This window comes from Candidatus Terasakiella magnetica, from assembly GCF_900093605.1.
In the GTDB taxonomy this organism is placed as follows: Bacteria; Pseudomonadota; Alphaproteobacteria; order Rhodospirillales; family Terasakiellaceae; genus Terasakiella; species Terasakiella magnetica.
This window is the reverse complement of the sequence record NZ_FLYE01000004.1, coordinates 57,672-100,445: the sequence shown is the minus strand read 5'-3', so window position 1 is coordinate 100,445 and position 42,774 is coordinate 57,672. Positions and strand designations below refer to the sequence as shown.

Below are 42,774 nucleotides of genomic sequence, written 5' to 3'. Positions count from 1 at the left end.
ATAAGTCGCCTCAAAATTGAGCTGGCAAAATTCGTTGTCATCACAGTCTTCAAGAAACTGTTCGCAGTGGTATTAGTCGCATCATTAACGAAAACATAATATTATCGCTATTGACCTCGTATTTTCTTGGCACTGCGCTAGTGTTATCCATTCTCAGCGTCGTAAAAAACAAAAAGAACGACAGCCATACAAGCGCCCCCTGAGTCCTCCTAAAACCCTCACAGCACCATTTCCATAGGCCGGACTCTCAGACGCTCTCAGTGACTCTTAAACGGACGATAGTAAAAGAAAAAGCCCCACCAGAATAAACTGACGGGGCCTTCCTTATTGACTGGTCCACCGGATTGGTCCACCTTGTGAGTGAACCGCAAGCGGTAGCCCTGAGTTCTGTACAGTCTCTTACGAGCTGTAGTACATTTTGAACTCAACAGGGTGTGGAGCGTGTTCGAAGTTGTATACTTCTTCCCACTTAAGCTCCATGTAGCCGTCGATCATGTCGTCGTCCATGACGCCGCCTTTTTTGAGGAACTCACGGTCAGCGTCTAGAGCTTCCAGAGCTTCACGAAGTGAGCCTGCAACCGTTGGAACTTCAGCCAGTTCTTCAGGTGGAAGATCGTACAGGTTTTTATCCATAGCATCGCCAGGGTGGATTTTGTTCTGGATACCGTCAAGGCCAGCCATCATCATTGCAGTAAACGCAAGGTATGGGTTAGCTGTCGCATCTGGGAAACGGATCTCAACGCGCTTACCTTTTGGAGAAGGTGAGAACGGGATACGGCAAGATGCAGAACGGTTACGTGCAGAGTAAGCCAACAGTACTGGTGCTTCGAAGCCCGGGATCAAACGCTTGTAAGAGTTTGTAGATGGGTTTGTGAAAGCGTTCAGTGCTTTAGCGTGCTTGATGATACCACCGATGTAGTACAGGCACATGTCAGACAGGTCAGCATAGCCGTTACCTGCAAACAATGGGTTGCCGTCTTTCCAGATTGACTGGTGAACGTGCATACCAGAGCCGTTGTCGCCAGAGATTGGTTTTGGCATGAATGTAGCCGTTTTACCAAAGCCATGAGCAACCATATGTACGATGTACTTGTATGTTTGAACGTTATCAGCCGTTTCGATAAGTGTACCGAACATCATGCCAAGTTCATGCTGAGAAGGGGCAACTTCGTGATGGTGCTTATCCATCGGAAGACCCATTTCTTTAGCGATCGTAACCATTTCAGCACGAAGGTCTTGTGCAGAGTCAACAGGTGGTACTGGGAAGTAGCCGCCTTTAACGCCAGGACGGTGACCTGTGTTGCCTTCGTCGAATTCTTTACCAGTAACCCAAGGGCCTTCGTCAGAATCGATTTTGAAGCCAGTGTCGTGCATTTCGTTAGAGAAACGTACGTCGTCAAATACGAAGAATTCTGGCTCAGCACCGAAGTAAGATGTGTCACCAATGCCCGCTGATTCCATGTAAGCCAAAGCTTTTTTAGCGATAGAACGTGGGTCACGGTTGTATGGTGTGCCTGTAGAAGGCTCATAAATGTCACAGTTTACGATCAGGCAAGGCTGTGCAGAGAATGGATCAATAACCGCAGATGCTGGATCAGGGATCAAAGCCATGTCTGATTCGTTAATGTCTTTCCAGCCTTCAATAGAAGAACCGTCAAACATGATGCCGTCTTCGAAGTCGCCTTCAGACATTGCGTCGGCACACATAGTCAAGTGCTGCCACTTACCACGCGGGTCTGTGAAACGCAGGTCAATGTAGTCGATTTCGTTTTCTTTACAGACTTTGAATACGTCTGCAGGAGTTTTACAATCCAAGGGCATAATGCTTCCCTTCCCTTACTTACTTAGTTGTGAAAAATGAAAAAAGGTGATCAGTGATGATTAAACTGCTTCTGAACCGGTTTCACCGGTACGGATGCGGATTGCGTCCTCAACACTGGAAATGAAAATTTTACCGTCACCGATGCGACCAGTGTGTGCAGCCTGTTGAATTGCTTCAACGGCGCCTTCCACCATGGCATCGTCAACGACGAGCTCGATTTTTACCTTAGGTAAAAAATCCACGACATATTCAGCGCCGCGGTAGAGTTCTGTATGTCCTTTCTGACGACCAAAGCCTTTGGCTTCGATAACCGTGATGCCTTGTAAGCCGACTTCGTGAAGAGCTTCTTTAACTTCGTCCAGTTTGAACGGTTTGATGATGGCCTCGATCTTTTTCATCAGTTGGCGCCTCTTAATCTAGTAAATCCTATCTTCCCAAAAGGAATCTATCTTGTTTAAAACAAAATAACATTCCTGCCAGCCTGTTAAAGCATGGATCATGCCAACTTGTGAAGAAATAACAAAAACAAGGGTTAATCAGGAGTCGCATTTTCTTATCACTTGTAGTTGCCTGAATAATAGACAAACGCATAGCCTAAAAAATAGGCAGTTGTATAAAAAGTAATCAGAGTGCGAGGCCTTTTATCTTTAAATCCTTGTATTTCTCTTCTCTTCATTGGCAATTGCCCGACATGTTAGACCGGATGGGGGAGGATAAAAACTTAAAAAGATATTTTAGCGGTGAAAAATGATAACCCATTGAAATTAAATATATAAATATCACGCCATTGGTGCTCTTTACGACAAAGCTGTAAGGGATATATCCCGACTCGGTTGAGGAATGCTCCATGCAAGGGATTGCATAATTTTATGCAAGTGAATAGAAAGAGGGCAGGTTACAGCATTAGATGCCCAAGCATTGGGCGAGGAAAGAGACAGATGGATCATATTGCACAATTTAACCAACGGGCTTCACAAGATGCAGCGCTGCTTGATCTGTATTTATTTGGCTGGTTCGATGCGAAAGGCGATGGTGGGGATTATGGGCTCAATATCGGGCCTGTGCAAAATACGTTTCAAACGCTGATCTCTACCACCTATATGTTTCAGCCTGAACCCCAGTTCACGCTGCAATGCCGTGCCTTTCAGATGACTAAGGCACAGTTTGACTATCTGCAAGACCATGATCTGGATACAGAAGACTTCCTAAGTCAGCTTGGGCCTTTGCCAGAAGTTGCCTATAGTCTTGATCTTTCAAACTTTAAAGACGCCGCCAGTGCGCTAGAGGCTATGCAGGCACTTTGCGCGTCTTAATCTTGTGAATATTTGAGGCCGAGCAGGCCTGCGGTTTTACGCAAATGCTCTTGGTCCATCAAGGTGGGGAGCTGGATGCCAAACTCATAAATATTGGCCTGTACATGCTTGATGGCGAGGCCTTTGGCTTTGCCTTCTTTAACAAAGGCTTCTGCCTGATCCGGCTTCACAGCGATTTTACCAAAGGAAAGATAATCCATAAGCGTCCTTAATGTTTGGATTTTTCGAAACACTTCGCATATAGTGTGCCCCGATTTTAATAACACATCAGTTTGAGGTTTTGGTTATGTCAGCTCAACATATTGAACGCAATCGTTTAAAGCTGCAAATGGACAAATCACTGCGTGAAGTCAACCGTGATGTCATCAACCCAGACATCCCTGAACTGACGCTGAAAAAGATTGAACCGATCTTTAAGCTGGTGGCACGTGCGCGCGCAGCATATTTAAAAGAATTGTTCGAAGTAACAAAAATCTGCGGCGATGACTTGCCCAGTGCTGAACAAGTCAAACAGCTTAACCATTACCGCGAAGCTTTTGAAGAATTGCGCCATGCCTCCCAAGCGTTGGATACGGCGATTGAGCAAGGCTACCTTGACGTCACATCATAAGTTAAGGGTTCACACCATCACCTCAAGGTTTGGATGATGGTGTGAAAGGTCTTTTAGCTCGGTAAGAAACGCTCAGCAAAAACATTATCTTCACGCAGCCCCAGCTCAATCGCTGTGCTTTTGGCGGCATCAATCAGGCCTGGAGGGCCACAGAGATAGACTTCTGGTGTGAGTTTACGCGCGAGCAGATTGGTAAGCTCTGCCTTGAAAGCATCAACAGGCGTGCCTGAATATCTCTCCCAATTATCAGAGGGTCTAAAGACACAGACGGTGGCTTTAAGATTGGGCAGGCTGTCTGTCAGCGTTTTAATTTCATCTAATGCAAACAGGTCTTTTTCTTCATTTACCCCGAAGAAAAGGAAACATTCGTTATCTTCTTGGAATTCTGCCATCAAGCGCAGCATGGAAAGCATGGGCGCAACGCCTGTCCCGCCAGAGACAAAGCAACGTGGGTTGATGGTGCCTTGTTGTAAAACAAAGCTGCCTTGGGGGCCGCGCACTTGTAACGTATCACCAACCTTTGCCTTATTGGCAATCCAGTGGGAGAATTTACCATTGGGTTGCAAGCGAATGATGAATTCAAGCTCTGCTGCCCAGTTTGGTGCATTGGCAATGGAATAGGCCCGCCAAATGTCGGTGCCCGGGATTTGTAACTCAAAGAACTGTCCCGGCTCAAAGGCAGGGCAACCTTCACCATTTTCGTTTGGGTGAACGGTGACGAGCATACGCCGGACGTCGCCGCCCATGTCTTCAAGGGCTGTGACTTCTGCCTTAAAGGTTTTTGCAGGGCCTTGGGAGATATGGGCGAGATCGGAATTGATGCTGACGTCCAAATCACCCTTGGGGAAGGTGCGGCAAAACAGGACTTGTCCTTCTGCTTTGGCCTCTTCACCCAGTGCATCGGGGTTTACATCTGTGATCTCATAGTCCCCTTTGGAGCAGTTCCCCTTACAGGTGCCGCAACCGCCATCACGACAGACAGAGGGTAGGGTATAGCCTGCTTCTTCAGCAGCGCTAAGCACGTCTTTTTCTTCATCACATTCAAAAGAAACCGTTTGACCATCACGTGTTGTGAGATTGATTTTATGGTTATTGCTCATATTTCCCTGTCCTTACAAAAGAAAACGGCGGCGCACATAAATTTGTGCACCGCCGATTGTCTTAAAGATTACTCAGCTGCTGTTCCAAGACATTCAGCCAAGTCAGCTTCTGGTGTTGTGATGGTTTTAATATCAAAGGCTTCAACCAGTTTCTCAGTCACTGCGGGTGTCAAGAAGGCTGGTAGTGTTGGGCCCAAGTGGATGCCCTTCACGTTAAGCGCAAGAAGCGTGAGCAAGACAGCCGCGGCCTTTTGCTCAAACCATGAAATGTTCAGGCTCAAGGGCAGCTCGTTGATATCGCATTCAAAGGCTTTGGAAAGGGCAACCGCAACCTGAATGGCAGAATAACTATCGTTACATTGGCCCACATCCAACAGACGTGGAATGCCCCCGATGTCACCCATTTCAAGATGGTTGAAACGGTATTTCGCACAACCTAATGTCAGAACAATGGTATCTTTTGGTGTTTGTTCTACAAAGTCTGTGTAGTAGTTACGGCCCGGAATGGCACCGTCACAGCCCCCAACAAGGAAGAAGTGCTTGATATCGCCGCCTTTAACCGCACCGATAACCGTATCGGCCACACCCAAGATCGCTTCGCGACCAAAGCCGACCATGGCTGTTTTTTCTTCTGCATCTTGTGCAAAGCCCGGTAGCGCTTTAGCAGCTTGAATGAGCATAGAGAAATCAAGGCCTTCAATGTGGCGCAGACCCGGCCAGCCCACAGGACCCGTTGTGAAAATACGCTGACGGTAAGATGCTTGTGGCTCGATCAAGCAGTTTGATGTCATTAGGATTGGGCCGGGGAAATCAGCAAATTCAGTTTGCTGCTCCTGCCATGCACCGCCGTAGTTACCTGCAAGGTGATCGAATTTTTTCAGCTCTGGATAACTATGTGAGGGCAGCATTTCACCATGGGTGTACACATTAATGCCCGTGCCTTCGGTTTGTTCCAAGATGGCTTTAAGATCAACCATATCGTGACCGGAAATCAGGATACATTTGCCGGCTTTTGGTGTCATGCGTACAGATGTTGGCTCAGGTGTGCCAAATTTGTTACGTGCACCTGCATCAAGCAGTTCCATGATTTTATAGTTAAGCTGACCACCTTCAAGGGCTTTGGCCGTCAAGGCTTCTGCATCGGTTGAGTTTGAAGCAAGGAAGCTCATGAGGTCTTCAATGCCGCCAAAGATTTCGTCTGATTCTTGGTCAAGAACAAGCGCGTGGAAACCGTAGGCGCAAATACCTTTCATCCCGTAAAGCAACAAGGCGCGCAGACCGATGATATCTTCACCGACTTCTGCTTCACCTGCACGTACAGCTGCCATTTCAGCTTGGGCAAGAAGCTCAGATGTCTCTTCAGGAATGCGCCAGCTTGCCGGGCCTTCCAAAATAACTTCAGAACCGTTAGCCGCATCAACAGCGGCTTTCAGCTCGCTGCGGATTTCATTGGCTTGTTTGATCATGGCATTGATGCGGGCCGGAGCGAAGTTCACGTTTGTTAATGTGGTGAACATACCCTTCATGATGAAGCGACCGGCTTCATTGTTTGCTACACCAAGCTCACGGGCTTTTTGTGCATATTGCGCAACACCCTTGAGGGCGTAGATCAGAAGGTCTTGAAGATCAGACGTTTGTTCGTCTTTACCGCACATACCTTTTGTAGATGAGCACCCGACAGTATTGTCGTTACGTGCAGTCTGTTCACATTGATAACAAAACAAGCTTTTCACTCCCAGAAATAAAACTGGGGGCTTTCTAACTTTAAAGACAAGGCAAAAGAATTGATGTTAGTCAACGAATTGGCACTTTAGTCTTAACTCATGTTGGGCTGTGGATTTTCTTGGAAAGAGAATTCTTTGCCAAGAAGTTTGCGAAATTCTTGTTCATAGGGGCAAACTATAGTTAATTAAGAGTACAAGTTTTGACGAACATGAAGGTGCGAGATCGTGACAGATACTTTAACTAAGAAGCCAACCAATCAGGTGCTTGATAGCTATGGCACAACAATTTTCACCAAATTGTAGTCTGACACCCGAAATCGGCAGTATGCTTGACGTTCAGACATGAAGCGTAACGACACGTCAAGCATGCGTCAAACAGGATGTGTCATTCAGTGGCACTGATTGGCACACTGGGTTGTCAAAAACCAACGATTCATATATAAGGAAAACATCAGGGACAGTATGTCCTTGTGTTGATAAATTGCCAGTGGCAGAGCAACTATGGCCCAATTCATAAATGGGTCTGACAGTTGATACAACATGCCTGAATTATAGCTTTCGATAGAACCTGAAAAATGGTGAGTGGCCGTAAGCAACATCTCATCCATCACGTAGTGGTGGACCTGTTGTTGTGAGTCCAAAATGCTGAAAGCTAATAATACATCAAATATCCAATACCCAATCCATCCACTATCATTGCTGGACCGTGCTGAACTTTCCAATCTTCTCGGTGTGTCCATTCGCACGCTGGCTCGGTGGGCTGAGAATGGCACTGGTCCTAAGTTTTTTAAACTTGGTGGTATTGTCAAATATCGCATCCTTGATGTGGATGAGTGGGTGACAGAGAATACTTTCCATAAAGAAAGTGAATATTACGTCAAAGAACATACGAATCAATCAAACGCTTCGTGACCTTGATATATACGCTCAAGCTGCCAATTTAGGGGTTATATGTAGTTTTAACTGCTTAATAACCCTTAGCTTGTATATTTAACTTGCTTTTTTGCAAAAAAATCGCAAAAAGTCACTTAAATGGAATAATTGGATGCTGTCATGCTCGTAGAGTTTAGTGTAACGAACTATAAGTCAATTGCTGAAAAACAGACGTTTTCAATGGCTGCTGGTTCTGCAAAGTCAAAACTGAAACCACATGCCTTTGAAACGGGGAACTCGTATGCCCCAAAACTAATGAGGTCAGCGTGTGTCTTTGGGCCAAATGGTGCCGGGAAAAGTTCTCTCATTGAAGCATTGAGCTTTTTTAAACAGTTTGTAATTTCATCTGCTAAAGAATCTCAAGAAGGTGAAAGTATTGATGTCGTTCCATTTGCATTATGTGACGATTATAGAAATGCACCTTCTGAGTTTGAGATGGTTTTTATTTTTAATGACCATTTATATCAGTATGGTTTCTCTGTTGACCATTTCCGAATAGTGGATGAATGGTTATTTGCTAAGCCTAATAAGCCAAGAACGACTTTGAAGGAATTGTTTCAGCGTAATTATAATCCTGATACAGGGCAGTATGACTGGGCCACATCTCATATCAAGGGTCAGAAAGAAGTATGGAAAGATGCAACAAGGGATAACGCTCTTTTTCTTTCTACTGCCATCATGCTGCGTTCCGAAGCCTTACAGGAGCCATTTACATGGTTACGTAAGCAGTTAAAAGTTATTAAAAGCACTGAACGCTTAACTGATAGTTTTACTATTGAGCAAGTCGCTGAAAATGACAGAAAAGAAGCTGTCCTTAACTTTTTGAAAGCGGCCGATTTAGGTATTGATGACCTCGAAATTAATAGTGTCAACACTGAAGGTGAATCTGTTGAAGAGGGGTTGGCCAAGTTTTTTGAAGCCATGGAAGCAGCGGGTAACAATTTACCTGCGAATGGTAGTTTCCAATTGAAATTACAATCCCCGAAAGCCGAAGATTTGAAAAAGATGGAATTGGTCAATGTTCTGGCTGTCCACAAGGGAAGAAATAATAAAGATGTAAAGATTGACCTTCAAAATGAATCTGATGGTACGAAGGTTATTTTTAGTCTGGCCGGGCCTTTACTTCATGTGCTTGAGAATGGTTTAACATTATTTGTCGATGAGCTTCATAACAGTCTTCATCCACATGCACTTCGATTTTTGGTAGAGATGTTCTTAAACCCAAAAACAAATAAGAATAACGCTCAGCTAATTTTTACAAGCCACGAAACATCTATTATGGCACGAAACTTTCTTCACCGTGACCAAGTTTGGCTCATGGAGAAAGAAGATGGGGCAACTTGTTTGTTCCCATTGTCTGATTTTAAAGGTCGTGATTATGAAGCATTTCAACGTGCTTATCTTGATGGACGATATGGTGGTGTTCCTCGTATTGGTGAGGTTGTAAATGGGTAGGCGACAAGGACGGAAATCATTCGGTCGTGCGGCTGCTTCTCGCGACGTTTATGAGAAGATTTTAATTGTATGTGAAGACGAGCTTACATCACCTCAGTATCTTAATGCCCATATTCGGACATTGGGTTTACCCCGTTCGATTCAGGCAAAAGCGACTGGTGATAGCAATCCCACGCCAGACCAAGTTGTCGCCTATGCTTTGAAGTGGCTGGATGGTGAAAAATGCCGTGATGGATTTGGTGAGCATAAGACCACCGTGTTTTGTGTTATTGATAGAGATGAACATGAAAAGTTTGATTCAGCAATGGCAGAATTGAACGGGGCAGCTAAACAACGAAATCATTTGAACAAAAAGGTCCACATTAGAGCTTTCCCTTCATACCCATGTTTTGAAGTTTGGTATCTATTGCATCACGTAAAGACCCGCAAAGGTTTCAATCGAGCGGGTGAGAATAGCCCCGCTGATATGGTCATCAAAGACCTTAAAAAAATCCCTGTGTTTGCGAATTACGATAAGGGTGACAACAAACACTATGAAGTATTGGTCCCTCAGCAGGCTACAGCAATGGCAAATGCTGTTTGGTCTAAGAATGATGCAATTGCTACCGGTGAACTTAATTCATCGACAGAAGTTCATGAGTTGATGGATTACTTGAATAACCTAAAGGCAACGATGGATGCAGAAAAGAAAGCATCACGACGGAAACGTTAATTATCTGATTAATCTAATGTGATTTCACTGTGCCGATGTTGCACCGTCATACATATGTTATCCCAAATGCTTTTTAAAAGGTTTGGTGTACCTGCTTTGTCTCTTTGTTCCAGTAAATGGCAATAACAACTGGCGAGCGTGTCGAGAGGCATCTTAAGGTCTCGTGCCATTGCACTGCTGGCCCAATTCCCTTTACGACCACACAGGGTGCTGAAATCAGTTTGTGTGGCAACTATGCCAACAGATTTGCACTGTAGATAAATATTTCTTACGGTCGCCATGTCGCTTTCCTTCGTGTGACTGTGTCTACCGTTATTTATCCAAAATCCAAATAAATGACTCTCTCGCATAAATACTGTCATCACAGTAACTTTATCGAGGAGAAGTCCGATGGACCTAAATCCGCATAAACCGAGACACGAACCACTTCCAGAAGCACCTGAGGGCTATATTTGGTACGGTGTCTATCCCAACGTTGAACTTATCACTTTTGAAGAATTACGCCGTCGTATTGGTGAAATGTTTGAGACGCAGCTACAGAAACGTAAGCTTGCTAAGCAAGGTGACGCTGATGCTCAAGCAGATTAATCAGGGCCAACAGGAGGTGATGGATTGGTTTAATGGATATGATTGGTCGGACAGTTATATTTACACACTAACCTTTCCATCCAATATTGCCATCAATCGAGAACGAATGATGAAGAACGTGCGTTATTTTTGGAACCGGGTGGACAAGGAGTTTTACGGTAATTTGTCACAGGCCAAGCAACCGTTTCGCTGTGTTCGCATCAACATGCTTGAAAGTGGTTTCAGTAGAATGAACCATCATGTGCATGGTATCGTGAGCGTTCCTCAAAACCCAAAATGCCGTGTTGACTTGTCTGATAGTGAAGCTCTCTTGGACATCATGGAATACGCATGGGAAAACGGCATGGATTTCAACAAAGGGCGTTCACCATCAGCGTTTCATATGGCTGATGCTGATGGTTATGGTTATACCCATGAAGAATGGGTGAGCTATATCACGAAGACGGTCACTGATAGAGATTTTGATGCTTTCTGTGACCATACAAGCTGGCTCTGGGATGGACAGAAACTGGTAGCTGCCTAACTATACATGTTGCAGTCGTTTCACCTTGATAGGTGTGTAATGAGACAGAGGAAGTATCTTCGCTGTCTCTCGGCGATAACATGGTTTGGACAATGGAATGGTGCAGTTTTCGGGCTGCGGCCCGTTAAATAGTATTGTCTACTCTCAAGGAAAACATAATAATGAATACCATGGACATTACCGATAAGAACTACACAAAAGACCAAACACTTTACCATCTGGTCACTCACGTATCCGGTGAATCGGAAGCAAGAATAGCACCGTTTTACGGTAATATAATCACAGCCGATACGAAGACGACAGATTGTATTTTTCAGAATTGCCGGGACCTTAACCTTGAAAATATCCGAGGTGGCGGTCAGATTATTGACGCGACTTTTGATGTCGGAATATTTGCTGATAACATCACTGAGGCCATCAAGCAAATTGAGCAAATCCAATTTTTGGATTTATCCGGCGTTGGCGGTGTCATTAACTTAACACCGCCTAACATTTATGTGCACCAAATATCAGAAGTTCCAGACTTTGAGCTTGCTGCTGCAACCGGTCATCATGTTACTTAACCACGTGTAAATTAGCGTCATCCGGTAGTTGATTGACACCACACCATCGGGCGATGCTTTCCATGATGAAGAAAGCGGTTTTGAACTTCTTCTTGTCTTTACGAACGATGTAGTGTCGTTTTGTTGTCGTGACCATCGTGTGGCCCAATGCCTTTGAGATGTTTTCATCTTTGTAATCTACTTCGTCGGCGGCCATGGTTGCCCAGCTTCGTCTGAGGTCGTGTGGGCTGAAATCGTCTGCGTCATAAATACCAGCACGTTTTGCCAAGTTTTTAAGTTGGGTGTTCATATCAGCAATTGGTTGCAGATGGTTCCGTGTTTGAGGGAATAGATACTGGGAACGCTGAACGTTTTTTTCGTTCAGGATGCGTTTCAGCAGCCACTCAAGGGTAGGGGTGATGAAGATTTTCTTTGGCTTGTTATCACGGCCTTTTTCGCGAGACATGATGAAGCCCAAATCCCATCGGATATCATTTTTCTCGGCTCTCATGGCTTCGCGTTTCCTTTGCCCAGTCAGCATAATGAACATAATGACATAGCAGGTGGATGGGCCGCATCGCCCCCACTTCAATTCACGCTCTAATTCATCCCACAGCTTCTTGTATTCCGGGATGGATAGATGTGTTTCTTGTTGTTCTTGAGGGTGGTAGTCATACGAGATGAACGGCTTTCCGGGGATATCCATTTCTTCGCCGTCAATGGCCCATGTCCATGCGGCTGAGGCGAACCTGACAAGTTTATCCGCTGCTGATGGAAACCGTTTCAAAAGCGGTGTACCTTTTTTCAAGAGGGTGCCATCTTCATCAATCGGTTGGTCATTTTCATCACACTGATAGCTGACCCATCGCCACATCTTGGTAAAGTCACTCTTTCGCAGGGCATTTAGTTGCATGCGGTCAATACGGTGTTTTTCTGGCAGCGGTGATTCATCACCAAACCATTTACCAATGGTATATGAGAAGTCACTTTGTGCGTCCGGGTTTCGACTGAAACGGAGCTTCTTGTCGTGATATTCCCAGAGTAGGTCGTGCAGGGTCACCATGTCGCGGCCACGACGACGTTCTTCGAGCGGGTCATATTGTTCAAGCCGGATACGGGCCTGATACGTTTGTGCTGTTTCTCTGGCAGCATCGACATCCAGTTGCCCGTATTGAGCAAAAGTGTATCGACGTGTTGTGTTGGTCACTGGTGATACATACTGGATGCTCCACGAGCGATAATCACTGGTGCTGATTTTTAGCAACAGGCCCGGCACGTTGGCATCCCATAACAGGACATCTTTTTTTGCGGGTTTGGTTCTGACGCACATGCGGTCAGTTAATACTTTTCTTGCAAAGGGGGTTCCCATACAATCCTCCAATAAGTTGACGCGAGATTCGCGTCTGTGGTTTGAAAACGCAAACGTCAAGCTTACGTCAACTTCGGATTGTCATTTGTTGTCACTATGTGGCACTTGTTGGCACTGAGAGTCACTCTTAACAACTCATAACGAATTGATATACAATGAAAAATCCAACAAATACAGTCCTTTCTGAGTATGGCACGACAATTTTCACCACGATGAGTGCTTTGGCAGCTGAACATGGCAGTATCAATCTAGGCCAAGGGTTTCCTGATGTGGATGGGCCTGAGGAAATTCGTCAAATTGCTGCTGATGGGTTGATGAATGGTTCTAATCAATATCCGCCAATGATGGGTTTGCCGGAGTTGCGCCAAGCTGTTGCAGCTCATAATAAGCGGTTTTATGGTTTGGATGTGGATTGGCAAAGTGAGGTGATGGTCACATCTGGTGCCACAGAAGCTTTATGTGATTGTTTTATGGGCTTGCTGAACCCCGGTGATGAGGTGGTGTTGATTGAACCACTTTATGATTGTTACTTGCCCATCATTCGCCATATCGGGGCGGTGCCTAAGTTGGTGCGGGTTGAGCCACCCCATTGGGAGTTGCCACGCACTGATTTAGAGGCTGCTTTTAGTGATAAGACAAAGCTCTTGGTGCTGAACTCCCCCATGAACCCGTCTGGTAAAGTGTTTAATCAGGAGGAACTGTCATTTCTAGCCGGGCTTTTGGAAAAACATGATGCCTATGCGGTCTGTGATGAGGTGTATGAGCATTTGTATTTTGATGGTCACGAGCATCACCCCTTAATGAGCCTGCCTAATATGCGCGAGCGTTGTGCAAGGATTGGGTCTGCGGGCAAGACTTTCTCACTAACAGGCTGGAAGATTGGTTACATTACTGCAGCGCCTGCGTTGATGTCGGCCATTGCCAAGGCCCATCAATTTGTCACCTTTACAACCCCGCCTAATTTACAAAAGGCAGTTGCGGCGGGCCTGAATTTTGAGGAAGAATATTTTAGCACGTTTACAGCTGATATGCAGGCACAGCGCGATATATTGGCCCAAGGCTTAACTGAGGTTGGCTTTAAGGTGCTTGAAAGTGAAGGGACCTATTTCCTCACTGCGGATTTTTCACCCCTTGGTTTTGAAGGTGATGATCTTGAATTTTGCCGTCATATAACGATCGAGGCCGGGGTGACAGCTGTGCCCACAGGGGCGTTTTATCAAAGTGATGGGCCAACAAAGTTTGTGCGTTTTTGCTTTTGCAAACAGCCTGCGTTATTGGGCGAAGCTGTAGCCAGATTAAAGGCGCATTTTTGTTAGGGCGTAAATTCATAAAATAGATTTGCTTTGGTTGATCAAAAATATAGGCAAGACAAGGAAAGGACTTGCAGGAAGTACCTGTACTTTCAAAAGGCTTTGATGCTGTATTTGCCTATATTTTTGATCAATCCCTAAAGGGACGGGATTACTTTGAGGATGGGCCGCGTTATAAACCCCTTAAAGTGCATGCACTTCTGCGGGTTTCATGCCTCACCCATCCTCAAAGTAATCTTCGCCAAACAAGTCTATTTTATGAATTTACGCCCTAGGGCATTTTTTTGTCCTTTTTCGTCGAAAAGCTATTGACGATGAGAAGTGTCTGGCGTACATAAGCGCCCACACACACTATGGCGATTGTAGCTCAGTTGGTTAGAGCACCGGTTTGTGGTACCGGATGTCGGGGATTCGAGTTCCCTCAATCGCCCCATTATAAAAAACCCTCGTTTAGCGGTGACGCAAACGAGGGTTTTTTCTTGTCAGTTTTTTGGTGACGTCTTAATGGTTGGCGGCAACGATATCCTGCACTTGGGTATAGGCGGCTTCGTCTTCAATGCCGTCCATGGCCGCGAGCATCATGGCTGCGGCTGTCATGGCTTCTTTGCTGTCATCTGGTGCGCCAATGCCACGTGCGTGGGCTTCTTCTAAAGCTTCATCATATATATCAAGAAGGGCAGCTGCATCCATAAGGGCTCTCCACAAAAAGGAAATGTAGAAATGTTCAGTCGAACAAGAATTAATAAACCATCACTTGTGTATGGTCGCTATATTATATCACTTTAAGTTTTGTTTGATATGGCACATTCAGAGTAGGCAAAGTCCCTTAGGTCATGTCCGAATGTGTAATTTTTCTTCTTTAAGACGCTCTTGAAAACTGTTTTCAGTGATCACGTCATGCAGGCTTTTATTTAATTTGAGCAAAAACCGTGTATTCTTTTTACTTAAGACATGCCGTAGGCTGAACGTCTGTTGCGCCAAGCTTTTAAAATTTTTAGGTAAAGGGGAATGCTTGGCGAGTCGCTGATAAATTTCCATCGGTACAACAATGGCGTTTAAGCGACCATGTTTTAACATACCTAACAAAATTTCATAATAGGGGGCCTCAATGGTTTTTCCTCGGAGCATTCCAACGGTTTGTTGGGCAATGGTGGAACCAAGGCGAATGCCGATTTTCTCTTGCTGAAGGTCACTTACTTGAAAAGGGGAGGGGTAGGTCTCGCTGTTATAAATCACGGCTACTGTGAATGTAGAGATCGGTGTTTTTAAAGCATGAAGCTTTGCACGGTTTTGTGCAATGAAAGAATCGCTGCGCCAGACACTGCCGTCTATGGCACCTCTTCTGAGCATGATGGCTGCGCGTTTTAAGGGAAGGGTGCGAAACTTTACGCAAAGGTTTGCGCGATTATAGGCTTCTTTTATGATTTTTTGAGCAATGATTTCTTCTTTTGTTTTTTGCTCACTGGCGATTTCTAGGCACTCAGTCGCAAAAGCTTGTGCACAAAAAAGGACAAGGGCGCTAAAAAAGAAAGTAAAACGTATCATATCTTATGAGAGAACCGATCAGACAGCCTATGTGTCTGATCGGTTCATCGTTATCCCAAAACTGGTATTTTTATTATTCTTGTAATTGCACTTAGTTGAGCATGTTTGACTGAACAACTTGTTCCACTTGATCATAGGCGGCCATATCTTCAAGGCCATCCATGGCTGCAAGCATCATGGCTGCGGCCGTTTTTGCTTCTCTTGTGGCTTCACAGTCGGCAATGCCTCTTGCGATTGCTTCGTCAAAGGCTTCGTCATAAATGTCCATTACTGCTGCGGCATCCATTGGCGAATCTCCATTTTCTGGTGTTTTTCTAACCGTGGTATTACTTGAATACTATCATAAGGCACTTTGTTTCGTGATCTGTGTATTTGTAGAGTTGAGCTGTTCAGTGGTATTACGTAAAACTCCCTAGGGGTGGGGCGTTTATGCGGTTTGAAAGCCTTGTTTGAACAGGTGTTTGCAAAGAATGTGTAAAAAAAATGAAAAATCCTATTGCAAGGGGTTTAGGGCGCTGTTATAACCCGCCCCACACCGAGACAAATCGTGTGTTGAAGGTCCCGTGGAGGGATGCCTGAGTGGCTAAAAGGGGCGGACTGTAAATCCGCTGGCTACGCCTACGTTGGTTCGAATCCAACTCCCTCCACCACTCCTTCATCAAGGGTTTGACGAGGTGTACAAAGAAGAAGAAGGGGGTGTAGCTCAGTTGGTTAGAGCGTCGGCCTGTCACGCCGAAGGCCGCGAGTTCGAGTCTCGTCACTCTCGCCACTTCTTTTTTGAAAATAACCATTCAGTATATTATGGTGACAGATAATATATTGTTTCCCATTGTGGGGGTGTAGCTCAGTTGGTTAGAGCGTCGGCCTGTCACGCCGAAGGCCGCGAGTTCGAGTCTCGTCACTCTCGCCATTTAAAAAAGCCTGCTGTTTTCAGCGGGTTTTTTTGATTCTTATTCCTAAGTTTATAATTTCTCTAATTCTAATTCTTGACATTATGCTGCGTATGCGAAATAAGAACGCGCTTGCAAACAAATGACCTAGGAGTTTTAGAAATGTCAGAATTTATCAATGAAAAAATCATGGGTGACTGGTTCCCGTTTTTGACAATGGGTATTGGTGTCTTCATGTTGGTTTGGTTGTTCTTCCTTGGTGATTTGGTCATGGGCCGCTAAGAGCGCCTTTTTACAAAACAGATTGCTTAAAAAAGCCTGTCGAACATATCGGCAGGCTTTTTTTATGTTTAGTTTCCTTGACCTTTGTCTGTTTCATGCGTATCTCTTAGGTGTCCGCTTAGCGGCGGACTACGGCGCTAGAGGCGTACATGGAATAAGCTGACTGGACCCGGGGGCGGTACCCGGCGCCTCCACCATAAGCTGATCAGGTTTATAATGATCAGTTTGTGATGGGGGCGAAATAGGATCGACAGCGGTAGTAAAGATGTAGTGTTGCGCTCGGTGAGCTACCACCGTATCGGTGCAAAACTTTACAAATGCCAACGACAATCGTATGGCTCCGGTTGCAGCTGCTGCGTAACGCAGTCGCTTGACCAAATTCAATTCCTATGAAGGTGAGTCTTTATAGGTGGGGTCCGGGGGTACCTAGCAACAGAGACCCCCACTTTTATCCCACATAAATATAATGATAAGATACGGTTAGGGTGTTAACCCATGCCCACCCCTTTATAGCGACGCTGTAGGCGCGATACTTTGTCATGATAAAGTGTGCCAATTGCAACCGTGACCCATGTAACATGGAACATGGCATGTAGAAAAATGACAAATTCCCCCGCAATGGGGCCGATTGAGGCGCGCTCAAATAACTCAGCAATTGTTGTCATAGGGGCTGGGTGGATGGCAAGTTTGCCGTAATAGGCAATGGCCTGAATAGCCAGTAACCAGGCATAGCTTCGTCTTAAACGCCGCCCTGTGGCACGCAAGAGGCTGATATGGTGTTTTGGGTTGACGTAGTCATTGGCAAGAATTTTGTGCCAGTCGCCATTGCGCTCATAATCATCGCCTAAAAGCATGGGGGCATAAAGTTCTGTTTCAATATGGCGTGCACGTGCGCGCCAGACATTGAAATAACGATAACGCCTCGCTTCAAACAGTAAGAACACAATCACAAGAAGTCCGACCAGAACAAGCGGCAAGGGCGAAGAGTTGACCCCGCTAAAGGTAATTGAAAAGGCAATCCCTGTGGTGACGACCGCCCAGTTTGTTGTGTTATCAAGTCGCGTTCGCCATGTTGTAGAGCGATAGACCTCGCCGCGATACAAGTGGGCAAGGGCGCCAAGTTCTGCAGGTGTGAACTTGGGGATCTCTTCTTTTTGTTCTGTCATTCCAGATATTTCCCTGTTTTTTCATATGCTGCGACATTGCTTCGCCAGTTGCAATAAAAATAAAATAGAACATTTTAAGAACATGTGTTGACAGGGCGGAGATGTTCTATTAATGTTCTATTTAACGAGTCGCCAGTTAGGAGAGTAGAAAATGTATATCCCAACCTTTGCAAAAGAGTTTTTGGCTTTAGGCAGTATTTTCGCTGCTGGTTATATGTGGTCTTTCATTCTGTGAATTTTACAATAAGAACAAAACAGGAATAAGTTTGATGTCGTATCGTGAATTGGGTGAAGCCCGCATTTTAAAACGCTATTCAAAGAATGAATTGTTAAAGCCTGTGCGCCGCGCGGTCTCGCCTGTTGATGAGCCTGTAAGCTGGCAATCCTTAAAGCAAACGACAGGGCGTTTTTCAAATGGTGTGCGCCCTGCAACAACACGTTTGCAGTAAAAAAGTTTCTTGCCGGGTGAGGCGATGATAATCCCCATTGAAGGTTACTGCCCTGACCTCATTATCGCCTCACCATTTTTTTGCTTAACTTAGAGAAAGTGACGCATCCGGCACAGGGGGAAGGGAGCGTTTGGTGCCATTATCATCAATGGCTACAAAAGTGAAAATTCCTTCTGTGACTTTCTCACGTATGAGGCCGCTTTGGCGCAAGACCCAAAGCTCAACCATGATCGCCATGGAGGTATTGCCTTCGCGCACGATATCTGTATAGACACATACGACATCGCCGACACTGACGGGTTTAAGAAATGACATGGCTTCCACGCCAACGGTTGCGACACGCCCTTGGGCGCGCCAAGCAGCAGTGACCCCGCCTGCAATATCCATTTGCGACATGACCCAACCGCCAAAAATATCACCATTTGGATTGGCATCACCGGGCATAGCAAGGGTTCTGATCGCTGGTTTTCCTGATGGGCCTACTTCTTGTTTACTCATTATTGGCTCCGTTTATCTTGTGTGAAGGAAATCTATTGTTTATGACAATATCATGCTTGCCTGAAAGGTCCATCCTTCCTATCATCGGGCACAAAATTTTTAAGACGACAGGCGGGCACTAAAATTGGCTATGGACTTATTTGAAGACGAGACACCTAAAACAGAGGGTGATTATACAGCACAGGACATTGAAGTCCTTGAAGGCTTAGAACCTGTTCGCAAACGCCCCGGTATGTATATTGGTGGTACTGACGAGCGTGCCTATCATCATTTGGTGGCAGAGATTCTGGATAACTCCATGGATGAGGCGGTCGCTGGACATGCCAGTCGCATTGAATTGGAGCTCGATGTTGAAGGCTGTATCACTGTTCGTGATAACGGTCGGGGTATTCCGGTTGATCCACACCCAAAGTTTAAAGACAAGTCTGCCCTTGAGGTGATTTTAACCACATTGCACTCCGGTGGTAAGTTTTCCGGTAAGGCCTATCAGACTTCTGGTGGTTTACACGGTGTGGGCATGTCTGTTGTAAATGCCCTTTCTGACAGTTTGATTGTGGAGGTTGCGCGTGATCGCACCCTTTGGCGTCAATCCTTTAGCCGTGGTCTTCCTGAAGGCCCGTTGAAAAACGAGGGTCAGGTCAATAATCGCCGTGGCACGACGATCTGCTTTCATCCTGATGTTGAAATTTTTGGCCCCCGTTTACAGTTTAAACCTGCCCTGCTTTATAAGATGGCGCGTTCGAAAGCTTATTTGTTTAAGGGGGTGGAAATTCGCTGGAAATGCGATGAAAGCCTGATCAAAGATGGCGATAAAACGCCTGCTCAAGGCGTGTTGCATTTCCCCGGAGGCCTATCTGATTACCTCAATAATGTTCTTGAGGGGCGCGAAGTTAAAACCGATGAGCCTTTTGCTGGTGATATAAAGTTTCCTGATGAACAGGGCAAAGTTGAATGGGCGATTGCTTGGCCTGAAGATGAAGAAGCTTTCTTTAATTCCTATTGTAATACAGTTCCAACGCCTCTTGGCGGCACCCACGAACAGGGGTTTCGAACAGCACTGACCAAGGGTATACGCGCTTATGGGGAGCTGATTAACAATAAGGGGGCTTCCAAAATTACAGCGGATGATGTGATTAATGGCGCCTGTATTATGTTGTCAGCCTTTATTCGCGACCCACAATTCCAAGGCCAGACCAAGGAAAAACTTGGTACCCAAGAAGCTGCAAAACTGATTGAAACAGCCATTCGGGATAATTTTGACCATTGGTTGGCGGGTAACCCCGAGATTGGTACCCAGCTTGTTGAATATTTGATTGAGCGTGCTGATATTCGTTTGCGCAAGAAAAATGCAAAACAGATGAAACGCCAATCAGCAACCAAACGCTTGCGCCTGCCGGGGAAGTTAACCGATTGTACGCGTTCTGTTTCTGATGGCACTGAAATCTTTTTGGTGGAGGGTGATTCTGCGGGGGGCTCTGCCAAACAGGCGCGCAACCGTGAGAACCAAGCCATCCTGCCCTTGCGTGGTAAAGTTCTAAATGTATGTTCGGCCTCTATTGATCAGATCAACGCCAATAAAGAACTCAGTGATATGGGGGAAGCGCTTGGCTGTGGTACACGTGAAAGTTTCGAGCTTGATGATCTGCGTTATGAGAAAATTATCATCATGACAGATGCGGATGTGGATGGGGCTCATATCGCCTCCCTCTTGATGACCTTTTTCTATCAAGAAATGCCGGGTCTTGTTGAATCAGGCCGCCTGTATCTTGCCCAGCCTCCGCTATATCGCTTGGCGACGGGTTCAAAAAGTATTTATGCCATGGATGATCTTGAAAAAGATGAGATCATGGAAAAAGAATTTAAAGGCAAAAAAGTTGATATCAGCCGATTTAAGGGCTTGGGTGAGATGCCACCAAGGCAGCTTAAAGAAACTACTATGGACCCGAAAAACCGCACCTTACTGCGCGTAACAGTACCTCATGGTCATAGTGATGAAGACATTGAAGCTGCGGGCGAAACAAAAGATTTAGTGACACGCCTGATGGGTAAAAAGCCGGAGCATCGCTTCCAGTTTATTCAGGAACGTGCTAAATTTGTAGAAGATTTAGACGTTTAATCTTTTTGCCAAGAGGAGGTTGCGTGATGAAGGTTTTTCATAGTGCAGCCCTGCTTTGTTGTTCAGTTGTGCTTAGCGGGTGTTTTTCCCATTCAATGATGCGCACGCAACAACATTTCGGGGTTGAGGGATGGATTGCGGGGGCCGCTACTGAAGGGCATTTGGACGTGGTGGTTTATGGAACCGATGATCACATGCTCAAGAAATCTATCGTGCAGGCGATGGATGGGCATCATGAAGGTCCACCTGTACCCATGCGATTATTGGATAAAGACCCACAAAAAGGCACGCGTATTGTTGTGATTCTAGATCATGGTCACGACGTTTATAGTAGTTATGCTTGTGATCTTCCCAAAGAAGGGATTGATTTTGACAAAGGCCCCGCCACACGCGCAGCACTGACCTTTTGCTATGATGATACGGAATATGGTTTTGTCAGTGCCACATCACTACAGGGCAAGTTGATGGCAGGAAGCGCACCTTTTGACGATTTCTATCGAAATGCCACTTATTATCTGGCTAATCCCTATTATGAAGAAACATATAATAGTAGTGATTGTGAACTTGGTAGCGCGTGCTAAAGACATAAAGAAAGGCGGATCAGTTTTTTTGATCCGCCTTTTATTTTTTTAAGGGAACATCGGTTGTTGGGTGAGGCCTGATATCTCATCAAAGCCGAACATGATGTTCATATTCTGCACGGCTTGGCCCGAGGCCCCTTTAACCACATTATCTTCTACACAAACAATGATGGCACGACCGGGGGCGCGATCAGCAAACACACCGATAAGGCAATAGTTGGACCCGCGCACATGGCGTGTGGCTGGGCTGTTGCCTTCTTCAACAACACGCACGAAGGGATCATTTGCATAAGATTGATCCAACGTGCTGCGCAGATCATCAACGCTTGCACCCTTTTCAAGGCTGACATAGATGGTGGAAAGAATACCACGGTTCATGGGCATTAAATGCGGTGTAAAGCTCACGATAACGTCTTTACCCGCAGCTTCGCTCAAACCCTGTTCAATTTCAGGGCCATGACGGTGGGTGCCCACACCATAGGCATTAATCGCATCAGAAACTTCACAAAACAGTGTGCCTTCTTTTGGCGCACGTCCGGCCCCAGTGGTGCCAGATTTTGAATCAATGATGATACCATCTGTGCTGATTTTACCTTCTTTTAAAAGCGGGATCAGCGGCAGTTGGGCTGAGGTTGGATAACATCCCGGGTTTGCGACAAGGCGTGCCTTGGCAATCTCGTCACGTTTCAGCTCGCTCAAGCCATAGACAGCTTCTTTTTGAAGCTCGGGTGCGCGGTGTTCATCACCATACCATTTTGCATATTCTTCAATGTCTTTCAGGCGGAAGTCTGCAGACAAATCGACAATGCGGACATTTTGCGGCAGTGAAGCGATGAATTGCTGTGTCGTGCCATGGGGCAGGCAGCAAAAACATACATCAATGTGAGACCAATCGACTTCATCCATCTTGATAAGGTCTGGCAGTTCAAGCCCGCCCAGATGCGGGAAAACATCAGCCATGCGCATCCCGGCTTTACGGTCAGCCGTCATGGCGGCAATATCCACATGGGGATGGTTGATCAAAAGGCGCACCAGTTCTGCACCTGTATATCCGCTGGCACCAACAATGGCTGCTTTGATTTTGTTCATTATCTTTTCTCGATTTCAAAATAAAAAAGGACCCGAACGGGTCCTCATTTCAAGAGTCCATACACCCGTTCAGTACATTAAATCACTGTTTGTGTGTATCGTCGCATGGCTCTTTCTTTCATAAAAGGATCGGTCTTGCTGCCATATTTATCATTTTTGGTCAGGAAATCCAGCCTTTTTATGAGTTTAGGCCTAATCAAAGACCGTATAAAGCTTGTTGCTATCTAATGTGTATGTCCAAGGCAGGCCTGAATTGCGCCAGCCATTTTTTGCGCGCACACCCATGGAGTTGCCTTCTTTTAATTTGCCGCCTTCAAACCCATCTACAATGGTGTATGAGTTTTTGTAGCCCAACTCAAAAAACATGCTGGCAGCAGGGGCACTGCGGGTGGAGCCAGATCGGCACATAAACAGCAAGGTGGTTGATTTATTTGCACCATATTCAGCGAGTTTCTCTTCAACTTCTTCCATGAAAGTTTCATTCAAAGGGAATTCAAAAGATTTTCCGGTGACCCGTGTGCGGTCCACAATGCGAAAAGGAACGTGGATGTCGGTATCATTGGTCCAGCCGGTAAACATAATTTCAACCGGGTCACGCACATCAATGAGTAAGGCTTTTTGGTCTTTTTGTAAAATGTCATAGGCCTCAAGAGCTGTGACATAAAGGCCGGATTTAGTCAGGGCAGTTTCTTTTTTGGGAACATCAGCGGCGTTAAGATTAAGCGCTATCAAAAAAAGCGAAGCAAATAGAGTGATTGAAAAATGAACGGCTTTCATTGGGGCCTCTTTATCTGAAGTAACATTAGAGAGTTTTTATGTTTTTGATTTCTAATATTTGTAACATATTTTCTTTGGCTTTGGGGCGATAATCTCGTCTTAAAAAAAATGCGGGAATGTGGTGTTACTTTTGCATTTAGGATTGTACTTCTTGATTGAGAAGCATTATCCTCGACCACTTCAAATGTATTAACCAAGCCCTTATTCAGGTATCCCAATGAGTGAAGAATTAATCAAACAAGGTTGGCTTCCCCCAGAGCGCGTGCAAGAAATCGTTGCTTTATTGGATGTAATTGGCCAAGGCGCCTTTATTGATGTGCCCAAGGGTGATGATCAAATCGGCCAAGCCGTTCGTAAACTTGCCGTAGATATTGGACGTTTATCATCAAGCCAGATGAAGCGCACTGTGGCGATATCTATGGAGCTGAATGAGGCGGTTATTGCAGCGGCAAACTTAAGCCGGGCAACGTCTGTGACGGATAAAAACGCCCAAGGCATGGCCTCTGCAACGGAAGAAATGTCTGTCTCTGTTGATACGATTGCGGCTCAGGCGACAGAAACATCAAAGCTTGCCAATGATGTTAAAAAGCTTGCTCGCCAGGGTGAGGAACATGCCTCCTCTGCTGATGATGCCATGACGGATATTGAAACCTCCATGCGTGGTGTTGCTGAACGAAGTGATTCTTTAAGCGAGTCATCGCGTGACATTGGGCAGGTTGTTGATCTGATTTCTGAAATTGCCTTTCAGACAAACCTTTTGGCACTCAATGCGGCAACTGAGGCTGCACGTGCAGGCGAGGCTGGTAAAGGTTTTGGTGTTGTTGCAACAGAAATACGTAACTTGGCTGAACGTACGCGTGAAGCAACGAAAGATATTCAACGCAATATCACAAACTTTCGAAATGAAATTGGGTCCATCATTGAAGCCTTGGATAGCAGTGATAAGACGGTTAAAAACGGGCATGACATCATCAGCATGTCAAAGGGCTCTATGCAGGAAATTGTTAAATCCATTATGGATTTAACCCAAAGAAGCGCTGATATTTCAGAAACGGTCGGCCAGCAAAAACAAGCCGCGCGTGAAATTGCCAAAGGCATTACTGAAGTTGCCGGAATGACCAAGCAAATTCAGGATGCGACATATACGGTGCTGGATTCCATGGATGGGGCAGAAAAGCATCTGGCGACCCAGATTAATGATATTGCAGAATTAAAACTGCCTAAAAAAGCACTTCATCTGGCGAAATCGGATCATATTATCTGGAAAAAACGCCTTGCCGCCATGGTTGTCGGGCGTGAAAGCCTTAACCCAGATGAGTTGGCAGATCATACCTGTTGTCGTTTAGGGAAATGGTATTATGCCTGTGATGATAAGCGGGTTAAGTCACTTAAAGCCTTTAAAGATATCGAGGACCCACATATTTTAGTGCATAAACACGGTATTGAAGCTGCGCGTAAATATAAAAGAGGCGATGTGGAAGGGGCTTTGGCTGAAATTTCACAGGTGCAACGTGCCTCTGTTCATGTGATCCACCACTTAAATGAACTAACGCGCCCAGCAAAAAAAAGCTAGGGCGTGAATTGACATAAAACTTTCATTTTTCTTTAGGTGAATGATAACTTTTGGGCGCTATGGTCTTGCTCATTAGAAAGTTTAGCAAAAGAGTTTCACAATGAAGATGATCGCGTGAAACAAGTGAGAGAAAAATGAGTTCAGAACAAAAATTCTTAGTGAAATACGGTATCCATAATTTCGTTTCATACACAGAAAATCGTGGAAAATTTACTTTTTTCATCTGCCAAAATGAGCGTGAAGGCATGATCAGTCATGCAAAAATGCTGATCCAAGGCGGGTATGGCGAAGCGACTGATATTCGCCTTACCTAAAGTCGAAGTTCATAATCTGTTTGAAAAGCACTCACCTTTGTAAGGAGAGTGCTTTTGTATTTTGGTATTCATAATTTACGCGTGCAATCTATGATAATTGGCATATAATGAAGCTAGTTTAGAGTATATGTAATCTGTGGTGGAAAACTTTGCGTTCTCTTATTGTATCAATTTGCATGTTATTTTTAAGCATGAATACGCTACAAGCGCGCGATATCTCAATCGCGATGGGTAGTATTGAACCATATTTTATTTCTAAACAAGATTCCGGTATTTTCACTGATTTAATCCGGGCAACTTTTCGCAAAATCCCCGAGTTACAACCGTCTTTCAGATTTGGTTTGACCAATAAGGTTCGCTGGAATCTTTACGAGGTGGGTAAAGTTGATGCGGTTGCCAATATCTTTGATTCTGTTGATGCAGATGGGTGTCGAACAGACGAGCTTTTCCGTTTTAGTGATGTTGCGATTACACGCAAATCCTCAAATTTAAAATTGAATGAACTGGTAGACCTTTCCGGACAAACAATCATTTCTTTTGAAGGCGCACGGGGTTTTTTTGGTGAAAAATATTCAAAGCATCTAAGTGATGAAAAGTATTTTGAAACCAAGGTGCAGGCATCGCAAGCACGTATGCTGATCACAAAACGGGTTGATGTGAGTGTTGGGGACCTGTTTATTTTCCTGAATGCTCTTCAAGACCCGGCAAATGTGGGGGCTTCTCCGGCTGATTTTGATTACCACATGCTCTTTCCTCAAATCTCCACACGTATGGCCTTTAAAGATGCAAGCTTGTGCGCTCCTTTTAACAAGGCGTTGAAGGAAATACGCGATAATGGTGAATATGAAGAAATTTATGATATGTACCTGAAACGTTATAACTTCACACAATAATCATAAAAATTTTGTCATGATATGTTCATCAAAGAATGTGGTCTCTTGTAAATAGCTTTCTTTTCTGGTCGCTTCAATGTCATAGCCGTGCTTCTTAAAGAAGCTAAGTGCTTGTTGATGAATACTGACAACATCTACTGATATTGAATGACAGTTTTGATCTTGCGCCCAGCTTTCAGCTTGTTCAAGTAAGCGTGATCCAATGCCTTGTTGATGCATGTCCGGGCTTACAACAATGCCAAAACCTGCCTTGTGGCTCCATTCTGGTTCTCGTTGGCGACCAATCCAGATATTGCCTTTTATTTCTGTGCTGTCTCTTGCGACAAAGATGGCGAGGAATTCGCCCTGATTATCTAAATAATAATCCATCCATTGTATTTCGCCTTGTTTTCTACTCTTGGGCACAAAGGGAAAAGTCTCCCCATAAAAATAGTGAAGTTTGATGAGCTCATCACGATCAGAATTTGTTGCCTGTTCAATACGCATTTGATGGTCCTTTCATATGCTAGCTACTAATGGCTATGAAAGGGTTTGAGGTTTTTATTCAAGGGTAGAAATGAGATGTGTGGTGGCAGCGATCTGTTCTTTTAGCTGCTCATCTGTTTCAGGAGGAGTGAGGCATAGATAATAGCTGTTCTCTTCACTTGGATAGAGCTGGATTTGGCACAAAATAGCATCACCTATGTGGATGGTGATTTCAGTTGCTTGTTCATCAGATGTGATTTGTGCATGTTTGGGCAATAGGGTGGTGAGGCTGTGACAGGCTGTTTCATAATCAGAAATTGTGCTCAGGCGAGATGAAATCACTTCATACAGTTTTTCCATCAGGGCGTTTCTGGTTTTGATTTTTGGGTCTATTTTCATAGCTGTCATTATGTAATACTCATTTGTATAGATTGTTGGAAAGGTCCCTGAAATGAAAAAAATGAATCGTCGCCTATTCGTGAAATCCCTATTTGGCGCTGCTGCGTTATCTGTTGTGTCTACACATGTTATGGCAGATGGTCATGGCAAAGGTAAGGGCAAGGGTAAAGAAATGCGCAAAATGAGCGAGGAAGCTGAACGCGAAGCGCGCAAGGATCGCGAAGAAGAAGAGCGCGAATATCAAAAAGAAGAAAGAGAAGCCCGCAAAGAGCAAAGAGAAAAAGAGCGTGAAGCGCGAAAAGAAATGAAGAAAATGAATAAGGGTAAAGGGAAATAATAATTCCTTTTAAGCAGCTATATGATGAAAAAACTTGAAAAATACCTATTCCTTGGCCTTTTTTTAGCTTCTAGCATGGTCTTTCTTTCAGCTTGTTCACCGGAAGTCGGTTCTAAAGATTGGTGTCAGATGCTTAAAGAAAAGCCAAAAGGCGACTGGACAGCAAATGAGGCTACTGAATATGCCAAGAGCTGTCTGTTTTAAGTAAAGAGAAAGAGCAAAGACAAAAAAAGCCGCCTCCCAAAAGAAGCGGCTTCTTTGTATCCGTATGTTCGGACAAGCAGTAATCGTATAAAGATTAACGCTTGGAGAACTGGAAAGAACGACGAGCTTTTGCTTTACCGTATTTCTTACGTTCAACAACGCGAGAGTCACGAGTAAGGAAGCCAGCAGCTTTAAGCGCAGGGCGCAAAGTTGGCTCGAAGTTGTTCAAGGCACGAGAGAGGCCGTGGCGAACCGCACCGGCTTGACCAGAAAGGCCGCCACCAGTAACTGTTGCAACAACGTCAAACTGACCTTCACGTTCTGTTACTTCAAAGACCTGGTTCAGGATCATTTGAAGAACTGGACGTGCGAAGTATTCAGCAACATCGCGACCGTTTACAGAGATTTTACCAGAACCTGGCTTAACCCATACACGTGCGATGGCGTTTTTACGACGGCCTGTACCGTATGCACGGCCTTGAGCGTCGATTTTAGGCTCAACAGGAGCAGCAGCTTCAGCTGCCGGAGCTTCAGAACCAGTCGCAGTCACTTCTGCGAGGTCTTCCAAAGTCTTCTTTTCTTCAGCCATGATTATGCGCTCCGTTTGTTTTTATCATTCATGGAAGCAACGTCGAGTACTTCCGGCTTTTGTGCTTCATGCGGGTGTTCAGTACCAGCATAAACGTGCAGCTTTCTCATTTGCTCGCGACCTAATGGGCTGCGTGTGATCATGCGCTGAACAGCTTTTTCGATCACGCGTTCTGGGTGGTCACCATCCAGAATTTGTTCTGCTGTACGTTGCTTGATACCGCCCGGGTGGCCAGTGTGCCAGTAGTAAATTTTGTCAGAGCGTTTTTTGCCTGTCAGTTTTACTTTATCAGCATTGATGATAACGATGTTGTCACCAGTGTCGATGTTTGGCGTGTAAGTCGGCTTGTGCTTGCCGCGCAGATATTGCGAGACGATTGCCGCCAAACGACCCAGAACAACCTCTTCAGCGTCGATCACGAACCATTTGCGTTCAATTTCGCTCGGCTTTGCAGTGTAAGTTTTCATGTCAGTCCACTTGCATACGGATTAAATACGGTTTTCAAAAAGGCAATAGAATCACCCTTTCAAAAGGAAGCCGCATTATGTTTATTTCTGAGTGTAAGTCAACACCTAAAAAACGTTTAAAATCAGCATATTAAAAATGCGGTATTATAATACCTTTTCTGTATCCCGCAGAAAATAAAGTGCTTTGGGCGGGCGTTGAAAATTAATAAAAACAAGGTGTTAGCTAACTTTAGTTCGGCTCAGAGTGTCAAGGCGAGGGGAAGATCAGCAAGAAGGCACTGAGCGTAATCAGTGATAAAGCTGTACTTAATAAGATGGCATTGCCTGCGATTCGATCCCCCACACCATAACGCGTGGCAAAAACAAACGGGTTGGCGCCTGTGGGCATGGCCGCACCCAAGGTGGCAATCATGGTCCATAAAGGGGAGGTTCCCACTATATAGGTGCAGATCAGCCAGACCCCCGCGGGCATGAGGATAAGCTTTGCAAAGGTAACCAAAAGAACTGGGGCCTTGGTTTCTTCAAGACGTAAGGAATAGCGCGCCATGCCACCACCTACGGCAAATAGGGCACAAGGCGCAGCTGCTTTGCTTAAAAGCTCAGTGATGCGATCAATCACTTGGGGGAGCTCGCTGCCGGTTTCAGAAAAGATCCAGCCAGAAACCAGTGCAATGACCAAAGGGTTGCTCAGCACGGTTTTGATTGCGCCTGTGAAGATGGCGAGAATACTGGCATTGGGGTTGCGCCCAGTCTCAATCATAATGCAGGGCAGGGTAAAAAGTACCATGGCATTAAAGGTGATGAGGGTCATCAAGGGCACAAGCGCTTCTGGGGGATAGGCGGTTTGCACAATGGGTAGGGCGATTAGGGCAAGGTTTGAAAAACACGCACTGATCCCCACCACAACGCTGCGCTCATGACCGATCTTGCGCATGAGGAAATAACAGCCAAACAGGATGAAAACACCCATACCGAAAAAAGCGGCTAGGATGGAAAGCTCAAGTTTTTGCGTCATCACCCCACTGGCGGAGGTGCGAAATAAAAGGGCCGGGACGGCGAGATAGAAGATAAAACGGGTGAGATCATCCACACCGCTTTGGCTAAAAAGGCCGCGTTTAACCATAAGGTAGCCCAAGGCGATCAGGGCAAAAACCGGTAAAATGATTGTACCTATATCTGACATGTCTTTTGATAGCCTTTTTTACCGGGTCTGGGCATCAATAAATGTATTTAAAGACAAAAGAATGATATGACTGCAATAGGTATTTGACCAATTAGGCGGGGTTTATCATGTTCAAACATCCTGATTTTCGTAATCTTTATGTGGTTGACCACCCGCTTATCCAGCATAAGTTAAGTCATATGCGAAATAAGGAAACCTCGACCAAGAGCTTTCGTGCGCTGTTAAATGAAATCTCTTTACTGATGGGGTATGAAATTACCCATGATCTGCCTTTAACCTCTAAAGAGATTGAAACGCCGATTACCACCATTGTAGATGCCCCTGTTTTAGAAGGGCGCAAAATTGCAGTTGTGCCGATTTTGCGCGCAGGCCAAGGCATGAGCGATGGCTTGTTGGAATTGATGCCTTCTGCCCGTGTGGGCCATGTGGGGCTTTATCGGGATGAAGAAACCAAGAAGCCTGTGGAATATTTGGTAAAATTGCCAGAGGTCGAGGGGCGCACCTTTATTGTGTGTGACCCTATGTTGGCAACGGGGCATTCGGCGGCCTATGCCTGTGATGTGCTGAATAAAGCAGGGGTGAAGGATGAAGATATCCGTATGCTCGTGCTGGTTGGCGCACCAGAGGGCATGAAGCTCTTTGGAGAAACTCATCCTGATGTGAAGGTCTATGTGGCCTCCCTTGATTCTCACCTAAATGAGAAAGCCTATATCGTGCCGGGTCTGGGCGATGCGGGGGACCGTTTATTCGGTACTAAATAGTTTTAAGCCAGAATGTCGATTTTATGGGCAGAGGTCGCTTGTGTGGCGGCGACTTTTGCTTGTTCAGTGGCTTGACCACTCATCATTTCGGCTACTTGCGTGTTGGTTTCCACAGCCATTTTGACTTGTGCAGCCGAGGCCGTTTGTTGCTGTAGATTTTGCATCATACCAACGCCATAGGCACCTATTCCGGGAATACTCATGAGCTTAACCTTTCAAAATGGAAGGGTGAGTATAGCAAACTTATTCTTCAATGTCGAAGCCTTAAGAAAAGAGCGCGCGGTGCAGGCCCTTAGAACGGGATTTCATCATCTAGAGGGGATGAATTATAAGATTGGTCTGTGCTAAAATCTACAGGACCAGAGTTAGAGGCAGGGGCTGACTGGTAATTATCCTGTTGCTCGCCTCTTTTTACCTGCCATGCTTTGATATCTGTATACCAACGTCCATTATATTCACGGCTTTCAATATCAATTGAGACCGCAACCTGATCGCCTTGCTTAAGGGCAAAATCATCAATTTTATCGCCCCAGACCATGAAACAAATCTTCTTAGGATATTGGCCTTCAGTTTCAAGAATATACTCTTGCTTGCGCCATGTACCTTTAGCAGACTGCCCTGATTTTTCTGGGAGTAATTCGACGATTTTACCGTTTAGTTCCATTGTTTAAGAATCCTTTTTTTAAGGGCAAGCAAGTTAATCCGAAACCATTGATGGTTTGGGACAATAATCTATAGCCATTCAGGATGCTAGAGCATTGCTAAATTAATTTTCTCGATTTTCACGTTTATGAGACAAGCTCTTAGGATCGCGGTGGGATGGAATAAGTCCCTGTGGCATGGGCGACAGGTTCATCATGACCATCGCTATGTAAGGTCACTTCCATGACGGCAAGGCGTTTGCCGAGTTTTAAGATGCGTCCCTCTGCCATTAAATCACCAGGTGCCGGGCGATGCATAAAGTTGATGTTAAAACTGGTCGTAACCGCGAGCTTGACCTTACCAATGGCAGATAGGATCACCGCATACATGCAGGCATCGGCGAGTGCCATCATGGTGGGGCCAGAAACGGTGCCGCCCGGGCGCAACATATTGTCATTAAAAGGCAGGCGCAAAATGGCTTCACCATCGCCCACTTTGTCGGTTTTCATGCCGATCTCTTGGGCCCATGGCAATTCGGTTTCAATAATATGATCGAAATCTTCTTGTGTAATTTTTGCCATACCTGTCAGACCTTTTATTTTGTATAATGTGATAAAGAGCGTATATGACGTTTACGTAAACGTCAATTTCATATATTGTGAGTGCTAATTTATAGAACAACATTATTCAGGGAGTAAACTAACATGAGCGCAGTGGCTGAAACACAAAACGAACAACTTATCACCCGCACGGATAAAGATGGTGTGGCGACCGTGATGCTAAACCGCCCGAAAAAATTCAATGCTTTGTCTATGGCCGTTTTGGACGCCTTGTTGGAAGAATTTACCCGCATTGGCGATGATAAATCCGTTCGTTGTGTGGTGATGGCTGGTGAAGGCAAGGCATTTTGCGCCGGTCACGACCTCAAAGAAATGCGCGCTGATACCAGTCGTTTGGCTATGCAGGCTCTGTTTGGGAAATGCTCCCAAGTGATGCAGAAAATCACCTCTATCCCACAGCCCGTTATTGCGCGCATCCACGGTATTGCCACAGCAGCAGGTTGCCAATTGGTTGCCACCTGTGATCTCGCCGTTGCAGTTGAAGAAGCACGTTTTGCCACATCGGGCATTAATGTGGGCTTGTTCTGTTCCACGCCAATGGTCGCGCTTACGCGTAATATGCCGGCAAAGCAAGCGTTTGAAATGCTGGTGACAGGTGATTTCATTGATGCGCAAACTGCATTGCAATATGGCTTGATCAACAAGGTTGTCACAGCGGATAAGCTGGATGAAACCGTGATGGAAATGGCTTTGAAAATTGCCTCAAAACCTGCGGTCTCCATCGCCTTTGGCAAGCAGTTGTTTTATAAACAGATCGAAGCTGCCAAGCAGGTCGCTTATGATATGGCAGGCGATACCATGACCTGTAATATGTTGACTGAAGATGCCCAAGCGGGCGTGGATGCCTTTATTGCCAAACAGCCTATGCCAGAATGGAAAGGCAAATAAGGGATAATCTTTATGAGTGAACTGATCTATGGCGATGACTGGCTGAAATCGATCTTAAAAGAGGTGCGTGTCATTGCCATGGTCGGGGCCTCTGCCAAATGGAATAGACCGAGCAACTTTGTTATGAAGTATCTTCAGGGCAAAGGGTTTCGCATCGTGCCTGTGAACCCCGGTCTTGCGGGCCAAGAAATCCTGGGTGAGACGGTCTATGGTTCTTTGAGCGATATTCCTTTTGACTATCACATGGTGGATATCTTCAGAAATTCTGAAGCCGCAGCCGTGATTACGCATGAAGCCATGGCTTTAAAAGATGAAAAAAACATCAAAGTCATCTGGATGCAGCTTTCTGTGCGCCATGATGAGGCAGCCGCCAAGGCCAAGAGTGCAGGCTTAAAAGTGGTGATGGATCGTTGCCCCAAGATTGAATATGGCCGCCTGTTTGGTGAGCTCAGTTGGTCGGGCATTAATTCGGGTATTATATCTTCAAAGAGGCTGAAATGAGCGACAAACCCAAAGAGTACGGCCTTGAAACCCGAACTATCCATGCCGGAAGTCGCCCCGATGCGACCACAGGGGCGCGCAATACACCCATTTATCAAACCACGTCTTATGTGTTTGATGATGTAGATCATGCTGCCGACCTATTTAACCTGCAAACATTTGGTTTTATCTATTCGCGCCTGACAAACCCGACGGTTTCTGTACTTGAAGAACGCATTGCAAATTTAGAAGGCGGGCGTGCAGGGGTATGTTGTGCCTCGGGTCATTCCGCACAGTTTCTGGCGTTCTTTTCCCTGTTGGAACCAGGCGATCGTTTTCTTGCCTCAAAAAACTTATATGGCGGGTCCATCACCCAGTTTGGGGTGAGCTTTAAACGCTTGGGCTGGGAAGTTGATTTTGTCGATGCCACAGACCTTGAAGCGGTGAAAGCCGCCATCAAGCCAGAACATAAAGCGCTTTTTATTGAGCCCTTGGCAAACCCGGGCGGCATTATTTTAGATACGCAGGCGCTGGCTGATCTCGCCCATGAAAATAATATGGTCATGGTGGTGGATAACACCATGGCAACGCCGATCCTGTTTCGCCCGTTTGAACATGGTGCAGACATCATCACCCATTCCACCACCAAGTTTTTAGGCGGTCATGGGACTTCGATGGGCGGGGCGATTGTGGAATCCGGTAAGATCGATTGGGCCAAACTGGGCAAGTACCCTTCCATGGTGGAGGCCGATCCGGCCTATCATGGGCTGAGCTTTGCTGAAACCTTTGGTGATTTTGGCTATTGCATGAAAACCCGCTGCGTGGGTTTGCGCGATTTTGGCCCCGCCATGAGCCCAACCAATGCTTTCAACACCATCACGGGTATGGAAACCTTGCATTTGCGCATGGAACGTCATGTGGAAAATGCCCATAAGGTAGCCGCCTTTTTACAAGGCCACCCTGCTGTGAGTTGGGTGTCATATGCTGGATTGAAAGACAGTCCTTATTATGATCTGGCACAAAAATATATGCCCAAGGGGCCGGGCTCTGTCTTTACCTTTGGAGTGAAAGGCGGCTTTGAGGCAGGTGTAAAAGTGGTGGAAACGGTCAATCTGATTTCCCATCTCGCCAATATCGGTGATACCCGCAGCCTGATCATCCATCCCGCCAGCACCACACATCGCCAACTGAGCGAAGAACAGCAAATTGCTTGTGGGGCCGGACCAGATGTCTTGCGCCTCTCCATTGGTCTAGAAACTGCCGATGATATTATCCGCGATCTGGATGAGGCTTTAACCTGACGTTATGCGGGCGCAGGCCAGCATCCAGTAGTCTTTAGTCGCGCCTTAAAGTCACGGTCTTTCTTAATGGCAGCTTCTCTTGATTGGGCCGCACTTCGGTCAGTAAAGCCGCATTCGGCGTATATAAGCTCCCACGGACCGCGTGCGCGGGTGTATTTTGCCCCGCCTGCACGTTTGCCATTATGTTCTTCTAAGCGACGCGTCGGTGAGGTGTCATAGGTGACACCTGTATAGGCTTCCCCACGTTTATTAAGCAAGACATAGACAAACCAACGTTTTTCTTTAGTCATGTAGAGCGCAGCATCCAAGAGCGAATACGTTCAGCCACCATTTTCCAGCGTTTATCAAGCATAACCGCATGGGGCGCACCGGGGATAATTTCTAGATCGGCCTCATGGAACTCAGCGGTTTCTTTTAAGGCGGAAACCGGGATCATCACATCGGCGTCACCACCGATAACAGCAATGGCGGTGCCTTCTTTTGCACGGCGACGCGGCACATCAAGATAGGCCACTTCGTTAATGGCGCGCAGGGATTCAGGCTGGAACAAGCCATGGGCCTCTGCCAGTGAGGCAGGATGGGTGTCATCAGAAACGAGCAAGCGTTTGAGCATTTCAAAGCTCATGGCATCGGGGCCAAACATCATGACTTGGTTTAAGGACCAATAAAGATCAAGCGAACCACTCATAATATGCATGATGGAACTTAAAGCCCCGCTTGGCGGCAGGGAGTTAAGCAAAATAGCGCCGGCACAATCATGGTCTTCAATATATTTCTGCACCACCATGCCCCCAAGGGAATGACCGACCAGAACTGGGGGCTCACCAATATGATCAACAGCGTCAATCACATCTTGTACAAAATCGCTTAAGCCACATAAATGTAGGGTCCAGTCGTTTTGCGGGCCATGACCGCTTAAATTCACCGCATAGCAATCATGACCATGATCTGCAAAAAACGGCATGAAGCGATGGCGCCAGATGGGGGCCGCACAGAAGGAACCATGAATAAACAGGATAGGGGCTTTTTTCCCGTTTTTCTTGGTGGCTTTTAATTCGATGATTTCAGGGGGCATTTTGTTTTTTTTCCAATAGTTTATCCCTTCAGCATAGAATCCATGGCTTAGCAAAAGGTAAAGAATGAAAAAATACCCTTAAAACATATGTTAGAGAGGGGTGGTTCACGCTCAAAGGAGCGAAGAATGGGGAAAAAGATGTGTGATTATATATGCTCATGAAGAGCTTTGCCCTGAGCCCGTTTTCGAACTTGCGTAAAAAAAGACTCTCAGGTAGTGTGCGCGCACTGTTTTAAGGGGCTTTTTATCAAAAGGATCGCAAGTACGATGACCTCTCACATGGATATGGCGAACGCCATTCGTTTTCTCTCCGCTGATGCCGTTCAGAAAGCCAAATCCGGCCATCCGGGTATGCCCATGGGCATGGCAGATGTCGCGACTGTTCTGTTCACCAAATATATGAATTTTGACCCGAAGCAGCCTAAATGGGCTGATCGTGACCGTTTCGTACTGTCTGCGGGCCATGGTTCCATGTTGATGTATTCCTATCTGTATCTCACAGGTTATGAGGATATGACCATTGAGGAAGTCAGCAACTTCCGCCAGCTTGGTGCAAAAACGGCTGGTCACCCTGAATATGGTCATGCCACGGGTATTGAAACAACAACTGGCCCACTCGGCCAAGGCATTACCACGGCTGTGGGTATGGCGATGGCTGAAAAGCTGCAAAATGCACGCTACGGTCAAGATGTTGTCAATCACTATACATACGTCATTGCCGGTGATGGTTGCCTTATGGAAGGCATCTCACATGAGGCGATTTCAACAGCAGGCCACCTTGGTTTGAACAAGCTGATCGTTTTCTGGGACGATAACGAAATCACCATTGATGGTAAGCTTGATGTTGCGGCTTCTGATAATCAGCTTAAGCGTTTTGAAGCTTCTGGCTGGCACACACAAGCCATTGACGGTCATGACCCTGATGCCATTGCGCTTGCGATTGATCACGCAAAAGAAAGCAACCAGCCGTCTTTGATTGCGTGTAAAACCAAAATCGGTAAAGGCGCACCAACTCTTGAAGGCTCTCATAAAACACATGGTGCCCCACTTGGTGATGAAGAAATTGCAACCATGCGCGAACAGCTTGGTTGGGATGCAGCACCGTTTGAAATTCCTGAAAAGACTTTGACTAAATGGCGCGAAGCCGGCGCTCGTGGCGCTGAAATGCGCGAAGCATGGCAGGAACGCTTTAACGAGCTGGACCTTGATGCACAAGAAACCTTCGTGCGCACCAATGATGGTGGCTTGCCGGAAAACTGGTTGGCAACAGCCAATGACTATAAAAAACAGCTCTGTGAAGATGCGCCGAAAAAGGCAACACGTCAGTCTTCACAAATGGCCCTAAATGCACTTTGCGCCGCTATTCCTGAAATGGTGGGTGGTTCTGCTGATTTGACGGGCTCTAACCTGACGAAGGCTGAGAGCCAAAAGTCGGTTACACCTGATGACTTCACAGGCAACTACATGCATTACGGCATTCGTGAATTTGGTATGGCAGCCTTTATGAATGGTATGGCCCTTCATGGCGGTTTCGTGCCTTACGGCGGGACGTTCTTGGTGTTTGCTGATTACATGCGCGCTGCCATGCGTTTGTCTGCCTTGATGGAACAACGTGTTGTCTATGTACTGACACATGATTCCATTGGTTTGGGTGAAGATGGCCCGACCCACCAACCTGTTGAAACAGTTGCTTCTTTGCGCGCTATGCCAAACACAAATGTGTTTCGCCCAGCTGATGCGGTTGAAACGCTGGAATGTTGGATGATTGCCTTGCAGTCTGAAAAGACACCGTCTGTTATGGCGCTTTCACGTCAAGGCCTGCCAGCGGTACGCACAGAATATTCTGAAGAAAACCTCTGTGCAAAAGGGGCTTATGTTCTTCGTGAAGCTGATGGCCCGCGCAAAGCAACCTTGATTGCAACGGGTTCTGAAATTGAAATTGCCATGGCAGCACGCGATGCGTTGCAGGGCGACGGTGTACCAACTGCGGTTGTCTCAATGCCGTGTTGGGAACTGTTTGAACAACAGTCTGATGATTATAAGCAAGATACATTGGGCAATGGTGTACGTGTGGCAATTGAAGCCGGCCTGCAAATGGGCTGGGATCGCTATATCGGGTCCAACGGTGCCTTTATCGGCATGACGGGCTTTGGTGCATCTGCTCCGGCTGGTGAGCTTTATAAGCATTTTGGCATTACATCTGAGGCCGTGATCAAAGCGGTTAAAGAACGCGTTTAAAAAAATACCAAGAGGCGGCCTTTTATAGGGTCGCCTCTTTTACTTCTATAAAAGTAACAAACTGGAGGAATTCCTATGGCACTCGTTTCAATGCGTCAGCTTCTTGATCATGCTGCAGAAAACGACTATGGCCTTCCGGCATTTAATATCAACAATATGGAACAGATGTTGGCGATTATGTCAGCAGCGTCCAAAACAGACTCGCCTGTGATTATGCAGGCCAGCCGCGGTGCGCGTAAATACGCCAACGACATTGTGCTGAAACACCTTATTCAGGCTGCTGTTGAGATGTATCCTGATGTGCCTGTCTGTATGCATCTTGATCATGGTAATGAGCTGCGCACCTGTATGTCCGCCATGGCAAACGGTTTTTCATCTGTCATGATGGATGGCTCGCTTGAAGCTGATGGCAAAACGCCAGCCTCTTATGAGTATAACGTTGAGGTCACATCTGATGTGACCAAAGCGGCCCACCTCATCGGTGTTTCTGTTGAAGGTGAACTAGGTTGTCTTGGCTCACTTGAAACAGGTGAAGGCGAAAAAGAAGATGGTCATGGTTTTGAAGGGAAGCTTGAAAAAGAGGCCCTTTTAACTGATCCGGACCAAGCCGCTGACTTTGTTGCAAAAACAAAGGTTGATGCGCTGGCAATCGCCATGGGGACCTCACATGGGGCTTATAAATTCACCCGTAAACCTGACGGCGATATTCTTGCCATGGACGTTGTGAAAGCTATTCATGAAAAATTGCCAAACACCCATTTGGTCATGCATGGTTCAAGTTCTGTTCCACAAGAACTACAAGATATCATCAATGCCCATGGTGGCGAGATGAAGCAGACTTATGGTGTGCCGCTTGAAGAAATTGTTGTGGGCATTAAAAACGGTGTGCGCAAAGTAAATATTGATACGGATAACCGTATGGCGATCACGGGTGCGATCCGCAAAGCCTTGCAAGAAGACCCAGGCGCCTTTGATCCACGCCATTATTTAAAGCCTGCGATTTCGGCAATGGAAAAAGAATGTGTTCAGCGCTACGAAATGTTTAACTGCGCTGGTCAGGGTTCTAAAATCAAGGCCATTAGCCTGAATGATATGGCAAGCCGTTATGAAGATGGCTCACTTGATCCGGTTCTGGGTTAAGCCATAATTTAATGAAGTTGCCCTCACGAAAGTGGGGGCCTCTTTTTTTTGACGTAGGTGTAATATGCTTAAAATCGCCCCTTCCATTTTGTCCGCCGATTTCGCTAAACTGGGTGAAGAGATCACTGCTGTTGATAAAGCTGGTGCAGACTGGATCCATATTGATGTAATGGACGGTCACTTTGTGCCCAACCTGACCTTTGGTCCCTGCGTGATCAAGGCGATCCGGTCTTACACAGATAAGCCCTTTGATGTGCATTTGATGATTGATCCAGCACAAGCTTATTTGGAAGAATATGCAAAGGCAGGCGCGGATATTATTACAGTCCACGCAGAAGCCGATAAGCATCTGCATCGTTCTGTCCAGTGTATTAAGGATTTGGGTAAAAAAGCCGGTGTTTCCCTAAACCCAGCAACACCTGTAAATACGGTTAAATATGTGCTGGATGAAATCGACATGATCTTGGTGATGTCGGTTAATCCGGGCTTTGGCGGGCAGAAGTTCATCACGTCTCAGCTTGAAAAAATCAAGCGTCTGAAAGACATGATTGGCGATCGTGATATCGATATTCAGGTTGATGGTGGCGTGAACCCGGCAACGATTAAATCCGTTGTCGATGCAGGTGCCAATGTGGTTGTGGCAGGTTCAGCTGTTTTTGGCGGGAATTACGCTGAAAATATCAAGGCTATTCACGCAGCCTCTAAATAAGCCTTAAAATGAATAGAATAAGGCCATGGTGCAGATGAAGCGCCATGGCCTTATTTTTTTAAGCATAAGTGCAAAGATAAGCGGTCTCTTGTGCGACTTTTACTTGGAATTTTGTGTTAGCGGCGACTTCAAAGCTCTCGCCGGATTTGAAGGTCACAAAATCACTCGCACCGGGTAGTTTAACGGTTAAAGCGCCGCTCACAACTGTCATGGTTTCATGTTGGGAGGTGCCAAATTCATACTCACCCGGGGCCATTACACCCACAGTAGAAGGCAGTTTCTCACCCTTAAAGGCGATCGATTTTACATTGCCGTTAAAATATTCGTTTACGTCAAACACGGGGTGTTCTCCTGATAGCTAAAAAGAAAAGGGGATGTTATTTCTTGCGAAAGGCGACCGAGGCGACCCAGCCGGAAAAGAGCGCGATGATGACGGCGATGATACCGTAAGCAAAACTGTGGCGGTGCGCAAAATCATAAATCTCGGCCTCGGCCCCGATTTTAGAGACGATAAGCGGGGTGATCTGGCTGCTGACGACATTTTTGTCTTTGACCAGATAGACATAGACCAGATAGGTCCCTACAGGAATGTTGGCCGGGAAAACAAAGTCAGCGCGAAACAGGCGTTTGCCAAGGAACTTTACAGGCGTTGTTGTGTTGGCATAAAGGCCATTGCGTTTTTTTGCCCGCAATAAAGCTTTCCAGAAAATCTCTTTTTTCTCATCTGAAATATTCTTGCTTTCAGGGGCAAGATAGGTGTTGAGATATTCGGGGCCAAGCTCAAGGCGCTGGCGCTCAGAGGCTGGCACCATGTCTTCTAAATTACCCGATGAGGCAATGTTATAGAAAACAGGTGTGCTGCTAAAGGTGACTTCTTCGTTATTGGCCCATACGCCCATGATACGTTCTTTTTTGCGCACCACTTCGTTATGGGAAGGGCCGCGCACAATGACAACCACATCGCCTTCACCTTCGGTTGCCCCAAAGAGGAGGACTTTTGAGCCACTAAAGCCTGTGTCAATGGCAACCAAATGGTCATCAAGGGCGGCGACAATCTCGTTTGAGACATTGGGCGTTGCGCCGTGGAGCTGTAGCGAGGCAAATAGGGTAAAGCAAAAGATGGCAAGTGCGCGCAGTATCATGATTAATGACCTCCGCCCGCGCCGATATTAAAGAGGTCGTCAGGGGTGACCATCAAATCAAAGCCAAGTTTCACACACACACCGAGCACCATGAGGGCCAGCAGGACGCGAAGCTGTTCACCTTGCATACGCATGCCAACGCGTGCACCAAACTGGGCACCGATGACACCGCCGATTAACAACAATAAGGCCAGTACGATATCAACCGTCTGGTTGCTTGCGGCTTGTAAGATGGTGACGTTGGCGGTTACAAAAATAATCTGGAAAAGCGAGGTGCCAACCACAACGGAAGTAGGCATACCCAAAAGGTAAATCATGGCCGGAACCATAATAAAGCCACCGCCCACACCCATGATGGCGGCGAGGATACCAACCACAACACCAACGCTGATAGGAAGTAAGGCACTGATATAGAGTTTTGAGCGGCGAAAACGCATTTTAAAGGGCAGCTTGTGCTGCCAGCCGGAATGGTCTTTGCGTTTGTGTTGACCGCCTGAGCCGACAAAGCCTTTGCGTTTGCGCAAAATTGCCCGCGCACTCTCAATAAACATCAATCCGCCGATGATGGAGAGAAACACCACGTAAGACAGTTTAATCACAAGGTCGATCTGACCAAGCTCTTTTAAGGCTGAAAACAGCCAAACACCGCTGGTCGAACCAACCACACCACCGATAAGCAGCATGGAACCCATTTTGAAATCAACGTTTTTGCGCCGTGTATGGGCAATGACACCAGAGACGCTGGAGGCGACAATCTGGTTGGCCTCTGTCGCAACAGCAACGGTTGCGGGGACACCAATAAAGATGAGAAGGGGAGTCATTAAGAAACCGCCACCCACACCAAACATGCCGGATAAAAAGCCCACAGCCCCACCCATTCCAAGCAGGAGGAACATATTTACGGAAATCTCAGCTATCGGTAGATAGATATTCATTCGGTATGGCCCAAGTGTACTTACCCCTCAAAATCATGTGGGGTGGCAAAGCGCAATTGCAATATCCTCTATTCTTATTCTAAAGCACAGGCCAGCGCAATATTAGAGGTGCCTGAGAGTGAAAAAAATTGTGCAGTTGCGAACATTTTTACTGTGCGGCATCGCGACGCAGGCGTTTGAGCGACATTTTCAACCCTTGCAGGTCTTTGGCAACGGTCTCCCAAATGACTTTTGGGTCCACATCAAAATATTCATGGGCGAGGAAATTGCGCATATGGCGCAGCGCTAACCATGGCACAGGTTTATAGGTTTTGCGCACCTTATTGGGGATGTGATGTGTGGCTTCACCAAGAATTTCCAGATTGCGAATGACCGCATCAATGGTTTTGTCATCATGTAGAAACTCTTTGCGGCTCATACCTGCAACGTAGCGCTCAATCTTATTAACCGCTTGAACCATCTGTTCAAGATGAAAGGTCCAGCGTTCATGCCTGTGAGGTTTTGTCATCGAAAATCACCTCAGAAAGTACGTTGTCCTTTAAATCGGCTGACAGCATTTGAGTCGTGGCAATATCAACACGGCGCCCAAATGATTCTTCGAGCCGGATATGAAGTTCTGCCAGCTGGATGAGGCCGGGGGTTTCATAAAACTCAACCAGCATATCAATATCACTGTCGCTGCGCGGGGTGCCGCGCGCGTAAGAGCCAAACAAGCCGATACGTGCAATGCCGAATTCATCAAGTTCATCCTGCATGGTACTTAGTTTTTTAAAGATGTCTGCTTTATCTGTCATAGACCTGAGTATAGCACAGCCAAGAAGTCAAAAAGAGCCTTACTTCAAATAGTCTTTCAAATATTTTGCCGTATAGCTTTCTTCTGCCTTACAGACTTTTTCCGGTGTGCCTGTCGCCACAATACGCCCGCCCTTGGCCCCGCCTTCCGGCCCAATATCAATGATATAATCCGCTGTCTTGATGACTTCGAGGTTATGTTCAATCACAACGACCGTATTGCCCTGTTCAAC

At 46.1% G+C, this 42,774-nt stretch carries 53 protein-coding genes, 4 tRNA genes and 1 other RNA gene (1 of these 58 cut by a window edge); 29 read left to right on the top strand and 29 right to left on the bottom strand.

Translation table 11 applies throughout. The annotated features are described in order from the left end of the window. Positions 1-399 precede the first annotated feature (399 nt). Entirely contained in the window at positions 400-1,815 is a 1,416-nt protein-coding gene (gene glnA / locus MTBPR1_RS05210; protein ID WP_240492863.1) for a type I glutamate--ammonia ligase, read from the bottom strand. 66 nt (positions 1,816-1,881) lie between these two features. Then, positions 1,882-2,220 (bottom strand): P-II family nitrogen regulator, encoded by a 339-nt coding sequence (locus MTBPR1_RS05205; protein WP_069186504.1) that lies wholly within the window; start codon positions 2,218-2,220, stop codon positions 1,882-1,884. A 540-nt stretch (positions 2,221-2,760) separates the two neighbouring features. Here MTBPR1_RS05205 and MTBPR1_RS05200 point away from each other — a divergent pair. Continuing rightward, complete coding sequence (locus MTBPR1_RS05200; RefSeq protein WP_069186503.1) at positions 2,761-3,135, top strand: hypothetical protein; 375 nt, start codon at positions 2,761-2,763, stop codon at positions 3,133-3,135. Here the strand turns inward: MTBPR1_RS05200 and MTBPR1_RS05195 are convergent. After that, positions 3,132-3,335, bottom strand: coding sequence for a hypothetical protein (locus MTBPR1_RS05195; RefSeq protein ID WP_069186502.1), 204 nt, complete (start codon positions 3,333-3,335; stop codon positions 3,132-3,134). The two genes, MTBPR1_RS05200 and MTBPR1_RS05195, sit on opposite strands and share 4 nt — an antisense overlap. An 86-nt stretch (positions 3,336-3,421) precedes the next feature. Here MTBPR1_RS05195 and MTBPR1_RS05190 point away from each other — a divergent pair, with 86 nt between their 5' ends. Further along, on the top strand, positions 3,422-3,745 hold the full coding sequence (locus tag MTBPR1_RS05190; protein WP_069186501.1) for a hypothetical protein: 324 nt from the start codon (positions 3,422-3,424) through the stop codon (positions 3,743-3,745). 53 nt (positions 3,746-3,798) lie between these two features. On the opposite strand, the gene MTBPR1_RS05185 is transcribed toward MTBPR1_RS05190, so the two are convergent. Together MTBPR1_RS05185 and hcp are read right to left on the bottom strand one after the other, a co-directional pair. Next, positions 3,799-4,845: a 2Fe-2S iron-sulfur cluster binding domain-containing protein gene (locus MTBPR1_RS05185; protein ID WP_069186500.1), complete on the bottom strand. Its 1,047-nt coding sequence runs from the start codon at positions 4,843-4,845 to the stop codon at positions 3,799-3,801. 68 nt (positions 4,846-4,913) lie between these two features. Continuing rightward, positions 4,914-6,569 carry a hydroxylamine reductase gene (gene hcp, locus MTBPR1_RS05180; protein WP_069186510.1) on the bottom strand — a complete coding sequence of 552 codons (1,656 nt, stop codon included), beginning with the start codon at positions 6,567-6,569 and terminating at the stop codon, positions 4,914-4,916. Between the two features lie 642 nt (positions 6,570-7,211). On the opposite strand from hcp, the gene MTBPR1_RS05175 reads away from it, so the two are divergent. The 6 genes from MTBPR1_RS05175 (at position 7,212) to MTBPR1_RS05145 (ending at position 11,343) form a co-directional block, all read left to right on the top strand. Beyond that, a complete protein-coding gene (locus tag MTBPR1_RS05175) occupies positions 7,212-7,481 on the top strand; it encodes a helix-turn-helix transcriptional regulator (protein ID WP_069186499.1) in 270 nt (89 codons plus the stop codon). Positions 7,482-7,622: 141 nt separating this feature from the next. Beyond that, positions 7,623-8,957 (top strand): AAA family ATPase, encoded by a 1,335-nt coding sequence (locus tag MTBPR1_RS05170; RefSeq protein WP_069186498.1) that lies wholly within the window; start codon positions 7,623-7,625, stop codon positions 8,955-8,957. Next, entirely contained in the window at positions 8,950-9,669 is a 720-nt protein-coding gene (locus MTBPR1_RS05165; RefSeq protein WP_069186497.1) for an RloB family protein, read from the top strand. The genes MTBPR1_RS05170 and MTBPR1_RS05165 overlap by 8 nt, the downstream gene beginning before the upstream one ends. 390 nt (positions 9,670-10,059) lie before the next feature. After that, complete coding sequence (locus MTBPR1_RS05155) at positions 10,060-10,257, top strand: hypothetical protein (RefSeq protein WP_069186495.1); 198 nt, start codon at positions 10,060-10,062, stop codon at positions 10,255-10,257. Then, entirely contained in the window at positions 10,241-10,780 is a 540-nt protein-coding gene (locus tag MTBPR1_RS05150) for a hypothetical protein (protein WP_069186494.1), read from the top strand. The genes MTBPR1_RS05155 and MTBPR1_RS05150 overlap by 17 nt, the downstream gene beginning before the upstream one ends. A gap of 161 nt (positions 10,781-10,941) precedes the next feature. Continuing rightward, the gene (locus MTBPR1_RS05145; RefSeq protein WP_069186493.1) at positions 10,942-11,343 is read left to right on the top strand and encodes a hypothetical protein; all 402 of its coding nucleotides are present in this window, start codon (positions 10,942-10,944) and stop codon (positions 11,341-11,343) included. On the opposite strand, the gene MTBPR1_RS05140 is transcribed toward MTBPR1_RS05145, so the two are convergent. After that, positions 11,336-12,691: a tyrosine-type recombinase/integrase gene (locus tag MTBPR1_RS05140; protein ID WP_069186492.1), complete on the bottom strand. Its 1,356-nt coding sequence runs from the start codon at positions 12,689-12,691 to the stop codon at positions 11,336-11,338. The genes MTBPR1_RS05145 and MTBPR1_RS05140 overlap by 8 nt on opposite strands. A gap of 155 nt (positions 12,692-12,846) precedes the next feature. Between MTBPR1_RS05140 and MTBPR1_RS05135 the strand changes: the two genes are divergently transcribed. Continuing rightward, entirely contained in the window at positions 12,847-14,007 is a 1,161-nt protein-coding gene (locus MTBPR1_RS05135) for an aminotransferase (protein ID WP_069186491.1), read from the top strand. A 350-nt stretch (positions 14,008-14,357) separates the two neighbouring features. Then, positions 14,358-14,434, top strand: a tRNA-His gene (locus MTBPR1_RS05125). Between the two features lie 68 nt (positions 14,435-14,502). Here MTBPR1_RS05125 and MTBPR1_RS05120 read toward each other — a convergent pair. From MTBPR1_RS05120 to MTBPR1_RS05110, 3 genes are all read right to left on the bottom strand, one after another. Beyond that, on the bottom strand, positions 14,503-14,691 hold the full coding sequence (locus MTBPR1_RS05120) for a hypothetical protein (RefSeq protein ID WP_069186489.1): 189 nt from the start codon (positions 14,689-14,691) through the stop codon (positions 14,503-14,505). Between the two features lie 141 nt (positions 14,692-14,832). Beyond that, the gene (locus MTBPR1_RS05115) at positions 14,833-15,546 is read right to left on the bottom strand and encodes a type 2 periplasmic-binding domain-containing protein (RefSeq protein ID WP_069186488.1); all 714 of its coding nucleotides are present in this window, start codon (positions 15,544-15,546) and stop codon (positions 14,833-14,835) included. Between the two features lie 91 nt (positions 15,547-15,637). After that, positions 15,638-15,832, bottom strand: coding sequence for a hypothetical protein (locus MTBPR1_RS05110; RefSeq protein WP_069186487.1), 195 nt, complete (start codon positions 15,830-15,832; stop codon positions 15,638-15,640). Between the two features lie 279 nt (positions 15,833-16,111). On the opposite strand from MTBPR1_RS05110, the gene MTBPR1_RS05105 reads away from it, so the two are divergent. From MTBPR1_RS05105 to ssrA, 4 genes are all read left to right on the top strand, one after another. Further along, positions 16,112-16,196 (top strand) — tRNA-Tyr (locus MTBPR1_RS05105). A 42-nt stretch (positions 16,197-16,238) separates the two neighbouring features. Beyond that, a tRNA-Asp gene (locus tag MTBPR1_RS05100) sits at positions 16,239-16,315 on the top strand. A gap of 64 nt (positions 16,316-16,379) precedes the next feature. Next, positions 16,380-16,456: transfer RNA gene (locus tag MTBPR1_RS05095), tRNA-Asp, on the top strand. A gap of 335 nt (positions 16,457-16,791) precedes the next feature. Then, positions 16,792-17,165, top strand: a transfer-messenger RNA (tmRNA) gene (ssrA, locus tag MTBPR1_RS05090). A 41-nt stretch (positions 17,166-17,206) separates the two neighbouring features. Here ssrA and MTBPR1_RS05085 read toward each other — a convergent pair. Beyond that, complete coding sequence (locus MTBPR1_RS05085) at positions 17,207-17,884, bottom strand: DUF2270 domain-containing protein (protein ID WP_069186486.1); 678 nt, start codon at positions 17,882-17,884, stop codon at positions 17,207-17,209. A 269-nt stretch (positions 17,885-18,153) separates the two neighbouring features. On the opposite strand from MTBPR1_RS05085, the gene MTBPR1_RS05080 reads away from it, so the two are divergent. Next, positions 18,154-18,333, top strand: a complete 180-nt coding sequence (locus MTBPR1_RS05080; protein WP_069186485.1) for a hypothetical protein — start codon at positions 18,154-18,156, stop codon at positions 18,331-18,333. An 84-nt stretch (positions 18,334-18,417) separates the two neighbouring features. On the opposite strand, the gene MTBPR1_RS05075 is transcribed toward MTBPR1_RS05080, so the two are convergent. Beyond that, on the bottom strand, positions 18,418-18,831 hold the full coding sequence (locus MTBPR1_RS05075) for an acyl-CoA thioesterase (RefSeq protein ID WP_069186484.1): 414 nt from the start codon (positions 18,829-18,831) through the stop codon (positions 18,418-18,420). Between the two features lie 130 nt (positions 18,832-18,961). Between MTBPR1_RS05075 and parE the strand changes: the two genes are divergently transcribed. Continuing rightward, a complete protein-coding gene (parE, locus tag MTBPR1_RS05070) occupies positions 18,962-20,947 on the top strand; it encodes a DNA topoisomerase IV subunit B (RefSeq protein WP_069186483.1) in 1,986 nt (661 codons plus the stop codon). 26 nt (positions 20,948-20,973) lie between these two features. Further along, on the top strand, positions 20,974-21,528 hold the full coding sequence (locus tag MTBPR1_RS05065) for a hypothetical protein (protein WP_069186482.1): 555 nt from the start codon (positions 20,974-20,976) through the stop codon (positions 21,526-21,528). A 48-nt stretch (positions 21,529-21,576) separates the two neighbouring features. On the opposite strand, the gene argC is transcribed toward MTBPR1_RS05065, so the two are convergent. Both argC and MTBPR1_RS05055 read right to left on the bottom strand, forming a co-directional pair. Further along, the gene (gene argC, locus MTBPR1_RS05060; RefSeq protein WP_205631209.1) at positions 21,577-22,620 is read right to left on the bottom strand and encodes an N-acetyl-gamma-glutamyl-phosphate reductase; all 1,044 of its coding nucleotides are present in this window, start codon (positions 22,618-22,620) and stop codon (positions 21,577-21,579) included. Positions 22,621-22,809: 189 nt separating this feature from the next. Further along, on the bottom strand, positions 22,810-23,394 hold the full coding sequence (locus tag MTBPR1_RS05055) for a rhodanese-like domain-containing protein (protein ID WP_069186480.1): 585 nt from the start codon (positions 23,392-23,394) through the stop codon (positions 22,810-22,812). 217 nt (positions 23,395-23,611) lie between these two features. Between MTBPR1_RS05055 and MTBPR1_RS05050 the strand changes: the two genes are divergently transcribed. The 3 genes from MTBPR1_RS05050 (at position 23,612) to MTBPR1_RS05040 (ending at position 26,174) form a co-directional block, all read left to right on the top strand. Then, the gene (locus tag MTBPR1_RS05050; RefSeq protein ID WP_069186479.1) at positions 23,612-24,967 is read left to right on the top strand and encodes a methyl-accepting chemotaxis protein; all 1,356 of its coding nucleotides are present in this window, start codon (positions 23,612-23,614) and stop codon (positions 24,965-24,967) included. Between the two features lie 134 nt (positions 24,968-25,101). Continuing rightward, positions 25,102-25,281, top strand: a complete 180-nt coding sequence (locus MTBPR1_RS05045) for a hypothetical protein (RefSeq protein WP_069186478.1) — start codon at positions 25,102-25,104, stop codon at positions 25,279-25,281. Between the two features lie 191 nt (positions 25,282-25,472). After that, positions 25,473-26,174 (top strand): substrate-binding periplasmic protein, encoded by a 702-nt coding sequence (locus tag MTBPR1_RS05040; protein ID WP_165602615.1) that lies wholly within the window; start codon positions 25,473-25,475, stop codon positions 26,172-26,174. On the opposite strand, the gene MTBPR1_RS05035 is transcribed toward MTBPR1_RS05040, so the two are convergent. Both MTBPR1_RS05035 and MTBPR1_RS05030 read right to left on the bottom strand, forming a co-directional pair. Beyond that, positions 26,175-26,660 (bottom strand): GNAT family N-acetyltransferase, encoded by a 486-nt coding sequence (locus MTBPR1_RS05035; RefSeq protein WP_069186476.1) that lies wholly within the window; start codon positions 26,658-26,660, stop codon positions 26,175-26,177. 54 nt (positions 26,661-26,714) lie between these two features. Further along, positions 26,715-27,047: a hypothetical protein gene (locus MTBPR1_RS05030; RefSeq protein ID WP_069186475.1), complete on the bottom strand. Its 333-nt coding sequence runs from the start codon at positions 27,045-27,047 to the stop codon at positions 26,715-26,717. Between the two features lie 43 nt (positions 27,048-27,090). Between MTBPR1_RS05030 and MTBPR1_RS05025 the strand changes: the two genes are divergently transcribed. Further along, complete coding sequence (locus MTBPR1_RS05025; protein WP_069186474.1) at positions 27,091-27,375, top strand: hypothetical protein; 285 nt, start codon at positions 27,091-27,093, stop codon at positions 27,373-27,375. A 21-nt stretch (positions 27,376-27,396) separates the two neighbouring features. Next, positions 27,397-27,579, top strand: a complete 183-nt coding sequence (locus MTBPR1_RS05020) for a DUF3012 domain-containing protein (protein ID WP_240492861.1) — start codon at positions 27,397-27,399, stop codon at positions 27,577-27,579. 94 nt (positions 27,580-27,673) lie between these two features. On the opposite strand, the gene rpsI is transcribed toward MTBPR1_RS05020, so the two are convergent. The 3 genes from rpsI to MTBPR1_RS05005 form a co-directional block, all read right to left on the bottom strand. Next, positions 27,674-28,168, bottom strand: coding sequence for a 30S ribosomal protein S9 (rpsI, locus tag MTBPR1_RS05015; protein WP_069186473.1), 495 nt, complete (start codon positions 28,166-28,168; stop codon positions 27,674-27,676). Positions 28,169-28,170: 2 nt separating this feature from the next. Continuing rightward, a complete protein-coding gene (gene rplM / locus MTBPR1_RS05010) occupies positions 28,171-28,635 on the bottom strand; it encodes a 50S ribosomal protein L13 (protein WP_069186472.1) in 465 nt (154 codons plus the stop codon). Positions 28,636-28,882: 247 nt separating this feature from the next. Further along, on the bottom strand, positions 28,883-29,818 hold the full coding sequence (locus MTBPR1_RS05005) for an AEC family transporter (RefSeq protein ID WP_069186471.1): 936 nt from the start codon (positions 29,816-29,818) through the stop codon (positions 28,883-28,885). Positions 29,819-29,925: 107 nt separating this feature from the next. On the opposite strand from MTBPR1_RS05005, the gene upp reads away from it, so the two are divergent. Next, on the top strand, positions 29,926-30,579 hold the full coding sequence (gene upp / locus MTBPR1_RS05000) for a uracil phosphoribosyltransferase (protein WP_069186470.1): 654 nt from the start codon (positions 29,926-29,928) through the stop codon (positions 30,577-30,579). 2 nt (positions 30,580-30,581) lie between these two features. Here the strand turns inward: upp and MTBPR1_RS04995 are convergent, their stop codons facing one another. The 3 genes from MTBPR1_RS04995 to MTBPR1_RS04985 form a co-directional block, all read right to left on the bottom strand. Next, positions 30,582-30,782 carry a hypothetical protein gene (locus MTBPR1_RS04995; RefSeq protein WP_069186469.1) on the bottom strand — a complete coding sequence of 67 codons (201 nt, stop codon included), beginning with the start codon at positions 30,780-30,782 and terminating at the stop codon, positions 30,582-30,584. A gap of 89 nt (positions 30,783-30,871) precedes the next feature. Continuing rightward, positions 30,872-31,243, bottom strand: coding sequence for a DUF3127 domain-containing protein (locus tag MTBPR1_RS04990; protein WP_069186468.1), 372 nt, complete (start codon positions 31,241-31,243; stop codon positions 30,872-30,874). Positions 31,244-31,382: 139 nt separating this feature from the next. Continuing rightward, positions 31,383-31,802, bottom strand: coding sequence for a PaaI family thioesterase (locus tag MTBPR1_RS04985; protein ID WP_069186467.1), 420 nt, complete (start codon positions 31,800-31,802; stop codon positions 31,383-31,385). Positions 31,803-31,925: 123 nt separating this feature from the next. Here MTBPR1_RS04985 and MTBPR1_RS04980 point away from each other — a divergent pair, with 123 nt between their 5' ends. From MTBPR1_RS04980 to MTBPR1_RS04970, 3 genes are read left to right on the top strand one after another with little or no spacing between them, the layout of a single operon-like run. Then, a complete protein-coding gene (locus MTBPR1_RS04980; RefSeq protein ID WP_069186466.1) occupies positions 31,926-32,729 on the top strand; it encodes an enoyl-CoA hydratase in 804 nt (267 codons plus the stop codon). A gap of 12 nt (positions 32,730-32,741) precedes the next feature. Then, positions 32,742-33,230, top strand: a complete 489-nt coding sequence (locus MTBPR1_RS18075) for a CoA-binding protein (RefSeq protein ID WP_069186465.1) — start codon at positions 32,742-32,744, stop codon at positions 33,228-33,230. Further along, a complete protein-coding gene (locus MTBPR1_RS04970; protein ID WP_069186464.1) occupies positions 33,227-34,510 on the top strand; it encodes an O-acetylhomoserine aminocarboxypropyltransferase in 1,284 nt (427 codons plus the stop codon). The genes MTBPR1_RS18075 and MTBPR1_RS04970 overlap by 4 nt, the downstream gene beginning before the upstream one ends. 2 nt (positions 34,511-34,512) lie before the next feature. Here MTBPR1_RS04970 and MTBPR1_RS04965 read toward each other — a convergent pair whose 3' ends face one another. Together MTBPR1_RS04965 and MTBPR1_RS04960 are read right to left on the bottom strand one after the other, a co-directional pair. After that, positions 34,513-34,800 carry a GIY-YIG nuclease family protein gene (locus MTBPR1_RS04965; protein WP_069186463.1) on the bottom strand — a complete coding sequence of 96 codons (288 nt, stop codon included), beginning with the start codon at positions 34,798-34,800 and terminating at the stop codon, positions 34,513-34,515. Further along, entirely contained in the window at positions 34,797-35,585 is a 789-nt protein-coding gene (locus MTBPR1_RS04960; RefSeq protein WP_069186462.1) for an alpha/beta hydrolase, read from the bottom strand. The genes MTBPR1_RS04965 and MTBPR1_RS04960 overlap by 4 nt, the downstream gene beginning before the upstream one ends. 267 nt (positions 35,586-35,852) lie before the next feature. Between MTBPR1_RS04960 and tkt the strand changes: the two genes are divergently transcribed. The 3 genes from tkt (at position 35,853) to rpe (ending at position 39,672) form a co-directional block, all read left to right on the top strand. After that, complete coding sequence (gene tkt / locus MTBPR1_RS04955) at positions 35,853-37,823, top strand: transketolase (protein WP_069186461.1); 1,971 nt, start codon at positions 35,853-35,855, stop codon at positions 37,821-37,823. Positions 37,824-37,898: 75 nt separating this feature from the next. Next, a complete protein-coding gene (gene fba, locus MTBPR1_RS04950; RefSeq protein ID WP_069186460.1) occupies positions 37,899-38,963 on the top strand; it encodes a class II fructose-bisphosphate aldolase in 1,065 nt (354 codons plus the stop codon). 64 nt (positions 38,964-39,027) lie between these two features. After that, positions 39,028-39,672 carry a ribulose-phosphate 3-epimerase gene (rpe, locus tag MTBPR1_RS04945; RefSeq protein WP_069186459.1) on the top strand — a complete coding sequence of 215 codons (645 nt, stop codon included), beginning with the start codon at positions 39,028-39,030 and terminating at the stop codon, positions 39,670-39,672. Positions 39,673-39,730: 58 nt separating this feature from the next. Here rpe and ppnP read toward each other — a convergent pair whose 3' ends face one another. The 6 genes from ppnP to uvrA all read right to left on the bottom strand — a co-directional run. Continuing rightward, positions 39,731-40,012 (bottom strand): pyrimidine/purine nucleoside phosphorylase, encoded by a 282-nt coding sequence (gene ppnP / locus MTBPR1_RS04940; protein WP_069186458.1) that lies wholly within the window; start codon positions 40,010-40,012, stop codon positions 39,731-39,733. 37 nt (positions 40,013-40,049) lie between these two features. Continuing rightward, a complete protein-coding gene (locus MTBPR1_RS04935) occupies positions 40,050-40,814 on the bottom strand; it encodes a TIGR02186 family protein (RefSeq protein ID WP_083222899.1) in 765 nt (254 codons plus the stop codon). A 2-nt stretch (positions 40,815-40,816) separates the two neighbouring features. Then, a complete protein-coding gene (locus tag MTBPR1_RS04930; protein WP_069186457.1) occupies positions 40,817-41,749 on the bottom strand; it encodes a sulfite exporter TauE/SafE family protein in 933 nt (310 codons plus the stop codon). A gap of 148 nt (positions 41,750-41,897) precedes the next feature. Continuing rightward, the gene (locus MTBPR1_RS04925) at positions 41,898-42,257 is read right to left on the bottom strand and encodes a HepT-like ribonuclease domain-containing protein (protein ID WP_069186456.1); all 360 of its coding nucleotides are present in this window, start codon (positions 42,255-42,257) and stop codon (positions 41,898-41,900) included. Further along, positions 42,235-42,543, bottom strand: coding sequence for a nucleotidyltransferase family protein (locus tag MTBPR1_RS04920; protein WP_069186455.1), 309 nt, complete (start codon positions 42,541-42,543; stop codon positions 42,235-42,237). Before MTBPR1_RS04920 ends, MTBPR1_RS04925 begins: the two co-directional genes overlap by 23 nt. A 39-nt stretch (positions 42,544-42,582) precedes the next feature. Beyond that, positions 42,583-42,774: the end of an excinuclease ABC subunit UvrA gene (gene uvrA, locus MTBPR1_RS04915; protein WP_069186454.1), read on the bottom strand. It continues 2,634 nt past the right edge of the window; only the last 192 of its 2,826 coding nucleotides appear in the window; its start codon lies off the right edge, out of view; the stop codon is at positions 42,583-42,585.

Bases quoted from the DNA above. Each gene is read 5' to 3' on its own strand.
- MTBPR1_RS05050 (WP_069186479.1), top strand. From the start codon at position 23,612: ATGAGTGAAGAATTAATCAAACAAGGTTGGCTTCCCCCAGAGCGCGTG.
- MTBPR1_RS04925 (WP_069186456.1), bottom strand. From the start codon at position 42,257: ATGACAAAACCTCACAGGCATGAACGCTGGACCTTTCATCTTGAACAG.
- rplM (WP_069186472.1), bottom strand. From the start codon at position 28,635: ATGAAAACTTACACTGCAAAGCCGAGCGAAATTGAACGCAAATGGTTC.
- MTBPR1_RS05115 (WP_069186488.1), bottom strand. From the start codon at position 15,546: ATGATACGTTTTACTTTCTTTTTTAGCGCCCTTGTCCTTTTTTGTGCA.
- MTBPR1_RS04985 (WP_069186467.1), bottom strand. From the start codon at position 31,802: ATGGCAAAAATTACACAAGAAGATTTCGATCATATTATTGAAACCGAA.
- MTBPR1_RS05165 (WP_069186497.1), top strand. From the start codon at position 8,950: ATGGGTAGGCGACAAGGACGGAAATCATTCGGTCGTGCGGCTGCTTCT.
- MTBPR1_RS05035 (WP_069186476.1), bottom strand. From the start codon at position 26,660: ATGCGTATTGAACAGGCAACAAATTCTGATCGTGATGAGCTCATCAAA.
- MTBPR1_RS05005 (WP_069186471.1), bottom strand. From the start codon at position 29,818: ATGTCAGATATAGGTACAATCATTTTACCGGTTTTTGCCCTGATCGCC.
- MTBPR1_RS05140 (WP_069186492.1), bottom strand. From the start codon at position 12,691: ATGGGAACCCCCTTTGCAAGAAAAGTATTAACTGACCGCATGTGCGTC.
- MTBPR1_RS05185 (WP_069186500.1), bottom strand. From the start codon at position 4,845: ATGAGCAATAACCATAAAATCAATCTCACAACACGTGATGGTCAAACG.
- MTBPR1_RS05120 (WP_069186489.1), bottom strand. From the start codon at position 14,691: ATGGATGCAGCTGCCCTTCTTGATATATATGATGAAGCTTTAGAAGAA.
- MTBPR1_RS04995 (WP_069186469.1), bottom strand. From the start codon at position 30,782: ATGAGTATTCCCGGAATAGGTGCCTATGGCGTTGGTATGATGCAAAAT.
- MTBPR1_RS05145 (WP_069186493.1), top strand. From the start codon at position 10,942: ATGAATACCATGGACATTACCGATAAGAACTACACAAAAGACCAAACA.
- MTBPR1_RS05080 (WP_069186485.1), top strand. From the start codon at position 18,154: ATGTCGTATCGTGAATTGGGTGAAGCCCGCATTTTAAAACGCTATTCA.
- MTBPR1_RS04935 (WP_083222899.1), bottom strand. From the start codon at position 40,814: ATGATACTGCGCGCACTTGCCATCTTTTGCTTTACCCTATTTGCCTCG.
- fba (WP_069186460.1), top strand. From the start codon at position 37,899: ATGGCACTCGTTTCAATGCGTCAGCTTCTTGATCATGCTGCAGAAAAC.
- MTBPR1_RS05085 (WP_069186486.1), bottom strand. From the start codon at position 17,884: ATGACAGAACAAAAAGAAGAGATCCCCAAGTTCACACCTGCAGAACTT.
- MTBPR1_RS05205 (WP_069186504.1), bottom strand. From the start codon at position 2,220: ATGAAAAAGATCGAGGCCATCATCAAACCGTTCAAACTGGACGAAGTT.
- MTBPR1_RS05170 (WP_069186498.1), top strand. From the start codon at position 7,623: ATGCTCGTAGAGTTTAGTGTAACGAACTATAAGTCAATTGCTGAAAAA.
- MTBPR1_RS05020 (WP_240492861.1), top strand. From the start codon at position 27,397: ATGATGAAAAAACTTGAAAAATACCTATTCCTTGGCCTTTTTTTAGCT.
- MTBPR1_RS04920 (WP_069186455.1), bottom strand. From the start codon at position 42,543: ATGACAGATAAAGCAGACATCTTTAAAAAACTAAGTACCATGCAGGAT.
- MTBPR1_RS05040 (WP_165602615.1), top strand. From the start codon at position 25,473: ATGAATACGCTACAAGCGCGCGATATCTCAATCGCGATGGGTAGTATT.
- tkt (WP_069186461.1), top strand. From the start codon at position 35,853: ATGACCTCTCACATGGATATGGCGAACGCCATTCGTTTTCTCTCCGCT.
- MTBPR1_RS05055 (WP_069186480.1), bottom strand. From the start codon at position 23,394: ATGAAAGCCGTTCATTTTTCAATCACTCTATTTGCTTCGCTTTTTTTG.
- parE (WP_069186483.1), top strand. From the start codon at position 18,962: ATGGACTTATTTGAAGACGAGACACCTAAAACAGAGGGTGATTATACA.
- MTBPR1_RS05190 (WP_069186501.1), top strand. From the start codon at position 3,422: ATGTCAGCTCAACATATTGAACGCAATCGTTTAAAGCTGCAAATGGAC.
- MTBPR1_RS18075 (WP_069186465.1), top strand. From the start codon at position 32,742: ATGAGTGAACTGATCTATGGCGATGACTGGCTGAAATCGATCTTAAAA.
- MTBPR1_RS05200 (WP_069186503.1), top strand. From the start codon at position 2,761: ATGGATCATATTGCACAATTTAACCAACGGGCTTCACAAGATGCAGCG.
- MTBPR1_RS05110 (WP_069186487.1), bottom strand. From the start codon at position 15,832: ATGGATGCCGCAGCAGTAATGGACATTTATGACGAAGCCTTTGACGAA.
- MTBPR1_RS04930 (WP_069186457.1), bottom strand. From the start codon at position 41,749: ATGAATATCTATCTACCGATAGCTGAGATTTCCGTAAATATGTTCCTC.
- MTBPR1_RS05045 (WP_069186478.1), top strand. From the start codon at position 25,102: ATGAGTTCAGAACAAAAATTCTTAGTGAAATACGGTATCCATAATTTC.
- MTBPR1_RS05075 (WP_069186484.1), bottom strand. From the start codon at position 18,831: ATGAGTAAACAAGAAGTAGGCCCATCAGGAAAACCAGCGATCAGAACC.
- MTBPR1_RS05135 (WP_069186491.1), top strand. From the start codon at position 12,847: ATGAAAAATCCAACAAATACAGTCCTTTCTGAGTATGGCACGACAATT.
- MTBPR1_RS04970 (WP_069186464.1), top strand. From the start codon at position 33,227: ATGAGCGACAAACCCAAAGAGTACGGCCTTGAAACCCGAACTATCCAT.
- MTBPR1_RS05065 (WP_069186482.1), top strand. From the start codon at position 20,974: ATGAAGGTTTTTCATAGTGCAGCCCTGCTTTGTTGTTCAGTTGTGCTT.
- MTBPR1_RS04990 (WP_069186468.1), bottom strand. From the start codon at position 31,243: ATGGAACTAAACGGTAAAATCGTCGAATTACTCCCAGAAAAATCAGGG.
- rpe (WP_069186459.1), top strand. From the start codon at position 39,028: ATGCTTAAAATCGCCCCTTCCATTTTGTCCGCCGATTTCGCTAAACTG.
- MTBPR1_RS05195 (WP_069186502.1), bottom strand. From the start codon at position 3,335: ATGGATTATCTTTCCTTTGGTAAAATCGCTGTGAAGCCGGATCAGGCA.
- upp (WP_069186470.1), top strand. From the start codon at position 29,926: ATGTTCAAACATCCTGATTTTCGTAATCTTTATGTGGTTGACCACCCG.
- MTBPR1_RS05150 (WP_069186494.1), top strand. From the start codon at position 10,241: ATGCTCAAGCAGATTAATCAGGGCCAACAGGAGGTGATGGATTGGTTT.
- MTBPR1_RS05175 (WP_069186499.1), top strand. From the start codon at position 7,212: ATGCTGAAAGCTAATAATACATCAAATATCCAATACCCAATCCATCCA.
- MTBPR1_RS04980 (WP_069186466.1), top strand. From the start codon at position 31,926: ATGAGCGCAGTGGCTGAAACACAAAACGAACAACTTATCACCCGCACG.
- MTBPR1_RS04960 (WP_069186462.1), bottom strand. From the start codon at position 35,585: ATGCCCCCTGAAATCATCGAATTAAAAGCCACCAAGAAAAACGGGAAA.
- MTBPR1_RS05030 (WP_069186475.1), bottom strand. From the start codon at position 27,047: ATGACAGCTATGAAAATAGACCCAAAAATCAAAACCAGAAACGCCCTG.
- MTBPR1_RS05155 (WP_069186495.1), top strand. From the start codon at position 10,060: ATGGACCTAAATCCGCATAAACCGAGACACGAACCACTTCCAGAAGCA.
- MTBPR1_RS04965 (WP_069186463.1), bottom strand. From the start codon at position 34,800: ATGACTAAAGAAAAACGTTGGTTTGTCTATGTCTTGCTTAATAAACGT.
- rpsI (WP_069186473.1), bottom strand. From the start codon at position 28,168: ATGGCTGAAGAAAAGAAGACTTTGGAAGACCTCGCAGAAGTGACTGCG.
- MTBPR1_RS05025 (WP_069186474.1), top strand. From the start codon at position 27,091: ATGAAAAAAATGAATCGTCGCCTATTCGTGAAATCCCTATTTGGCGCT.